Below are 57,671 nucleotides of genomic sequence, written 5' to 3'. Positions count from 1 at the left end.
AACTTCGAAGTTATCAGGAAAAATATAAGGGTAATTCAGCGTTCTAGATAAAGTATTAACATTAACAATGCTAACAATATTGTTGCTTTCTTTATCTTTATTACCTAACTCTATTGGATCAAAAATACTAATGCCTGAAATGCCACCGTAGACAAATCGGCCATTAGCTAATCGCAAAAAAGCTCCATCATTAAATTCTGAACTCGCTAACCCATCTAGCTTATTAAAACGCCGCATATATTTGTCAGTAGAGCGAATTCGAAACAAACCTGCATGACTAGAAACCCAAACATTATCTTCACTATCAATTTGAACACCATAAATATTTGAATCAATAATGCTATTGTGTTCATCAAAAAAGTATTCAACTTGGAAGTTTTTTGGGTTAAGCGCAATAAGCCCTACTTGGGGATAAGACAACCAAATTAAGCCTTGGCTGTCACGAGCCCAATTATCAACATAGCTATAACCTTCCTTAGGTAAATTCTCATGATGATATACTTCAGTCAGCTTTTGGCTCTTGCTATTGTATAACCACAAAGTATCTGTACTAGAAATTAAAACATCATTAGGGTCCGCTGAAAAAGACGCCATAATATGCCATACATATTCACTATTAAAATACTTAGGAAGATTACTTAAGGTACCAAGTTTGCCCGTTTTAGTGTGGATGTTATGAATACCACTTTCTGACACTATCCAAATATATTCTCCAATAGCGGATATGCTAACCCAGCTATTATCAACTTGAAGTAAGGCCTTAGTTTCATCAGGAAAATCACTGGTTATAAATTTTTGTTTAATGGGGTCAAATATATGGATACCCTTAGCTGTAGACAACCATAAATAGCCATTGCTGTCTTTTTCAATGTCATAAATATTGCTTTTGGTAAACGTGGTTTTTTGCTTTTTGTCTTCTAACAATCGAACAACTGAGCTTTGTTCAATATCAACTAAATTAAGCCCTTGTGCAGTTCCTACCCACAATTGATTTTCTGCCGCAGCGACAATAGCGCTAACACTGCCATTACTCAAACTATTACGATTTACACTGTCATAAGTAAAGGTTTGAACAATTTCTGTTTTAGGGTCCCAACGATAAACACCTGAACTAACCGAACCTAGCCATAATTGTTTATTGTAATCAACCAACATGCTGACAATGTTAGCATCAGCAACACTATTAAAGTGATCGCCAAATTTAAACAAAAACCCACTATTGCCAGTATCAATATTATATCGATATAAGCCATGGGTGGTCGCTACATATAGTTTTTTATCAATCACAGTTAGTTGCCAAACGGATACATTTTCCATTGCAACTTGATAATTAAGTTGAACAGAACTTCGATTGAATTCTGATGCGAGGTCGTTTTCTGAAAAGTAAAAAACACCATCATTAGTGCCTACGTAATAACGGCCATCAACAAACACCATATCATACGCTTTTGCGCTTTCTACCGAATTAAAATTTACCGAGGGCAAGTCGTTATTATTTACTTTTGGTAATTTTGTTAATTGCTTACTTTTATTATCGTAAAAAAACACCCCTGCACGGCTGAAGAACATTAATTTTTTATTCAGAATTTTGGCACCATAAAGCACATCGACTTGGCTAAAATGCGAAGAGAAATCTATTCTATCTGTTATCTTTTTTGAGTTAATATCGTAACTTAATGCCGACTTTTCAGTTAACAGCCAGAAAACGCTATTTTCTTTGTCTTCCACAACGTACCAAATACTAAGCTCTTTATTCTCGGGGTCATGCTTAATAATCATTTGATAACGATTAGTTGCAGGGTTATAGGTATATAGCCCTTTGCCAAATAAGGCAATCCACACTAAACCATCACTGTCGACGTAAATACTATTAGTAGAATACTTGTGAAAATCATTGTCTGGCCCTTTAAGCGCATTAATACTATACCCATCATAGATATCAACACCATTTTCCGTACCAAACCAAAGATAACCTTGCTTATCTTGTGCAATAGCTGAAATGCTAGCTTGTGATAGCCCGTCTTCTACAGAAATTTGCTCTAACACAACATTATTTATTTTCGCAAAGACACAAAACGAAAAACAAAAGTTAAACACTAAAACTATGAATATTAAAAAGCGACGCGGCATATTGGTTAAAAACTCACTTCTAGCACAATATTAAAAAACAACATTCCATGTACACAATTAGGTCAAAAATTCAGTATGGCACTTATAATGTTAAAAAGGTGTTACATGGTCAAAAAAGTAGCAAATTTTCTCACTTTTATTATATAACAATATAAGTTTGATAAATAAATTCTCAGCTGTATGACTTAGCTCTTGAATTGAATAAATTTGTCCTTACCTATTAAAGATATAAATCGAGATAAGTTACGCTGACTATGACAAACCCATTACAACAAAATACATCGCTTCCGCAATTTTCTAAAATAAAACCTGAACATATTAAACCTGCAGTTGAGCAAGCTATCGCCGATTGTAAAGAAACCATTGCTGATGTTTTAGCGAATAATACTGAGTTCACCTGGGATAATTTAGTCGCCCCTATTGATGAAGTAGATGATGTATTAGGCAAGTTATGGTCACCAATTTCGCATATGAATTCAGTGGTGAATAGCGATGAACTGCGCGATGCCTATGAATCATGTCTACCACTTTTATCTGAATACGGTACCTTTGTTGGTCAACATGCAGGCTTATTTTCAGCGTATCAACAGCTCAGTGAAAGTGCCGAGTTTGGCCAATTAAACCCAGCCCAACAAAAAGTTATCTCCAACGCCTTACGTGATTTTAAATTGTCAGGCATTGCTTTAAACGAAGAAGATAAAAAGCGTTACGGCGAAATTGCCACCCATTTATCTGAACTAAGCTCAAGTTTTGGTAACAATATTCTTGATGCCACCCACGCGTTTAGCGTCAATATTACTGATGAAAGTGAATTATCTGGTTTACCTGAAAGCGCCAAAGAAGCTGCAAAAGCGTTAGCCCATGCACAAGAAAAATCAGGCTGGCTATTTACCTTAGATATTCCAAGCTATTTACCTGTAATGACTTACTGCGATAACCAAGCATTACGAGAAAAAATGTATCGTGCCTATGTTACCCGTGCATCAGAAATAGGCCCTAATGGTGGTGAATATGACAACAGCCCAATTATGGCTGAGCTATTATCCTTACGTCATGAACTTGCCAACTTACTCGGCTTTGATAATTTTGCTGAAAAGTCACTCGCCACTAAAATGGCCAACAGTACTGACGAAGTGCTCGGCTTTTTAGAAGACTTGGCGGTTAAGTCAAAAGCACAAGGCCAGCAAGACTTATCAGAAGTTCAGGCTTTTGCAGCAGAAAAATTTCAACAAAACAACCTACAAGCCTGGGATTTACCTTACTACAGTGAAAAACTAAAACAAGAACGTTACGCAATCTCAGATGAAGAGCTGCGCCCTTACTTTCCTGAAAGTAAAGTCGTTGCAGGTTTATTTGAAGTCGTTCATCGCTTATTCGGCTTAAATATCAGTGAACGAAAAGATATTGATACATGGCATAAAGATGTGAAATTTTTTGACGTCTTTGATAACAAGCAACAACTTAGAGGTAGTTTCTATTTAGATTTATACGCGCGCGCCAAAAAACGTGGCGGCGCCTGGATGGATGACTGTGTTGGTCGTCGTGAACTTGCCAACGGCGACATCCAATACCCTGTTGCTTACTTAACTTGTAACTTTAATGGCCCAGTTGGTGATAAGCCGGCACTGTTTACCCATGATGAAGTGGTAACTTTATTCCATGAATTTGGTCATGGTATTCATCATATGCTTACGCAAATTAATGCTTCTGGTGTTTCCGGCATCGACGGTGTGCCATGGGACGCCGTTGAGTTACCAAGCCAGTTTTTAGAGAATTGGTGTTGGCAACCACAGGCGCTCGCCTTTATTTCTGGTCACTATCAAACGGGTGAGTCTTTACCACAAGATATGCTAGAAAAAATGCTGGCAGCGAAAAATTTCCAATCAGCTATGCAAATGATCCGTCAACTAGAATTCAGCTTATTTGACTTTAAAATGCATGCCCAATATTCACCAGAAAAAGGTGATGAAATTCAACAAGTACTTGACCAAGTGCGTGAAGAATATGCCGTTATTAAAGCGCCTGACTTTAATCGTTTTCAACACAGCTTTGGCCATATTTTTGGTGGTGGCTACGCCGCCGGATATTATAGCTATAAATGGGCTGAAGTATTATCAAGCGACGCTTTCTCACGCTTTGAAGAAGAAGGTATTTTCAGCCAAAGTGTTGGCCAAGAATTTTTAACTAACATTCTTGAAATGGGCGGCTCTCAAGAGCCAAGCGAACTATTCAAAGCATTTCGTGGCCGCGAGCCACAAATTGATGCCTTACTGCGCCATAGCGGCATTACAGGGTAATATTAATGGCTTTAGAAAAAATTGAAGACATTTATCAACGTGCCGCTGCGCGCAAAGGCGGTGCTGACAAACTCGAACTGTTATTAGGTGCTGGTAATCAAGATGCCTTACTGACCAATATTGGTGATGACCGATTTTTAGCCGAGTTTAGCAAGAAGGTATTCCAGTCCGGCTTTGTTTGGCGTGTTGTTGAAAATAAATGGCCTAATTTTGAAGCTAGCTTTTTCAATTTCAATATTGAAAAAGTATTAATGATGCCCGAAGAAATGATGGAACGAAAGGCTACTGATCCTAATATTATTCGTAACTTCAACAAAGTGAAAACCATTAAAGCTAATGGTCAAATGATTTTTGAAGAACAACAAAATGGTCATACATTTGCTGAGTTTATCGCGCAATGGCCGAGCGATAACATTATTGGTTTATGGGCTTATTTAAAAAAATATGGCCAACGCCTTGGCGGTAATACGGGCCCTTACGCCCTGCGTGCATTAGGCAAAGACACTTTTATTATTAGCCGCGATGTTGAGGCCTATTTTCGCGCGCATGATATTATAACTGGCGGCATACAAACCAAATCAAGTTTGCAAGCAATTCAAACCAGCTTTAATACCTGGCAACAACAATGTGACTTATCACTCAGCCAACTTAGTCGCTTAATTGCTTTTGCCACAGGTGATAATCATATTCATGTAGAAGATATTGCTAATGCAGAATAATATCGCTATTGCCTATGTTGACTCGGTTGACAGCGACAAAGCAAAAAAACTCGCTAAACAATGGCAACTGCCATATCTTGGTGATATTGCTGCGATTAAAAACCACCCTGAGCTGGCTTTTGCGTTACAAGTTAACATGCAGCGATTAGAGCTTTGCAAGCTTGACGAACCTAAACTCGGCGCGATATGTGTTGATTTTGTTGATGGTGCAACAGCGCATCGTCGCAAATTTGGTGGTGGTAGAGGTCAAGATATTGCTAAAGCTGTCGGTCTTAAACATGGTTTTACGCCCAATGTGCTAGATGCTACCGCAGGCCTAGGCCGCGATGCCTTTGTACTGGCAACGCTTGGCTGCAATGTCACTATGATGGAACGCATGCCTATTGTTGCTTCTTTACTGGCAGATGGCTTAGAAAGAGCGGCATTAAGTGCTGAAGTGAATGATATTACGGAACGTATGAATTTAATTCATGCATCGTCAATTGAAAATATGACCTTGGCGCAACAGCCCGATGTAATTTATCTCGACCCTATGTACCCACACCGTGAAAAGTCAGCGGCAGTTAAAAAAGAAATGCGAGTATTTCAATCACTCGTCGGCGAAGACTTAGACGCCGACAACTTACTTGAGCCAGCACTCGCTTTAGCTAAATATCGTGTTGTGGTTAAGCGTCCTAGTTATGCACCGCCGTTAAATAATAAAAAACCTTCTACCAGCATTAAAATGAAAAAGAATCGCTTTGATGTTTACGTCAACCAAGCCATCCCTAAACAGAGCTAGCTTGCATACACGGCATTATGTTGCATGAACACGTTTCATGCACTTGCAATAAAATCGTCACATTAGTGTCATCTAACTGTAACCTTAACGTCACATAAAAACGTGAAAATTCAGCATCGTTTGGAAACGTCAGTTACAGGGTTGGATGCCAGTGCGGGTTTCAAGTTTTTCAAGAATTTCAGTTATCGCGGTAAGTTTATTTGCCACCGTTTTTCTAACGACTATGTATCATGTCGGTAATTCATTAACCACAAGTCGTGCGCAACTAGCTAGCTATCAAGAACTAAAATCAGCCACTACTGTGTCATTTTATCGCACCATTGCTCAATATTTACAATCAGGCGATGCTGGCTTATTAACTACGGCTCAACAGCAATTAAATAAAATTGATGAGCAGGCAAAGCAACTAAATATGACATCGTTGTTTACAGAAATTAAAAAAACGACAGCCAAATTAAACCTGAATATAGATACTAAATATCGCGCCTTAGGCAAACTTAGTGGTGACCCTCTTGCACTTATTCGAAATGCCGAACAAAGCATGTTATTTCTGACCTATGCTATTGCACAATATTCACAACAAAGCCAAGCGATATCAGCGCAGCAACGCATAGACTACCTAACCAGCACTCATATTATTTCAAAAGCACTAAATGAGTTAATTAATGCCAGAGAGCAATATTTTTTGAGCGACAATAGCGACCCAAATCGCATTAGAACACTTACTGCAGAGCTTAATCGTTTAATATCAACATTTACTAAACTGCCAGCCTTGGCAATTTATGCTGAGGTTGACGAAGATGACTTTTTTGCTGATGAAGATGACAACGAGGACATCGCAAGCGAAGCTGTAGATGAACTTACCTCATTTGCTAACAGGTACCTCACCGAGTTCAATAACACGTTAAATATTGCAACCAATACTCGTAATGGTATTGCGCAACTAACTGCTGATGTTGCAGAGCTAGAGCAAATTATCCTGACCGGTGAAACCAACATCATAGCTGAACAAGAACAATTAAATCAGCAACTAATGCTCATTGTTATAGGCCTAACGACATTTTTAATAATATTTCTGATCGCGAACTATTGGCTACAGCGCACCGTTATTCTTAACCCTTTACGCAAGCTTCGCGATAGCTTTGTAGCCCTAGTTGAAAAAGGTAAAGTTGATAACATTGAAGGAATCTCGATAAAAACCGAATTAGGTGAAATATCATCTAGCTTTAATCAAATGGTGAATAAGCTTGCTAATGATGACCGACAAAAAGCTCATCAACTCGACCTTGTCGCCAAGGCTCTAAAAGCCATGGACAGCCAAGTTAGTAATATCTATCAGTCGTCTGCGAGCACGAGTGAGCACGTACAAGGCGCCAGAGAAATTATGGCTGCACTTGGGCAAGCCACTGAAACGGTTAATGACTTATCGAGCCAAGTAGTTGGCAATGCACAAGCAACGCAGCAGGCCATGGAAGCAAGCCAGAACCGCGTTGGCCAAGTATTAAAGGCCAGTGAGTCAACTAATATTGCTGCTCAACAGAGCAAAACCGCCATTACGTCGCTTTCGCAATCGGTAAATAGCGTCACCTCGATTGTTGATGTTATTGCCGCTATTGCCGATCAAACCAACTTATTGGCACTTAATGCCGCAATTGAGGCGGCTCGCGCTGGAGAGCATGGTAGAGGTTTTTCCGTGGTTGCAGATGAAGTAAGACAACTCGCAGGAAAAACACAAGAGTCACTACAGCAAATCTCAGCAAAATTAGAACAACTGCAAAGTGCGACAAATTCAATTCAATCAACCATCGTTGATATTGAAACAGCTTCCGCTAATCAACAAAATATTGCCGATGAACTACAGAAAACAGCAATAGAAGTAACTGACCAAGCAAAAATTTCTGCAGAAGTAGCATTAAATACACTCGAGCAAATCACCTTACAGCGTAAGCATTTTATTACTTTTGAAACCGCAATGACCAATGTCGACCAAGAAGTAAGTCAATCACAAAAGCTTGCGGAAAACATTGCCCAAGATGTAAATAACCATGTATCAGGCATTAGTGAAACTTTGCAACACGCTACTTAATTTCAATATTTTAAAAGAAATTTAGCCACATTCACGTGCGCACTACTCTGCACTATTCTAAAATATATATCAGGGTTATTTTATAGGTGCGCTTATGGCAAAATCTTTATGCAAATGGAAAAAAAAGGAAATAGAAAAAAATGTGCATGAATTAGCACATATTGTCGATAAGCCTAGGTTTATTTGTAAAGACTGCGCTCGCGCCGCCCATGATAAAAATTACCTTTGCAAACCCATCAAACTGCCTTTATCACACTAATAATGGAATTTATTATGATCCAAGAAAACACTGAAATGCCCGCAGGGCAACTACAAGAATTAAAAAATGGCGAAATGATTAGCCACAATACCAGCGAGCTTTTTGCCAATAAAAAAGTGGTTATGTTTGCGGTTCCTGGCGCATTTACCCCAACCTGCTCCGCCGCACATTTACCTGGTTATGTGGTATCAGCAGATGAGCTAAAAGTTAAAGGGGTCGACGCGATTATTTGTCTTTCAGTGAACGACGCATTCGTGATGTCAGCTTGGGGCGAAGCCCAGAACGCTGAGAATTTAATGATGTTAGCAGATGGCGATGGTAGCTATACCAAGGCACTTGGCCTTGAAATGGACACAGCAAGTTTTGGCGGTTTACGTTCACAGCGCTACTCAATGATTATTGAAAACGGTGTTGTTACTAACTTAAATGTCGAAAAGCCTAAAGAGTTCGAGATAAGTAACGCTGAAACGATATTAAAACAACTATAAAACCGTGAAAGTAAGATAAATAAAAACCATTCTCGTTCTCCCGAAACCCTTATTTTATAAGGGTTTGTTTGATTTAACACTTGAATAATTTGCTAGTTTCACGCACACTTGCCAACATAATGTATGTGACAAAACGCACAATGAGGTAGCACAATGTTAAAGCCTGAAATGGTTAAAGAGTTAAACAAGCAAATTAACTTAGAGTTTTACTCTTCAAATTTGTATTTACAAATGAGCGCTTGGTGTGAGGAAAAAGGCTTTGAAGGCGCTGCTGAATTTATGCGCAAACACGCTGCTGAAGAAATGGATCACATGACTCGCTTATTTACTTATGTTAGCGAAACCGGTGCCTTGCCTATTTTAGGTAGTATAGATGCGCCACCACATGAATTCGAATCATTAGCTGACGTATTTGAGAAAACCTATCAACATGAGTGTGAGATTACCGAGAATATCAATGCATTAGCGCACCAAGCATTTACTAATCAAGATTACTCTACATTTAACTTTCTACAGTGGTATGTAGCTGAGCAACACGAAGAAGAAACCCTATTTAAGAGTGTATTAGACAAAATTAACTTGGTTGGCCATGATGGCCATGCGCTCTTTTTCGTTGATAAAGATTTAGCAGAAATGGCAAAAGCAGGCAATGGCAGCATAATGACAGATGCTGTAGCCCAGTAATACTTAGAATGATAGACGTGAGAAAGTTGTGAACATCAACGATCTTTCACATTCTTGCGGCTGCGTCATACCATTCATCCTGAACATAAAAAAGGCTTGCAGGGGATCAGGTGCAAGCCTTTTTTAGTGCCGAAATATTACCAACTGCTATTTATTCATGCATTCGCCATCGTTATTCTACTTCAGTTTGATTGATAATTTCTACGCGAAAGCCTGTAGGTGCAGCTTTATCATCTTCAACAATAAAGAACAATTCGCCAGACTCCTCGTCTAATACTAGTTCAAAGCTCGACAAAATAATTTCACTACTATCAACTTCTGCCACCGCAAATACTTGATACGTGTTGTTAGGCAAATTAATCGATTCTGGTTGCGTGTAAACAGCGCTACGTTTGTACAATGCAGTTGCTATCGTTTCATTACTACGCACAAAATAGAAAGTTACAAAGTTAAAATCAATATCATCATCATCGTCATCAACTAAGTTAATCATAGTGATTTGATGGTCATAAATACTTTCACGCGTGCTGTTTTCAACAACAAGTGAGTGAATTTCCACTTCAATCTCATCAACAATACCGTCGCCGTCTTCATCAACATCGCCATCACCGTCATGGTCAACCGCTTCTTCATTTAAATAGAAAAACACGGTTTTATTGGTATTTTCTGGAAGGCCTAACAGGTGATTACTTAATAGCGGCTCCGATGTGGTCGGAATTAATAAGTCTAAACTGTAATCACCTTTTTCTTGAATCAGTGTCGCACTATAATCACCACGCTCAAGCCCTACTATTTCAGCTTCTTCATCAACACCATTAACATAAATATCAAATGTGCCAGAGTAGTTAGGAATTAACTCATGCTCTTTAATTGCATTGTAGGCACGAAAACGCGCTTCAGACTGAGTATCTAAATATTCAATTATCGACGAGCTAGACATTCTGTCAATTGCATAAGGAGATGTGCCAGAGCCAGTATTTTCACGCACTATCATGACATATTGCGAGGGGTAAGCGTAATCAATATCATCAGAGGTAAATAGCACATCTTCAGTACCGGCTTGAGTTATATAAAAAATATACTCGTCTTGATCTAGCTTTTGGTTGTCTGACAATTGCTTATAGTTGTATGTACCAACTAGCTTAGCTTCATTAAAACTTTCATCCGATTCAGACATATAAACATCAACACCAGCTGAATCAGGATGCAAGTTTAAAATACGTAGATTAAATAAATCCTTGTCTTCATCTTCGTCGTCATCAATAACATCAATACTATACGTTTCCACTTGTGCTGAAGTAACATCACCCGTCAAAACTAATAGCTGGATCGTCTCATCTTCAACAACAACTTGGCCTTCGGCGATCAATTCCAAGTCATCTCTGTCAGCGCTATCTTCGTCTTGCCAAGCCATTTCATAGAAATAAGTGTCTTCATCTATTTCATAATTGCTCAACGCCTTAGTGTATGCAATGCCGTTAAAAGTTACTTCAAAGTTGTCATCATCATCGTCATCATCCGACTCTAAGTCTTCATCAAGTGTCAGAATAATTTCAGGAGAGTTTTTCGAGCTATTGTAAAATTTCACATAGCCAGGATCAGAACTGTCGTCACTGCCACCGCAACCAACAAAGGCAATTGCCGATATTAATGCTATGATTTTAGACGCGGAGATAGTTGAAAATATGCTAGGTTTAAAACTCATGTCTTTTTCCAATAAAATTAAGTGCCATCACTGCTCAGAGATTCTGGCAGTTAATCAATACTCCCATCTAAAAATAGATGTACGAGCACTTTATAGAGCGACATTCTAGAAGTAAGTTCTCTGATTCAAACCATCTTTGCACTTCTTTACTTAACCATACCTTTCTTTACATACTCCCATTATATAAGGGCTGTAGCTAAACATGAGAATTCTATACAAAGCAAAAGGTATAAAAAACGGCAAGAAATCAAATTCTTGCCGTATTAATTTTTTTACCAAAATGATTATTTTCGGCTGCTAAATTGAGCCTAAAATCTGTTACTTGAACGAAAACATACGAGTTATAGTGGCATCTTTATCAACAAGGTGATGTTTCAGTGCGCCAACAACATGTAAAACAATTGCTGCAATTACAAAATAAGTAATTAAGCCATGAATATCATGCCCTAAACCACCTATAGCACCATTTAAAGCCACAGTTTCGCCAGCAGCGTCTAATGTTTCTGCAATCAGCTCTAAACCGAAAATACTTAAACCATGACCACCACCAATTGACATCATCAACCCTGATAACGGATAAAGCACTGTCGAAATTATTAATATCCAGTGAATAGCCTTGGCAATAGCGTGTTGAACTTTGCTCATTTCTCCAACCGCACTTGGCCAGCCTTTTTTAATACGCCATAAAACTCTAGCTAAAGCCAACACAAACATAATAGCGCCAACTGATTTATGAATATCGTATAAAGCAAATACTTCAAATTCACTCATATAAATGCCAACAGCCAATAAGATGATCATGCCGAATGCGATAATCATGTGTAATACTTTTGTTGTACCTGATAAGGTTGCTTGAATATTGTTCACTATAAATTCCCTCCCGAATGCTAACTTGGCGCTATTATAACAAGTTAAAGGTTAAGTTCAGGTTAAAAAATTTGGCAATTTAACCTTGCTCGCGCTTACCTTTCTTCTCACGTATAATGCCGCTTTTTTAAAGCACAAAGTAGGTTATTCCATTGATATATTCTGATGTAGTTATTATTGGTGCAGGCGCGGCTGGTTTAATGGCGGCTGCTACCGCGGGCTATAGAGGACGCAGTGTAACTGTTGTTGATATGGGGAAAAAGCCAGGGCGAAAAATATTAATATCAGGTGGTGGACGTTGTAACTTTACTAACGAAAATGCAGGCCCTGAAAACTACTTATGCCAAAATCCACATTTTACTAAATCAGCACTTAGTCGCTATAGCGCGCAAGACTTTATTGAACTGGTTGACCGTCATGGCCTTAATTATCATCACAAAACCTTAGGGCAATTATTCTGTGACGATAGCGCACAAGATATCGTCGATATTTTGATGACCGAATGTGAATGGGCTGGTGTCAATATTGCGCTGCGCAGTGAAGTTATTTCCGTCGTTAAAAATGATACAGGATATGCAATAAAAACAAGCGCCGAAAGCTACCAGTGTGAGTCGCTCGTAGTTGCATCTGGCGGCCTTACCATGCCAAAACTGGGCGCAAGCCCAATAGGTTACAAAATTGCTGAACAATTTGGCTTAAGTGTTCTCCCCACCACAGCAGCACTCGTTCCTTTTACCTTACATGACCACGACAAACAAAAATTTGATGGCTTATCAGGTATCAGTATTAATACTGAAGTTACCAGCGAAGACGGCACAAAATTTAAAGAGAACATCCTTTTTACCCATCGCGGTTTGTCTGGCCCTGCTATTTTACAAATATCATCATTTTGGCGAGCAGGACAAGCAGTCACCATTAACTTATTGCCCGAATCACCTATCGACAGACTGGTAGCTGAGTGGCGCGACACGTGTCCGCAAAAGTCACTAAAAAATATGCTAAGTACTGTGCTGCCTAAACGCTTCGTTGAAGCATTAGTAAAACAAAAAGATATATCAGACAAAGCCATAAACCAGATCAGTAACGATGAAATAAGCTACCTAAGCCAATACCTACATCAATGGCAAGTCAAACCCAATGGTACCGAAGGCTATCGAACCGCCGAGGTTACATTAGGCGGCGTTAACACCAATGAATTATCATCAAAAACCTTTGAAGCAAAGAAGGCAAAAGGCTTGTTTTTCATCGGCGAAGTTATCGACGTTACGGGCTGGCTCGGCGGCTACAACTTCCAATTTGCTTGGAGCAGCGGTGTTGCATGTGGGCAGGTTATTTAATTTAGCAGCTCATACCCAATCTTACAGTTTTGATAATAAGGTTTATATTTAATCTGACAGGCTCCTATGAGCGATCTACTGACATTGAGCTAACCTTCATTGTTAGATGATGTTATGCTGTAGCATTATAATGACTCTTTATTTTATAGGGATTTGAAATAACAAATGATTAGAACTTTCTTGTTGTGTTGCACTTTAATAATTGCGACCTCTGCCTATGGAAATATACCACCCTATTTCAATGAAGACATTGATAGCGAGTACAGAGAACTGCTTAAACATGCGGACAAGATGCTCCCTAAAACGGATAAACAGCTAGCATATCTTCCTTCATTCTTTCCGTTTAGTCTGTTGGATGTTCGTCCAACGAATTTCATCAATAATAACGACAAGCAAGCCTTTGCAAATTTTAATTTTGGGGTATTGGGAAATAGGTTCTTGAATATTAGTAAGAAGCAACTTTCTAATTTGCCAAGTATTTCAATATGCAAGAAGCAAAAATGTAAAGAAGAAAGAATTGAGCTGATAAAGCAGTTTTTAGTGGATTCAAAGAGTGAAGTTGAAATGTTGAGGCAGAATACAAATCTTTATATTGTCCAACAAACAGCACCACATGTGTTTCGCATCAATAATACGTTTTATAGTCCAACGCAGCTTATTACCTACTATCCATCCAAACAAGCAGGCTTTATCCCGTCAGGTGAGTATAAGCTTTCCAAGCCTGATGAAGCTCCCAAAATTTTGGCGTTATCTGAAGTTACCAAGGCTCTTAGAGAGGTAATGGCTAAGTATAACGTTGCTGCAATCACGAAAGTAAACGAAGAGAGTCTTAACATAATATTTGGAGGTATAAGCGATAACCATTGGGGAATCGTAATTAACCACAAATCAACTATTCCTACTTCTGGTGATTATAGCCACATCGGTTTGGAATACGATATTGTTCAAAAAATTTCAGATAGCAATTTTTACTATCAGACTAACTAATGGCTGTAATTGGCACATATGCGACTGTCAGATTTGATAGCATTCTATTAACCATATTTGACAGATCAAGTTAATAATCATTCAAAATTGTTGTTCAAATTTTGACTCATTTTTTAATGCCAGAATACATAATTAGTAATACGAAACCAAAACTCGTCAACCGCCATATACACAATATTAACTAAATTTAATAGAGAGTTTTATTGGTTTAAATTGTCAGCTGTCGATTCAAGGCCAAATTGTGTTACTTCAAAAATAACTTGCAGTCTAAACTGCAAAATCACCCTAGTATTCTTCTCAACGGCACTCGTCTACAAACAATTTTTTGAGAAGGAACTACAAATGATACCAATTATAAAAACACTGCTAGTTGTATGTTTAATTTCACATTTTAGCGCTCAGGCAATTGATTTACGAATAGATAATATTCGCTTATATAAAAATGAAACAGGTCAATTTTCTTCGCCTAGTTCACTCTACATTGACCATGGGAAAATCATTAAAATTACTGATTCATCGTTTACTAAGGAATCAGCTGATAATGTTGTAGATGCAAAGCATCAATATGCCCTACCTGGGTTAATTGATTTACATGTTCACTTAGGGGCTTCGGGTAGCAACTATAGCGAGTTTCAATATCTACCGGTGCAATCACACTTTAATTCAAATTTATATTTAGGCGTAACAAGTATTGTTGATCTATTTTCATTTCAACAAACTCTAGATCAAGCAGCACAGCTCAAAGAGCAGCAAATTACGCCTAACTTGTTTTATGCCGGCACGTTATTTACCAACCCTGGAGGACATGGTACACAGTTTGGAGGCCAAGCCTATGAAATAACTTCTGATAGCGATATTAGTGCCATATGGGAAAAGCACATTGCCACAAAACCAACGGTTACCAAAGCAGTTATTGAAACATTTGGAGATTCAGGTAGCTCATTAACTGATAGCCAACTTGCACAGCTCGGCAAGCGCTCAAAAGCTGCGGGACTACCTTATTTTGTTCATGTATCTAGTTTACAAGATGGTAAACGAGCAATTAGAGCTGGTGCTACAGCCTTGGCACACGGTATTAATAGCGAAGCTATCGATGACGAATTTATAGCATTGATGATAAAAAATAATGTAACCTATATTCCAACTTTAGCGGTTTATCATAATCATCACGAAGAAAAAAATCATTCGCTGATCAGCAGTAATACTGAGTTACTGGCGACAATACCTAGCAAATTACAAAAGTGTTTATTTGAGAAAGTCCCGGCACCTTCACAATGGCGAGAACAAAGTTGGCAAGCTCGTGATTTTGCATATAGCAATATTAGAAAACTCCATCAAGCGGGTGTGAATATTGGCGCGGGCTCCGACGCTGGCAACCCCTATACATTGCATGGTACAGGCTTGCACAATGAATTAGACGCTTTGAAAAAAGCAGGCTTATCAAATGCTGACATAATTAATAGCGCAACGATTAATGCAGCAAAAGTACTAAACCAATCAGCCAATTTAGGCCAGTTGAATCTGGGCTTTGAAGCAAGTTTCTTATTACTAGAAAATAATCCGTTAACTGATATTAACAATATTCATCAAATTACTAGCGTTTTTAAATCAGGAAAACAGGTTGCACGCCAACAACTTATTGCACAAAACCAAGCAATAACTCCTGTAGGTAAAGCGTGTAATGAAATTGTAATTGCAACAGCAGCTCAAAAAGTAATTGATTATTTTCAAGGTGAATCACCTTGGAGCAGCTTATCTGACAAGGTTATGGGTGGGCAATCATCAACAAGCTTAGTCGTAGGTAGCACCAGCTTAACCATTAAAACAGCCGTAGCTAAGCCAACAAATTTTGGCGCATGGGCGGGCTCCGAAATTAAGTTTTCACAAACAATTGATGCGTCAATGTACCAAGGAGTCAGTATTACTTATAAAGGCTCAACTGTGCCATTTGCTTTATCTATTTATCACAACGACGTCAAAGATTGGGATCACTTTTCAACCATGCTAATGCCGAGTGAGGGATGGAAAACCGTAAACTTACCTTTTAGTGCATTTAAGCAGTTTGGCTTTGGTAATAAAGTAGAGTGGTCAGCCAAACAATTGGCAGGGCTAAGTTTAATGTGGCGTAAAATGCCAGGAAGTAGTAACGCCATTTTGCATAATGAATTGGAGGTGAAATCTCTATCTTATTACTAAGCTGATTTACGGCGGCAGCTAAATTTTCATAATAGGCTGCCGTTTTTTAATTAGTTGAAAATCTTTGTTTTTATCTTCATTATTCCATTAACTTTTTGATAATTATTAATAAGTACTATGTTTAAGCACCCTTTTTTCAAATACAGTTTTTTCATTCTATTATTGGTCGATGTTGCCTATACATTAGGGTTAATTTTTGCAGGAGCTGCAAGCTTTGATTTCGATAACGCTAAAGCGTCTCTGGTATGGTTTGTTAGTTTTTATTGGTTGCCCGTTTGGAGCGCCGCGTTAATTATCTTTAAGCTAAGAAAACATGGCATACATAAAATATTTATAGAGTGGCTAATTACCGTCGTTCTAATGGGGCTAGGTAATACCGTTACAGATAATGTTTTAGCAACAATATTTGAGGGTTACCCTAAAATGGGCTATTTCGTTATTTTTAATGGCCTGTTGTGGGGGACAACAATTTATTTCATCAGCCTGTACATCGAGAGTAAAAAAAAGGTCACGGTTGAAAAGCATTCGAGAAAACAAGCCCAGCTAGAAACATTACGTTATCAACTTAATCCTCATTTTATGTTTAATAGCTTAAATACCATTTCAGCCTACATTCATACAAACCCTGACTTAGCTGATGAAGTGTTACACGAATTAGCCGATATTCTTCGCTACTCCCTCGATACAGCAGAACAACAATGCATCCCGCTACAACAAGAGCTCAGCATTATTAAAAAGTATTTACACATTGAACAGGCGCGATTTGGTGACAAATTACAGGTTGAATTTTCTATTCCTGACACTTTAGCAAGCATCAATATTCCACCTCTACTTCTGCAACCGATTATTGAGAATGCAATTAAGCATAATGCCAATCAACAACGCCTAACAATTAAGGTGCAATTATCAGCAATAAAAACCGGAATAAGAATATCGATTAAAGATAATGGCAAAGGCTTCAGTCAAGAAGTTCTTAAGCAAGGTTATGGCACAGGCATTGGCATGAAAAACATTCAACAACGGGTTAGCCAGCTTGATAATGGTTGCGTAATACTAAAAAACGATAACGGTGCACACATTATTCTGGAGATGTCATTATGAGCAGCTCAATCAACAATAATAAAATAAGTCTAGTATTTGCAGAAGACGAAAAGCCAGCTCGAGATAAATTGCAGCAACAATTAAGTTTAATGGAAAATATTAATATTATTGGCGTGGCGACAACGGGCAAAGAAGCCATTTCGCTTATCAATGAACTCGAACCTGACGTTGTGCTACTGGACATTCAAATGCCTGAAATCAACGGCATAGAGCTGCTTGATTTCCTTAATTATCATCCAATTATTATCTTCACAACTGCCTATGATAAATTTGCAATTCAAGCATTTGAAAAGTCTTCAACTGACTATTTATTAAAGCCGTTTCCTTTGCCACGTTTAAAGGCAGCTTTAGATAAAGCCGCTGAAAAATTACAGCAACAACACCTAGTCGCACAAGCCGAAACATCCTCTAACCAACCCATAGCAACATTTGAATTTACCAAAAACAAACTTAATAAACTTATAAGTAAAAATGGCGAACGTATCTCTTTATTATCTCCCTTAGATATTAAATTTATTAAATCAGAGCAAGGTAATAGCTTGGCATGGAACGGAGAAAAATTTAATTACTTATCTGACACGCTCGATCAACTCGAACACGATTTAACACCACAGGGCTTTGTTCGAATTCACCGAAGTTATTTGGTAAATGTTGAACACATTAAGGAAATTCAACGTTGGTTTAATGGCAAGCTTATGATCATTATTAATGATGGCAACAAAACAGAGTTAAGCAGTAGCCGTGCTGGTGCGGAAAAACTAAAGCAACTTCTCGACATTTAATAATAAGGTTAGGTGTAATCAATGACTCGTGTTCTTTAAGGTTATGACTTCAACTTTGGCATTTTAAATCATACTTCATATATATATTTACACCCAATGACCGAGCAGCCATAGGGTGTAAACTTTTGCTATTTTAGGTTAATTCCTCGACGGAAAGAGCCCTTGCAATGCGATACAAACAGTCAATGTTTGATACGGTTGCATATTATTAATGCCGTTATGACTTGCCGCACCAATAACCGTTGAAGATGTAATAGCCTGCGTCGACAAATTTACATTGGGTGATTCAGCATTATAAATTTTATCGGCACCATCATCTGCCAAAACTGCATTCGTTGGTACTGATGTAACGCCTCGCTCAGATGACGCATTAATCACAGTCGTTGTTGTAGCGCTATGCGTATGGCTCGGAATAATATTATCTAAAATACTCTCCTGCCCTCCTCTTTCACCTAAAGAGATATCACCAATATTACTACCACCTGAGCCTATTCCAACAGGTGTCCGGCCTCGATAATCGGGAAGAGCAAAGCTAGTTCTACCATCACCACCATAAGTTGTGCCTAGCAATGAAAATAAAGATTGGTTTTGATTTATTGGCAATATTTGTCCATTGGCTTCAGCCCAGCCTCGTGGACAAAAATTGGTTCCCATCACCTGTATTTCCCCGAGAAAAGGGTTACTATTGGCATAGGTAGCAAAGCTAGTAATTCCAAAGGTAGCAGCCATAGCTATCAACAATGCACCTAACATTTTCTTTATAAATATCATTTTAATACTCCTTGCTTAGCCTCGGCTTGGAAAAAGCCCTATAGTGGCAATACAAAAACGCATTCCCAAAAAAGGCTGACGACGGTTTACGGTGCTCGAACCTGCAGCAGAATTTGCCAACGTGGTATCTGACAGTACGGTTTGCGCATTCAATGTTACATCTGGCACTTCTTGATTATAAATGCGATCACGCCCATCATCTGCTAACACACCACCAGATGGTACCGAGGTATTGCCGTCGGCCGTCGATGCATGCACAGTTGATACAGTTGTAGCACTGTGAGTATGTGCTGGCACTCCTCCCGTATAGATAAATGTTTCAACGCCAGTTCTCTCTCCTAAAAACACATTCGCAAGCCCTGGTCCTCGCCCTTCTCCTTTCGCTACTCGAGCTTTAAGATTAGGAACACCAAATGTCGTTCTTCCATCACCACCGAAGGTGGTACCCAAAATAGCAAAAAGTGCTGTATTTTGAGAAATAGCTAATAAGCTACCGTTAGTATCTACCCAGCCACGTGGGCAGAAGGTGTAAGGAAATTGACGAATTTCGCCAATAAAGGGTTCATCTGCAAAAACTTGAGCAGAAGAAAATATATTTATTAATATGATTGCCTTCATTGCTAATAATATCTTTTTTGAGTAATTCATTTTTTTCTCCTAGAAAATGGGATTCTCAATATTTTTCATCTAATCACAGTTAATTTCTCGACGGATATATTCCAACTAAGGCCACGCAATAAGTTATTGCTAATGAGGGTTGCTGAACAGCAGTAGTACTAGCAGCACCACCAGTTGAATCAACGGAAGTTGTTGATGAAATACTAGCTGCATTCATGGTGACATTAGGTGCTGCATTGTTGTAAATATCGTCACCAGCATCGTCAGATAAAACTAAGCCAGCAGGAGCTGATGTGGTTCCGGTAGCACTTGACGCACCAAATTGTGAGGTTGTTGTCGCCGCATGAGTATGACCGCCAAGATTACTTGCCGTCACAACAAAACTATTACTTCCCGACTTAGACCCTAACGGACGATTAGCGAGGCCAACACCTTGCCCTTCACCCACAACTATCCTGCCACGAAGGTCAGGTAAGCCAAACGTTGTTCTACCGTCACCACCATAATTCGTACCGTATAATGAAAAAAGCGCGTCAAATTGATTTATCGCTAATAATTGACCATCAGCAGACGCCCAACCACGGGGGCAAAAATTACCACCAAATAGCATAATATCGCCAATAAAAGGCTCACTACCTGCATATACATTAGATGGCAGCATGGGTATGCAGAGTACTCCTACACAGGCGGTATGCCGCCATTTTTTTAAAAGTTTTGTTTTAAACATAGCAAATCCTTGTAATTGCTAATGCCTAGAAGACACGGCAGGACAGTCCCTAAAACCAAAACTGGAATCACCTGACCGACAAAGACAAATGTTAGTCGACAACAAAATATTGCCGAAGCCATAAAATGTAATTAGCTAGAACAGGCTAATTACATTGAAATTTTCATCTTGAAAAGTGAGTTAATGTGACTATGACCGTTTTCGATAACGAGTTGTAAATAATAAAGTTAAACTCAATAAAAGTAGCATGATGCCTGATGGTTCAGGCACAGAAGTTGGAGGCGTTGTACTATCCGTCTGAACAGTCAATAAAATAGAAAAATCAAATAACTCAACATCACCATCAACAAATGTCCCCATTTGGATATTTGACGTCAATGCAAAATTAGTTTTAGCTGAGGCAAATGCTATTTCATCCATCAAAATCATATCTGTTTGACTAAACTCTATTTCATCAAAAACTTGTAAGTTAAGCAATGCAGCTGAATCAAGGTTAACCTCAACAAAACTATCATCTGAACCTAAATTTCGATTGCCCAGTTGCAGTTTTGTCGCGGTAATTTCAGTAGTACCTGATGCCGTTGCATCATATTTCACATCCAGCTCTAACTCTGACTCTTCTACAGGATCTAGTAAAAGTGGCAGTGAAAAACCTGTGGTAGTAAAGAACTGTAACCCTAACGTGAATTCATTTGGATTTCCGGTTGCAATTGAGTCAATACCGGCAACAAATATTTGTGAAAGGTTCACTATACTTTCGTGATCGGTATTTCCATTAGTTTCAAATGTTGCATTAAGCAACTCTTGCCAGTTGGTAAATGCGACATCATCAATACTAATACTACCGCCACCATTAATGAGTTCATCCAAACTACACTCAGTTGCACTGACACAGCTGCTAGTTATAATTGTTGCATTGGAAAATTGGCTAGCCATTAAGCCAAAACTACAAACCAATAACAAAATAGTACGTTTAATTTTGTTCATTTTCGTCCCTTTTACATCCTAGTAAATTGCAGTTCGATTTTTGTACAAGCATGGATTATGCCCTTTAGAAATAAAGTAAATTAATTAAGGGATTAGGATATTCAACAGGCATTTATCAAAAAATGAAGTTCAATAGTGTAAATAAAACCAACACTTTTTTGTGACTTTTAGACACATAAATTCAACTTTTAGGGCATTTATTACATCTTAACAATATAAGCCTCAATAATAGTCATACTGACGTTGTAACAGCATGAATGTAAATAAATGTATCTAATGTGCTTTCTGTCGCAAAAACTCGACACTTTAACCTAAGCAAACGGGTAAAATATGCGCGACATTTTATAATCTTGCTAATGTAAATAATTGGGATAATAGAATGAATTTAACGCGTAACGCGCTTAAAAACCCTGCCGCCATTATTGTCATTGTCGCCTTAGTGATGGTGTTTGGCATGATGAGTGTTTTCAAATTGCCCATTCAATTAACACCTGATATTGAGCAACCGCAAATTACAATTTCAACTGGCTGGCGCAGTGCTGCACCCGCAGAAATGGAGTCTGTAATAATTGAGCCTATTGAAAATGTTGTAAAAAATACCCAAGGTGTTACTAAAGTTACCACCAGTATTCAACGTGGCTTTGGCAATATAACTTTAACGTTTGACGTTGGCGCTGATATGCAACGCGCTATGCTTGATGTCATCAATAACCTTAACCAAGCGCCACCTTTGCCACTAGATGCAATAGAGCCAGTAGTGTCAGCCGGTGGTGGTCGTGGTGGTCCCAATACCGCATCATTAATGATAAAAACCTTGCCTGATAATCCAAATTCAGATTTAGGTATGTATCAAAAACTCATTGAAGATGTAGTAAAACCGCGCTTTGCCAGAATTCCAGGCATGGGGCAGGTAAATTTAAATAGTTCGCGTCCTCGGGAATTACGTATTACCTTTGATCCACTGCGCGCAGCTTCTTTGGGTTTATCAATTGCTGATATCAGCGCAACAATTGCGCGAGCTAGTGATGTATCTGCCGGTGTTGCTGATGTAGGCAGACGACAATATACCGTAAGATTTTCTGGGCAATATAGCGTAGAAAACTTAACAGAAATGATCATCAGTTTCAGTGGTGACCGCCCTATTTATTTAAAAGATGTTGCAACCGTTGAGAATACCCTAGTTGACCGTTTTGGCTTTAATTTACGTAGTGGCCAACCATCTTATTATTTCACATTAAAACGACAAAATGATGCCAATACAGTTGCACTGTTAGATGAAATAAATATTGCTATCAAAGAGTTAAATGCTGGCCCAATGAAAGCAGCGGGCTTAGTTATTGACCTGAGTTTTGACTCATCAGTACATATTCGTAATGCCTTGGAATTAGTACAAAATAATTTAGGGCTTGGCGTTATTTTAGCGCTAATTATTCTTTGGCTATTTTTACGCGGCCTTCGTAATACCCTGATAATTGCTGCAACAATTCCCGTTTCACTGATGGTGTCATTTATCGCTCTTGCGGCTTTTGAGCGCAGCTTAAACGTTATTTCACTAGCGGGTTTAGCATTTTCCGTTGGGCTGGTATTAGATGCTGCCATTATTGTACAGGAAAATATTGTCAGGCTACGTAGTTTAGGTATGGAAAGTGGTAAAGCGGTTATGCGTGGTGCATTACAAGTTACTGGAGCATTATTTGCATCTACCGCCACCAGCGTTGCCATATTTTTGCCAATATTGTTTATGCAAGGCATTGAAGGACAACTATTTTCTGACCTAGCTTTAACACTTTCTATCGCGGTAATTGCCTCCCTTGTTTCTGCTATTACTATTATCCCAATTGCCAGCAAGTACTGGCTTAAAACAGATAAAACTCTTGACCCTTATGCACATTACTGGGAAAAACTAACAAATCTCATTATGCGTGTAACTAATTCAACCGCTAAACGCTTAGCGTGGATAGCAACATTATTAGGTGGTTCAATATTAGTTACGGTACTTATGCTACCTAAAACTGATTTTATGCCACGCGCACCAATAGACGGCTTTTTCTATAGCTTAAATATGCCGCCTGGTGGCAACGTTGACTTTATTGAGCACGAGTTCGCTAGCTTAGTAAAAGAGCGTCTCGCCCCCTATTTAACAGGTGAGAAAATGCCAAAAATTAAAAGCTATAATTTTTATTCTTTTGGCTCAGGTGCAACTGGCGGCTTTATTTATTCTGACGACCCAACACGCGTCGAAGAGTTAATGCAGGAAGTGCGCACTAAGGTTTTATCTGATTTACCAGATACTCAAATTTTCTTATTTAGGGGCTCGATGATCAACGTTTCTGGTGGTGGCAATGGCCGTACTATAGATATTGATATTAAAGGACCAAATATTGAAAGCTTAATGGCGGTTGCTCAAGCAGGCATAGATGCCATTAATAAAAATATGGCCAATACCACCGCGTTCCCAAATCCGGGATTAAGCTTGTCAGAGCCAGAACTAAAATTAGTGCCTAATGATCAACGCATTTCACAAGCTGGTTTAACTCGTCGTGATGTTGCCAACGCCATACGCGCATACACCAGCGGCCTATTTATTAGCGAGTATTTTGATGGTAACGAGCGCGTCAATGTAATTTTACGCGGCAAACAATGGAATACCCCAGATGAGCTAGCATCACTTCCAATACATTCTCCTTTAGCAGGCGTGCAAACCATTGGAGAGTTAACACAAATCACACGTACGGCTGGGCCAACACAATTGCGCCGCGTTGATGGTAAACGCACCATAAGTTTACAAGTTTCACCACCTGCAGATATGTCACTTGAAGAGGCGCTTGCTGCTCTTGAGAGTCAAGTAATGCCTTCAATGAATGCATTATTACCCAGTGATTCTTCTATTTTATTAAGTGGAAATGCCAATGAAATGGCGGCAGCGATTAACGACATGTTAAAGAATTTTATTCTAGCATTAGTGATTCTTTTTCTGTTAATGACGGCATTATTCAAATCAGCCAAAGACAGTATTTTGGTACTACTTGTGATGCCTATGGCAGTTGGTGGCGGCGTACTCGCATTGAATTTATTGAATGTTTTTACTTTTCAGTCACTCGATTTAATGACCATGATAGGTTTTATCATTCTACTTGGTTTAGTGGTAAACAATGCCATTTTGTTGGTTGACCAAACACGCGAAGGCGAACGTCAGGGCTTGTCAAGCAGGCGCGCTGTTGCTCAGGCGGTACGCATTCGAGCAAGGCCAGTTTATATGAGTACATTAACCAGTCTATTTGGCATGCTACCTTTAATGTTAATGCCCGGTGTCGGTAGTGAAATTTATCGAGGTTTGGCTGCCGTAATTGTTGGCGGTATGAGCATCAGTGCCATTTTTACCTTAGTGTTATTTCCAAGTTTATTACGCTTAGGTGAAAATAATTCGAGTACAAATAACGTTGATGACGATCATAAAAACCAGCCAGATAATATTACTAATATCAATTCGCAGCCTAAACCGTTAGCTAGTAATCACTAAGGAATATTCATGCTTACATTTAAAAGAACACTCACTAGCCTACTTAGTGTCGCTTTATTTTTTAGTCTTAGTAGCCATGCTGCTGAAGGACCACCACCAAAGCCTGTTAAGGTTGACCAAGTCACAGAAATGAATTTAGCAGCAACAACCGACTTAATGGCAACAATTCATAGTCGTTCACATATTCAAGTGACTGCAGGTGTTAGCGGTCGAATTGAGTGGTTGGCGGAACCTGGTACCTTTGTTCATCAAGGTGATACGTTAGTTAAAATGGACTTATTACCTTTAAAATTGATGCAATTAGAGCAACAAGCACAGCTAAAGCGCGCTAAAATCAATGTTCGTTATTTAAAAAATGAAGTACAACGTTTACAAAAACTCAAAGCGACAAATTCAGCATCACAATTTCAGTTAGATCAAAATCAATCACAATATGACTTGGCAAATGCTGATATTGAAATTGCTGAATTAAAACTAAAGCAAATTGAAGATCAAATTCAACGAGCTACCGTTACTGCGCCATTTTCAGGCGTGATCACCGAGCGTATTGTTCGAGCAGGAACCGACGTTAATCGTAGTGATTTATTACTTAAAATACTCGACACTGAACAACTAGAAGTTCGTCTCTATGTACCGATAAAATACCTTGCCTATGTTAACAAAGGCCATGGGTTGAATATTAGTGCCAATGACCAATTAATCAATGCAAAAATAACCTCACTTATTCCAAGTGCAGATCCAAAATCTCAAACATTTGAAGTGCGCATTAATATTCCATCACACTTAAATCAAGCATGGGCAGCGGGCCAATTAGTTAAAGTAACTGTGCCAATTCAAGCAAGCAGTAATAGTTTGACTGTGCATCGCGATGCTTTAATTTTACGCCAAGATGGTACTTATGTAGTCAAAATTAATGCTGACAATACTGTGCATCGTTTGCCGGTTGAGGTTGGCACAGGCACTTTTGAGCGCGTGAGTGTAAAAGGTGAGCTACAACACGGTGACAAAGTTGCGGTTCGTGGCGCTGAACGACTTAACGAAGGGCAAAAAGTTATCGTTCAATAAAGACAGGCGAGTAATTTGTTTTAGCCTGTTATTATTTAACAGGCTATTGCAAAACCTTATGCTCTAGTTATTACTCTTCAATTTGGTCGTTTGGCCCCGTTTTGTAAACTTCAAAATTTTCACTGTAATTTAAACTTGTCAAAATCATTACAAGCATAATTATTTGGTAGTAAATACTCGCAACCACATCATTTAAATGTCTTAAATCAAAAGTCGATAATAAAAAGTGAATTGAAATACTGACTGTTGCAGCTATAGATGAAAACAACATCAATTTTACCACACGGCTCGTTTTCTGAAATCGGTCTTCGTCACTTTGGTGAGGGTCAGTTTTTTTTCCATAAACATATTTGTATATGATTAAAGCAAAAAACCCATTAAGTAGTGTTACACCAAAAACATTTACATAACCTGCAAAACCATCAAAAGGATACTCACTTATCACAGCAACCAAGATAACAAACAGCACATAAACCGTTATAGCCAAGCCAATTAGCCATTTTGAAGCATAACTAGTTAAACGACGAGGTGCTAACTGAGCTTTACGTATGCTAGCTCTGTTCTTGCTTCGCATCTTCTTAAAATAGCGTTCACTAAATAACGCTAAAAATGCCAATGGAATTACTTGTATGACATAAAAAATCATAATAACTGATTGGCTGTCCCACCCTAGCATTTCATCAGTTTTATAATACAAACCATGCATGACTATCAAAATACCAATAGTTAACCCGGCATAAGTTAGTAACATCAATTGGTTAACTTTGTTAACAATCTCTTGATGACTGAACGGGTACAACTTAGGGTATTTTTCAGGCGGACATTTCACCATAATCTCATTGGCTCGTTTTTTTAGCTTTAACGGTAACCAATACGAAATAATAAAAATTTGGCTAATAAAAACAGCATACAGTAGAAAATTTACTGACATGACTTGCTCCTTAATTATGATTACTGCTCATCAAGTGATTAAATGCAATGCGGATTTCAGAGTCTGTTGCCCCCAGCTTACGCAACCTTGTTAATGTTTCTGTCAATTCATTACTAATCGACTGATTAATATCGACAGCACTATTTTCAATGGCGTTAGGGTGTATAAATGTTCCCCGATAACCTTTAGGTTGAATAACACCGTCTCGCTCCAAGAACCGATACGCTTTGGCAACTGTTTTGCTATTAATTTCAAGATCATTTGCTAATTGCCTTATCGACGGTAGCGGTTGCCCTACTTTAATTTTTTTCGAAATAACCGCTTTTTTTATTTGCACCACAAGTTGAGCAAATAACGGGATTTCATCATCAACATTTATGGTAATTTCCAAACCTTTCTCCGCAAAACATCAGTATTAATTTTACAAACTTCAATGTACCACTCAACCCAAGGGTACAACTAGATCAAAAAATATGCAAATCCAACTTAAAAACAATCAATCTGATACTGTTATTTCTGCAAATTCCCGCTGGTCACTAGAATGACGTTAGCAGTAATGGTATAACCCCAGCCATATTCTATTAATCTGGTGTAAATTTAATTACACCCTCCATTAACAAAGGGCAACGTGAACAGTAACTAACCACCTTAGTTACATATAACGCTGAAATAACATGAACTTATCAATTGAATTTAGCAAAGCAGAAATTAAAAGTGCGCTTGACTGGCAGTTAGCACAAGAAATAAATGTTAAAAATGAAAGTGGTGATGTTATCGCTAAAGCCGAAATTGATATCATTACTTTAAACAAACATCGTGGCGCTGACGAAAGCTATGATTTACTTGCTCAACAAGGGGCTACAGATTGGGAAGTACCACTTAATGTTTATTTTAAGAAACAAAATATTGCAGCAGATCTAACGCATAAATTAGCAGTAAAGGCTGACCCAAAAGCTAAAACCCATATTTTAATTGAAGCAATTAGTGTACTACCTGAATATCGCCAGCAAGGTATTGCAAAGTTTCTATTAAAAGAAATTGCACAGCATTATGCTAAAACTCAGTCTGTTTCAATTTTAAGTATGCCGATGCACTTATTTGTTGATGCCGAAGATTGTGAGACAGACGAAAGTAAAGCGTATTATCAAGCACTCAAATTAACAGAAGACGATGCCAGTCATAGCGAACTAGATAGCTTTCTAACACAATGTGGTTTTATTAATGTAGCTATTGATGATAGCGCCCTAGAAGAGCCGCTTCCCTTTAAGGTATTTGTTGCTAGCCCTGCAACAATTGGTCAGCCGCTTGCTGACTAGTTATTGATTAGCATGTGCCGTTAATGCTTGTAATACTATATCTGCGACGGCACTATTTCGTTCAATATAGCCAATATATTGAGGTTGAGAGTACAACACTTGCTCGCTTAAACTGATAGCTAAGTGTTGTCTAGACATTTCATGTAAAGCCCATGTTTTATCAACTAAAATAGCATCTACAACGCCTTTCTCTAACAAGGTAAATAAGTTTTTTACCTCTTTTCTATTACGAATATAAAAAGACCGCTTTAAAATTTGAGCTGCATTTTTATTTAAGATATCAAGTACGTCCTGAGGATAATTATAATCGCGAGCGATCACAACTTTTCCTAACTTTTTACTTTTGCCAGATAACGTTGGCTTCTGCGATTTTTCCTGATACGCCAACAATAAATCCCAGCTACCTATGGCGTGATTTATTAATAAAATATCGTCAGTTTCGTCTACATGGAGCGCAAAATCTATGTCTCCTGCCTGTACTTTCTTCAAACAGCGCATATAGGGTAACTCGATAAAGGTAATCTGATAACCAAAAGGAGCTAAAGCATGACTAATACTATCAATATGTAAACCTTCTGCCTTACCTTCTGCATTAGTAAAAGCAAACGGGCGCCAATTTTCATAGCAAAAAGACAGGCGTTCAATGCCTGCGGCGCATGCATAGCGACCGCTAACTAAAACCAGAATACACAAACCTAAAATAGTACGCATAGCCAATAATATAGTTGTTACCCATACAACTAATACTATGCCAATATTAAAAAATAACGAATCTAAGTGTCACTTTTATTCATAAAAAATGGCTAAAAACGCTATCAACATCTGTCATAAATTGATACAAATAAATTATCAGAAAAAACACCCATCATGCTCGATTTAATGGTGGACATATCAAACTGTAACCCATTAAAAACAACAGGTTACAAGCAAAATGTAAAGCTATAAATTTTCTGCAACATTAGTTACAACTGCTACTTTAGTAATTTCAGGCTCAACTTATATGTTAAATTAAAAATTACTCTATGATTAATAAAGGCTTATATAACAATAATAAAATACCAAAAAGATAGGTTTTGTATGAAAAAAATATTATTCGTCACCTTAATATCACTAGCACAAATAGCATGTGGCGGCTCTAGCTCAAGTGATAATAGTGCAACGACACCAACGCCAATAGTACCTCCTCCAAGCATCACTTTACCCGACGTTAGTGACTATACGCTAGCCAATACCGATACACTGCTAAGTGAAATTACCGGTCAGTTGCAGGCAGCCAGCATAGATGACTTTTTCGCCCAAGCATATGAAATAACCAGTTTACGTAATCATGAAAGCCTCATTTCTGATGGCGCTTTTGAATTAATTGACGCCAATTCCGCACAGCTAAGCAATATTTCTGACGCTTTTAACGAACAATCAAAAGCGATATATCAACTCATTTTACAACAACTTGAAAATTATGATCGAGCGTCATTATCGCAATCACAGCAAATTTCTTATGACGTTTATCAAGCAGAGTTAGCGGCAAAAATTCAATGGATTGATTTTAAAGATTTTGAATATCCTGCCACGTATGGATTTTTTGGCTGGCCCGGTAGTACCGAAACCTTTTTCACACAGGCGTTTACTTTCACTGATAAAGTGCAAGCTGATATATATTTAACACTACTCAATCAACTCGGTAGACGCTTTGAGCAAATTGAAACTTTATTAGATAACCGCAAAGCGGCAGGTGTTATTGAACCTACAGTAACGTTAAATTATTCACAAGGCTTAGTGGCCGGTATCGCAAATTCTGCCGCTTCTGCAACTAGTTATTATCAAGCATTCAATACACAACTTACAGCGCTAACTAATGTTTCCGATGCAGACAAAGCAACTTTGCGCGAAACAGCACTTTTAATCATCAATGAGAAAGTCATTCCTGCCTATACCAGCTTAGCGAGTAAAATGTCAGCATTAGCCAGTGAAGCGCCAAGTCAAATCGGTTTTAGCCAATTTCCGGGAGGCAAAGAGTTTTATGATTTCACCCTTAATTATTATACATCTGGCAATTTAACCGCTGAACAAATTCACCAATTAGGCATTGACGAGTTAGCAAGAATTCATAGTGAAATGCGAACCTTATTTGATCAACTCGGTTATCCACAAAATGAGTCTATCGCGCAACTTTATAGTCGTGTAAATAATGATGCCGAGATCATTCCAGCTAATCAAACCAAAGCCACTTACGAAGCGCTTATTGCTGACGCTTACCTTGAATTACCTAAACTTTTTAATACCTTGCCTCAACAAGAAGTGATTGTTGTTGGTGGTACATCAGGTGGTTATTATATAGCAGGCTCTGATGATGGCTCTCGTCCAGGTGCATTCTATGCTAATACGTCTCAAGACTCTCCTTATACCACCATGCCAACACTGGCCTATCATGAGGCTGTACCTGGGCATCATTTACAAATTGCCTTAGCTAATGAATTAGACTTACCGCTTTTTAGAAAGAAAGGTAACTTCACTTCTTTTATTGAAGGCTGGGGATTATATGCTGAACGCTTAGCAAAAGATGCCAACTGGTATGAAAACGACGCTATTGGCGATTTAGGTCGCTTACAATTTGAAGCCATGCGAGCAGCTCGTTTAGTTGTTGATACGGGTATTCACAGTAAAGGCTGGAGTTTTAACCAAGCAGACCAATATCATATTGAAAACGTCGGTTTTAACGGCGCGATTGCTCGTTATAGTGTTTGGCCTGGGCAAGCGACCGCTTATATGACAGGAATGCTAAAAATACTTGAGTTGCGCCAAAAAGCTCAAGACGAACTAGGCGATGCCTACGACATTAGAGAATTTCATGACACTGTTATTGGCAACGGTTCTATGCCGCTAAATGTATTAACTACAGTCGTTGAAAATTATATTGCCAACACTTTAGCCACTCCTTAACTGGCAGTGAAACTTTGAAGAAACATCGCCCCAATCTCTGGGGCTTTTTTATTGGCGCTTTGTATAACGCTTTTTCGCTTTTGATTTACGCTTAAATGGCACTTTGGGTAAGCCAGCGAAAGATTGCTGTTCTGACTGCGCAATCATGCCATGTAGTGTTTCAGTAAGCGGTGTGATTAAGTCATCATACCGGCTGGTTTTTTCACTAATATTAGTCAGCGTTGCTTCCCAATGTGCGGTCATATCTGGCAAGGTTGCCGCCACAGGCAATGCGTTGATCAATGACTTCCCGATAGCCGTTGCATGAATACTTTTACCTTTGCGTTCTAAGTAGCCACGCTTGAATAATAAGTCGATAATGCCAGCTCGGGTTGCTTCCGTGCCTAAGCCATCAGTTTCACGTAACATTTTTTTGATATTTCTATCAGTAACATAACGGGAAATTCCTGTCATTGCCGCCAATATACTAGCGTCAGTAAAGTGTTTAGGTGCTTGTGTCATTCGGGAAATTAATTCACCGTGATGACAATGCAGTTGCTCACCTTGGGTTAGTTGAGGCAGTGATTGCTCTGTTAACTCTTGTTCCGCACCATGGCTAGCAGCATCAACTTTCGCTTTTTTACTTTTTGCACGTTGAAACAGTACTTTCCAACCTTGCGCAATCGGTGTTTTGGCATTGGCTGAAAATATACCGCCAGCAATTTTCACTTCTACCTTAGATTGATTAAAAACATACGCGGGATAAAACTGAGCAAGGTATTGACGCACAATCAGAAAATAAACATTCTTCTCAAACGGATTTAAAGAAATATTATCGGCTGATTTTTCAGTAGGAATTATCGCATGATGAGCGCTGACTTTAGCGTTATTCCATGCTTTGCTTTTCAACACAGCATTAGCATTTTTGGCAAATACACCGTAACTTTCATTAGAATTCGCCAACATAGCAATAATACTTTTCGCCTGATGATGGTGATCAGTCGGTAAGTAACGACAATCAGAGCGCGGGTAAGTAATTAATTTATGTTTTTCATACAATGACTGACAAACATCTAACACCAATTTCGCATTTAACGAATAGATTTTCGCGGCATCAATTTGCAAGGCAGATAAGTTATAAGGTAACGGCGCGGCTTGTTTTTTCTCTTGTTCGCTAACCGAAGTAACCTCTGCAGGTTGGTTTTCAATTCTGCTAACTACATTTTCAGCTAAAGCACGATTAAGCACTCGCCCTTCTTCATCCATATAAGGCTGACACGCTTCACTCGGTTGCCACTTGGCAATAAATGCTTGCTGGTTGGCAGATTGTAAATGGGCATGAACATCGTAAAACTCTTTCGCTACAAAATTGTCGATTTCTTGCTGACGCCTAACCACCAAACCTAAAATAGGTGTTTGTACTCGGCCAACTGAAAGTACGCCATTAAAGCCCGCCTTTTGGCCTTGTAAGGTATAGGCGCGGGTTAAATTTAAGCCGTATAACCAATCAGCCCGAGAACGCGCTAACGCAGAAATAGACAAAGGCATAAAATCTTGATTGCTACGCAAGTTTGCTAAAGATTTTTTAACCGCCGGCAAGTTTAAATCACTAATTAACAAACGCTTAATTTGCTGTTTTTTAGTTTTAGATACTTTTAAGAAATCAATTACTTCATCAACCAGTAATTGCCCTTCTCGGTCAGGATCACCGGCGTGAATAATTTCATCCGCTTGCTTAACTAATTTTCGCAAAACCGTTAACTGCGCACGAGTTTGGGTTTTCGGTTTTAACTGCCATTGCGTGGGTATGATAGGTAAATGCTGCATTTGCCATTTTTTATATTGCTCATCATATTGTTCAGGGTCGGCTTGTTCTAACACATGACCAATACACCAACTCACCACATCACCATTACTTAGCTCAATATAGCCTTTTTGGTTTTTCTGTGGTTTTGGTAATGCCGCAGCAATGGCGCGGCCTAAACTGGGTTTTTCAGCAATATATAATTTCAAAGCAAATACGGTAAATAAACAGTTAAAAGTAATATCTTTTCATAGCATAGCAGCTAAAACTGTTTATTTATACAGTAGGATGTTTTGCCGTAGATAAATGAGTGCTAATCGAGCACTTTATCTAGAGCCGTTAACCAACCTTGATAATGACGAGCGCGACTTTCCTCGCTCATTTTAGGGCAGAACTTACTTTCAACTTGCCAATATTCAGCCGCTTGTTCAACATTTTCGAATAAGCCTTGCTGTAAGCCAGCCAGCAATGCCGCACCTAGCGCAGTAGTTTCAATCACTTTTGGTCGCTCAATCACTAAATTTAAAATATCACTAAGAAACTGTAATAGCCAATCATTAACCACCATGCCACCATCAACTCGAAGTTGTGTGGTATCAATACCATCTTGTTTTAACGCTTCTAATAAATCTTGGGTTTGATAAGCGACAGAGGCCAAAGCTGCGGTAACAATTTCGGTAATGCCTGAATCTCGTGTTAGTCCAACAATGGCGCCGCGAGCATCAGGCTGCCAATGTGGCGCGCCTAAGCCAGTAAACGCAGGCACAAGATAAACATGATTTTCTGCCGTCATTGACTCGGCAAGCGCTTGGCTTTGTTCAACATTATCAATTAGTTTTATACCATCGCGTATCCATTGCATGGTGGCACCAGCCATAAAAATACTGCCTTCAAGCGCGTAAGTTATTTCGCCAGCTAAGCGATACGCTATGGTGGTTAGCATTTTATGTTGTGAGTATTGCGCTTGTTTGCCAGTATTTACCATCACGAAACAACCCGTGCCATAGGTACTTTTCATCATGCCTTTTTCAAAACACGCTTGGCCAACTAACGCTGCTTGTTGATCGCCAATCATAGCGCTAATGGCAATTGACTGACCAAAGTGTTCTGTGGTCGTAACACCAAAATCATCGGCACTATTTTTGACTTCTGGCAGCAGGGCTTTAGGAATATTAAATAGGGTTAATAGCTCATCATCCCAGCAATTATCAATAATATTGAACAGCATGGTACGAGAGGCATTGGTAGCATCGGTGGCGAAAGTTTTTCCCTTGGTTAAGTGCCAAAGTAAAAAAGTGTCCACTGTGCCGAAACATAACTTTCCGGCTTCTGCTTTTTCACGAGCGCCAGCAACATTATCTAACAACCATCCGATTTTACTGGCTGAAAAATAAGGATCTAGCAGTAAGCCTGTTTTGTCTTTTACTTTAGCAACAATGTCTGCATTTTGCTGTAGATTCTTACAGCGCTCTGCTGTACGCCTATCTTGCCAAACAATGGCATTATAAATCGGCTCCCCCGTGCTTTTATCCCACACTAAAGTAGTTTCACGTTGATTAGTAATGCCGATGGCTAGAATATCTTCAGCCTGCAAAGCGCTTTTAGCGATAACTTTTCGACAGGTTGCAAGCGTAGTTTGCCAAATGGCTTTTGGTTGATGTTCAACCCAACCATCGTCAGGAAATATTTGTTCAAACTCTTCTGAGGCACTGGCAATTAAGTCGCCAGCAGCATTAAAAATAATGGCACGGCTGCTTGTAGTACCTTGATCAATTGCTAGCAGGTAGGATGTTTTCATTACAGGTTTTCTCTTAATTCGCCAGCGCTAAAAAATGTTTGTTGATTTTAACTAAGGCTTTTTTCATCGCTTGTGACAATAAAAACTCAACCAATTTATCAGGCAGCCATTTAGGCGCTTCACATACAATAGTATAGCGAACCAATGTAGAAGAAGGACTTTGTTCTTCAAGATAGATATTACCTTGATGACCACGCAGCGGACGGTCACCAACAATGGCATAGCGAATATGGTTATCGTTAGCGATCAATATTTGCTCAGAAAATTTAACACCTGCGACGTTTAAATTACGAATAGCGCCTTTGCCGCCAAAAACTTCACCGTCATCGGCGGTTTTAGCAATTGAAAACTTGGCATCAAAAAACCGCCCGGCATTTTGATGATCGAGTAATATTTTACTCACTTCACTTGGCACTGCGGCGATTGTTTGTACCACATCAACATTAACCATAATGTTCCTGTATTCACATAAAGATAATTGCCAGTAACAGTAGCGGATTTAAGTACTTAGGGTCAAGATGTGTGTTTTGAGTTGAAGTAGCGATAATGGAGTTAATGACTATCAGGCTTTTAGGTGCTTAATTTATATTTAGTATTTTATGTAATTAGTTTTTATATTTTAAGTTTTAGTATTTTATGTAATTAGTTTTTATATTTTAAGTTTTAGTATTTTATGTAATTAGTTTTTATATTTTGAGTTTTAGTATTTTATGTAATTAGTTTTTATATTTTGAGTTTTAGTATTTTATGTAATTAGTTTTTATATTTTGAGTTTTAGTATTTTATTTAACCTTTGCCTGACACCTCACGGATACATAGAACCGCTTATGTTCATTATAGTTTTATGTCTTATTAGTTACAAGCACAATACTCCTTTTCTACTCACTCAACCAAAGTTAACGGGGCAAAAACACCTGCATCTTTATAACCTAAGTTTTTATCGCCATTTTTAGGCTCTATCGCCACAGAACCGATAAAGTGTTCTCTGCGGGCGCTACCATCGTTATCGCAATAAGCTAGCATAAAGCCAAGTTCTTTATTCGGAGTTAATGTCACTGGTTTTGCATCATTAAATTTTTTGGTGCCAGCCTTAGTGGTGATGTAATCAAAGCTGTCATCATAAACATCTAAAGCCACTTCCCAGATAAGTTTATGTGGTGTCGTAGCTTGACGCTTCCATGCACTTTTAAGGTGGTCATTGAGCAACATAAAATCAGGTTGGCCATCTTTAGTTTTATAGCCGATATCAACCGCTTGGTTGTCGAGTGCTACATGGTAGGCAAAGGCATTGAAGTTAAATTGGTGCTCGCCACCGGATCTGTCTTCATCGATAAAAATTTCTAAGCAGTCGTCATCCCAATAGGCATTTAATGGATCTGGGTGGCTGTCAAAAAGTACATCGTCTTGAATTTCCGCTAAAAGGTAAATTTTGTTTTTGTCCCACATGATTTTAAAGCGACCAGAAAAGTCTTCAGCACTGGGCATGTCACCTAAAATATGCTGATTAAGAGGCTGCCATGTTGCTGTTTGCCATAATGAGTCCATCACGCCATCGATAACCGGCGCTACTTTTGTTTGTTTAGCTTCAAGTGCTTGCCCTGTTGTGGCGAATATTGGCAAACCACTAAGTAATAATGCTTTAGTTAAATGACTAACTTTATTTTTTTTCATACTGAAACCCTAAACTTCACCTACACCACTAACGTTATGCGTTGCTTGCAATAAATTTTATCGCGGCATGTTCAACTTGCGTTACTATCGCATTTATACTTTGCTCAATACAAATGATAGTAACATCTAACTCCTCACCTTGTTGCTGTGATAGTTTCGGATGTTCAAGCGTTTGAAATTGGCTATGTAGTAATCCTACAGGAAAAAAGTGCGGGGAGCGTTTTTGCATGCGCTTTGCGATTAAACTTTCACTACCTTCTAACAAGAAAAAGTGCGCCCTAAAGCCTGATGCTCTTAACATATCACGATGAACTTTTTTTAAACCTGAATGTGCCAAAACAATAGATGTTTCTTGCTTAGCGTTAATTGTTAAAAAGCGCTGTAAATACTGCATCCATTGCGATCTAAGTTCATCGGTGAGCGCTTCACCAGCAGCCATGTGCCTCTACGTTAGCGGGGATAAAGGTAAAACAACATCCAACATATAGCATCTGCCCAATTGAATATTTTCACCTTAAAGGTCGCCTGTTGGTATTTATGCTCTACGATTAAGTTTTGCAGTAAGTATTTGGCGGATGATGATACTAAAGCATTGTTACTCAACAATACCGAAGGCGAAGCCATACAGAGCCTAGAGTAATAAAATTCAAATCTGGTCGACGCAGAAAAGGCGGGGATAAAAACTGTGTTGCTATTGGTTTATCAAGTGTCTTCATCGAGTCGCTCGAATCTACCAGTATCCACTTGATCATGACCACCAATGTAGCTTGCTAAGGCTGTTTCCCTATAATGTTGTTACGACCTCAGGGGTTAACGAATATAACAGTAAACTAGACTCTGAGCTAAACGCCGTTCGAGACTTTATAATTTGCATTATTACGTCAGTCATCGCCAATATTATCAACGATAACAAATTACAAAACTTTCTCTCAAGACTTCGATTTTAACAGCGGTAGAACAATGACTTGAGCAGTACCATTTTATAAAATAGTACTGCTCTTTAGAACGTTAGATAACAGCGTTAGCTAATAAAAAAAAGCAGCCAATAGACTGCTTTTTCTTATTGAAATAAAGTTATACGGCTTGGCTATTATCAGGAAACTCTATTCTTTCACCAAATTTATTTAAAATATTAACATCGCCTTCGCAAACAGCAATAATCGACTTATCTTGTTTGTAGCTTTCTGGGATTATTACTCGACCGGTTTTTAATTGCGGAAAGCTCTCAACACTATGCTGCAATTCAAGCGAATCATCTCCATAATAAATAATGGTCACTTTTTTCAAAGTGAAGTTAATATCTACAGACGTTAGCATTTTTTGCTCCCTGCTCAGTTAAGCTTAAATTGGTGCTATTTTAACCAACCCAGCAAGGGAAACTGTTGCAAAACTACGCTGATACTGCAACAAATTGTAATCGTGCAACGTTTCAACTAACAATCTATGTGTAATTTAAAAGTGTTACTCTACCGAGCAGCTCAGTAGTGAAAATAACCAACAAATAGGTAAAGAGTTAGCATCTCATCGACTACTTGAAATAAGTCATTAAGCTTTCATTAATAGAGCTTCAATGCCCAACTAGGTATGATATTATTCAATGCTGAATTTTCGCATTGCCCATTGAAAATACAAGGACAATCATGACAACCATTGACCAAGTATCGGAATTAGCAAATGTATCTCTTGCCACAGTATCATGCGTGATGAATGGCAATGCAAAAGTCAGTGATAAAAAACACGAGAAAGAGCTTTGCCATAAAAACATCACTTGTATCGCCGGGCCACAATATAAATTTGACGCCAAAGCGCGCTTTAAAGGCTATAAACGGGCTTTAGCTGAGTACAACATTCCTTTTAAAGAAGAGCTATTTTATAGTGCTGACTTTAAGGAAACTGGTGGTAGTGAAGGTATTGCTCATATTATGAGTCAACAACATAAGTTTACTGGCTTAGTTTGTGGTAACGATGAAATGGGAAAAATGGCCGCTAAGCTAGTGCTACAAGAAGTTTATCAAATTGATAAGCTAAATATTCAGCAAGTATTTAAGCCATCGCTTATTGTTCGTGATTCAACGAAATTATTAAGTAATTAAAATTAACGGCTGACCAATGCAATCATCTATAGATCAAACATTATGCCCACTCTGCCAACAAACGAACCTTTGTGGTGTAAATGACGACAAGCCATGTTGGTGTGTATCCAGTGATATTAAACGTGATTTATTAGCACAAGTGCCTAAGGAGCTATCCGGCAAGTCTTGTATATGCCAAAAGTGTATTGATAAGTTCAATGCTACAATAATTGTTGATAGAACTTAACAAGCGCAAATAAAATGTTAATATCAAATCATTCCAATAATAGTAACTAAAACAACAAGGAATGTTTGTGACAAGCGAGCAACAACCAGAGCACATCTTTAACGCAATTACCCAACCGCTTGGTGATGAACTAAAGTGGCGTTGGGAAGATAAAATGTCAGCGCTATTAGCAGAATTCTCTTGGGAAAAAAAAGAGCGAATTTTAGTGCAACTTCGTGAGTTGTTTAGTGAAGAGTGGAATAAAAAAAGCATTAAGAAAGCACCAAAAGCACTGAAAGAAGAACTTGGCCAGTTAGCTCAACTTAATAAAGAGCAATTAGTGTTTACACGACCAGCAACAGAAGAATTACCTGCACTTGCAATGATATGGTGGCCATGGGGACATGGAGCAACTTATTCAATGCGTATTAAAGTATTAAATATCAATTACAGTGCTGAAGATATCGCACACGCAAAAGCAAGTTTTATCAGTAAACTGACAAAATATTTCAAAGTTAGTTAAGTAAAGCTAGCTTGCTCACAACCTAATATTTACTACACTTATCATCTAGGACTTCAATTGAATAGGATGTTCTCATGATAACGTTAACACTATATTTCGCAACCAATAGAAATCATGTTGGCCAACGTTGGGCACCGCGTTATTACGGCAAAAATTTCAGTGGTGATCGTTCCAGCAATTTACGCTTTGGAAAAGTCTCCGTAGAGCTTGCACAAGAGAAAGTAGCAAAGTTTCTAACTAAAAAAGTTAATAAACGGGTCGGAGACGGAGAAGGGTTAGCAGAATATATTACAGAGCAACTTCGAGAGAAACACTCAATAATCGCCTTTAAAGAGTCGAAAAATGAACCTTTAGCCTCAATAACCGCCTTTCACGAGCTTAAATCAGCAATGGAAACCAATAAAGATGTGGTCATTTTTATTCATGGTTTTAATGTAGATTGGTTTGAAGCTGTTGCATCGGCAATGGCGCTTGAACTAATGTTAAATCGTCACTCTGTAGATATTAGTTCGTTAAAAGACACGCAAGTTTTTCTTTTTTCATGGCCATCAAATGGCGATATGTTGAAAAATAAAGCTTATTTATCGGATAGAAAAGACGCTGAAGATTCCAGTTTAGCTATCGCCCGTGGCTTTTTAAAATTGCGCGACTTTTTAACATTATTAGCACCTGAGCACACTAACCCTAAGTATCGAGAATGTGGACAACAACTGCACCTACTCTGTCACTCTATGGGTAATTATGTGCTCCAACATGCCTTACATTCATTACAAGAAATTAATGACCAAAAACACCTTCCGCGCCTATTTCAACATATATTTATGTGTGCGCCTGATGTTGATGACAATGTATTCGAAAGCGGTCAGTCAATGGCAAATATCCAACAATTAGCGCGTCAGGTGAATGTTTATTACAACAATGGCGATCTAGCAATGTCCATTTCAGATTACACCAAGGGCAATCCAGATCGACTAGGTCATAATGGTGCAGCAAGACCATTACAGTTGCACAATAAAATAACGCAAATAAATTGTTCTGATATTGTCGGCGGTATAACTGAACACAGTTATTATTTATGGGCAACGGTAAATGAAGATATCCGCCAGTCTATTGATGATGTTGCAAATGATGCCAATACTCGCAAAAGAGACCTACAATCAACGCAAACATGGCGCTTAAATTAGAAAGTAGCTAACCAAGTAGCATAAACTGCTACTTGGTTAGCTATTAACCCAAAAACGTTACATCAGTTGCCATGACAATCGTTAGTAAAAACAAGCCACTATGATTCACCAGTATTACTACCGCCAATATTTGGTGCATGTTGAATAACCCGATCAGCTAAGCGCGAGAAAGGTAAACTCTGTATCCATACTTTTCCGTGGCCCGATAATGTGGCTATAAACAGGCCTTCACCACCAAACAACATACTTTTTAAGCCTTTGGTCATTTCAATATCGTAGTCAATACCATCACTAAACCCAACTAAACAACCGGTATCAACACGTAAAGTTTCGCCATTAAGCTCTTTTTCAATGATTGTTCCGCCAGCGTGCAAAAATGCTAACCCATCGCCTTCTAGCCGTTCTAAAATAAAGCCCTCTCCGCCAAAAAAGCCACTACCTAAACGTTTATTGAATGTGATATCAATTTTAGTGCCTAGTGCGGCACATAAAAAGGCATCTTTTTGGCAAGTTACGCCACCACCTATTGCCGCAAGATCAACACTAATAATCGAGCCAGGGTAAGGCGCTGCAAACGCTACCGTTTTTCGTTGATAATCCTGATTAGAAAAATGGGTCATAAATACCGACTCTCCTGTCAACATACGTTTACCGGCAGAAAATAACTTTCCCATTAAGCCTTGGTTTGCATCTGAGCCATCACCCATTTTAGTTTCAAAGGCAATACCATCTTCCATATAATTCATTGCGCCTGCTTCAGCAATAACAGTTTCACCTTGATCTAATGTGACTTCAACCAACTGCATTGACTGGCCAATAATTTGAAAATCTATTTCATCACTTCGCATGCTATTTCCTTATTTTAGGTATCTATTCAATTGTTATATTTCATATCATGGCACAACATTTATTCAAGTACTAACGGTTGTAATTCGTGATCGGAAATATCAGGGCCTCTGGGCAAAGTCACTCCTTTAATAACAACATTCTCATGACTATATGACTGAATATGCTGAACATTGATTACGTATGAGCGTTGTAAACGAATAAAATTTTCTGGTAACACTAATAAACTAGCTTTTAATGAACTATAAACCACAATTTTTTCATTATTAGAGAGAAAATAACTTACGTAATTTCCCATGCTTTCTATGTAAAGTATTTGCGAGGTTTTTATATAATGAGTACGACGATTTGCCTTTAAGGTTAATATCGGATCAATATTTTTCTTATCTTCAGGCGAAGGCGAGGTAGTGACTTTTGAGTGCATATCCTGTGCTATAAAGTATAACTGCAAAACTTTAAGCATACTGACAAAGACAACCGTACTGTTCAGCAAAACAATACTGCGCACTAACGATGAAAACGACAGTAAGTTACCACTTTCATTAAGTAACAGTTGTTGATAAAAATAATGATCAAATACCCTCAGCAAACAGCCAGATACAATCAACAACACAAGATAGCCCATAAAAAATTGCTGATATCGACGTTTTAAAAGAAAGTTCGGCAATAGCCAATAAATCATGCAATATACCGCCATCATTCTAAGAGGCAGTAAAATAAACTCTAAATAAAAAGAAGCGAATACTCCTGTTTCTGGCTTTATCCAAATCACACTAAAAAGAAGATAATACACCAACCAACACAGAACATGAGTTAGCGGCCGCGAGCCCAAAAAATAACACGCTTGCTGATGTTGCTTAGCATTTTTATCTATTTGAAAAATATTCATCATGAAAACCAGTATCTTTAAATAAAAATGTTTAAGGTTCATATAAATATAAAACAAAATTAATAACTTAACGAATACACTCATCTTTAAAAGCAAGTACTTCATCGTATATTAAGGTTAAAATTTATATGAAAATTTCAGTAATTAAAATCAATAGTGTGCAAACAGTTTTTACTATGACATTGTTATTAATCAACTTACTAGCACTTCCTAAAGCCAACGCTTATGCTAGTGAAGTAAGTACTGAAGCTAAGCAAGGCTTTACCAAAAAAAACCTTAAACGACGTGCAAGTTGGCTAGCAAAGTTTTCAACTATAAGCCTTGAAAACTCAACGCATATTGGCAAAAAAATCAATCAACTTAAAAAATCCAGCCCACTGTACCGAGCAGGTTTACGTACTAATGATGTCATCGTGAAAGTAAATGACAAACCATTTTATATTAATGAAGATTGGTATGATGTTACCGATGCGCTAACTGCTGACGCTATCTACAAGGTTTCTTATCTTAGCAAGGGTAACGTTCAAATAACCAATGTCGAATTTCCAGCATTGGCTTTCGAACAACATCTAGGCTTAGATACAAGTTATCATTCATTGCAGAACCCTAGTGGGTTTATGCAGCGCGTTATCATTACCAAACCGAATTCGAATACACCACAGCCAGCAATATTTATTGTCCAAGGTTTAAGTTGCTCTAGCATTGAGTTATTGCCGTCACGAAAATCTAATTACACTCGTTTATTGGAAACCATAGTAACTAAGAGCAATATGATTGTTATGCGAGTCGAAAAACCAGGGCTTGGCGACAGTGAAGGCAACTGTTCACAAACTGACTTTAAAACTGAGCTGGCTGGCTATGAAGCAGCATTAAAGCAACTAAAATCTCTGCCCTATGTTGATCCAGAAAAAATACTCATCTATGGCAATAGCATGGGCAGCGCAATTGCTCCTTACCTAGCAAATAAATACCAAGCTAACGGGGTAATTGCCGATGGTACCTTCTTTCGCTCTTGGTTTGAGCATATGCTTGAAATAGAGCGACGTATTAAGCAAATGCAAGGCCTCTCGGAAAGCAAAATAAATAAGCAAATGAATTTAGCTTATATACCTTTGTATTACGGCATGCTGATTGAAAAGAAAAGTTACCAAGAAATCATAAATGAAAGTCCTAATCTGACTAAATACAATTATCATGGCAAAAACCATATGTATGGTCGCCCAATGAGCTATTATCACCAGTTACAAGATTTTGATTTTTCAGGAGAGTGGCAAAAATTATCAGTGCCTGTAAAAATTCGTTGGGGCACCAATGATTGGATCATGTCAGAAGCTGACAATGACATGATCAAGCAAACATTGCAGGCTGCAAACAACAAGCACGTCGAATTGCATAAATATCCAGGCCTTGACCACTGGAGTACAATCCATACCTCGGCAAAAGACTCCTTTCTTGGAAAACCGGGTGTTTGGGATGACAATATTGGCCTACAAATAGTCAACTGGGCCAAAGCAATGAATTTACCCTAATACTCGCCCGCCATTAATAATGGTTATTTTGATGCATTATTTTCTACAGTTACAATGAACAAATACGAAAATGGAATGTCTATATTGAAAAATCGTATCTAGAAAATACCTAGAAGCACCAGCGCGTTAAAATAAGAATTAGGATCTAAGCATGAAAAAGAATTTGAAAGTAATAACGAGTCTAGCAACAGCATTATTGCTGACCTTGTCACTTAACAGCCAAGCAAAAACATTTAAAGAAGGTACTCACTATACTGTTGTTGCAGAAAAGAAAACCGCAAAGCCTGAACTGAGCGAATACTTCTCATACTATTGCCCAGCTTGTAGAGCTTATGAACCTTACTTAGATGGCTTTAAAAAAGTAATGCCAGAGCAAGCCAAGTTCAATAAAGTACATGTTGATTTTATGGGGCATACCTCAGAAGAAATTCAATTTATGCTAGCTAAGGCTCTTATTGTCGCTGAAAAAACAGGTATCGATAAAAAGTTCTCAGGCGCTGTTTTTAAATACTTACAAACAGACAGAGCTACAATTTCTGATGAGAAAGACATTCGTAATATTTTTGTTTTAAGTGGTGGAGACGCTGATAAATTTGATAAAGGTATGAAAAGCTTTTCGGTGATCGGTCAGGCTAAAAAAGAAAAGAAAATTCAAGATAAGCTGTCTAAAAGTCGACAACTTACCACAGTTCCAACAATGGTGGTTAACGGTAAATACTTGATTAATAGTAAGTCACTCGATAGAAACAATTTTTTTGCTGAATACAATGAGCTAGTAGCTCATTTATTCACACTTTAAGCACTACCTGTATGTCCCTATATGTGGCAACGCATTTAGGGACTATTTTCTTAAGCAACTCATAGTGTCAATCCTTTAGCTTACCTTTCATCTGCAGTACTTATAGTCTCTTCAAAACCGAACATTCACTCTTCAAAACCGAACAAAGCCATAGTATTTAGAACTGAGAAAACACAATAACCAACTGTTAAATAAATGTTTTTATTTTTTGGTATGGATATTTCAATACAGAATTTAACATTCAACAAAAATATCTCCCATGAAAATTGAATTACAACAAAAATCACAATGGAAAAAGTGGCTAGCCCTTGGATTATTCATTCTATCTATCGCTTATGCTGCCCACGCTGTCACAAGTACTAAAAGTAAAACAATTCTGGCAAATGAAATTACCCTACAAACAGTACAAAGCGGTGCTGTTGATATATATAGTAATGCCTATGGCGAGTTTGCTTCAGCAAGAGAAAGGTTATTAACCGCACCAGCACTAGGGAAAGTTGCAGAAATTATTGTGCGTCCCGGCACAAAAGTAAGTGCAGATACGGTTATCTTAACACTTTCTAACCCTAAACTAGAGCAAGAAGTAAGTCAGGCGCGCGGTGAATTAGCACAATTAGAAGCCCAACGTGAAGCTTTTAAGTATGAACAACAAAGTGAACGACTTGACTATCAAGGCCGCATTGCCGATATCGAAGCTGAAATAGAAAAAGCCAAATTGGAACTTTCAGTTAACGAAAACTTAATGACTTTAGGTGTGGCATCAAAAATTGAATTACAAAGAGCAGAGTTGGCCGTAAAACAGCAATCAAAACGACTGACTTTCGAGAAAAAGAAGTATCAACAGTTTATCGACATGCAGAGCTATCAGCTAACTCAACGTGATATTACCGTATCTCAACAGCGAGCACAGTTATTATTACTTGAAGAACAACTTGACGACATGCAAGTGAAAGCAGGCATCGATGGTTCATTACAAAATTTAGAAGTTGAACTTGGTCAAAGTGTACAACTAGGGGAATCATTGGCGAAAGTTGGCAGTAACAAGCAGTTAATTGCGCGACTGCGTCTACCGCAGCACCAAGCCGATCAAATCGATATAAACGCGCCAGTTATTATTGATACCCAAAAAGGAAAAATTGCAGCACATATCACTCGTATCGAAAGCGTAGTTACCAATGGCTCAGTGCTTGCAGAAGCTATTATTGACGGCGAACTAACCTCTAACGCACGCCCATCACTGACTATTTCAGCACAAGTATTCGTTAAACATCAAAAAGATGCCACCTTTATCAGCCAAGTTTCAGGTATCCGACCGCAAAGCAAACAATCTGTTTTTGTCAAAACGGCAGAAAACACATTAAGCCAACGTGATGTCAGTTTTGCTGAGCTTTCACAAGGGCGACTAGTGATTACCGACGGCCTAACTTCAGGCGATGAAATTGTCAGTAACGACATTTCAAAATATAACCAATTTCAACAATTAACTATCGAACATTAGCGCTATTTAAGCTCGTAAGTTCAACAAAACTAACTAAACCAATTAAAAATACGATATAACGTACAGGATATATAAGGAAATCTAATGAAAACAGTTGTAGAAATAAAAAATATCCACAAACACTATGATGGTCAACAAATTGAAACTCATGCACTACAAGGAGTGTCACTTACAATTAACCAAGGCGAGTTTGTCGCTATCACCGGCCCTTCTGGTTGTGGTAAATCTACCTTATTATCGATAATGGGCCTAATGGACACTGCCAGCGAAGGCGACTATAAAATATCTGATATTGACACTCGTGGGTTAAAAGTTGATCAAAGAACACAAATTAGAAATCAACATATTGGTTATGTTTTCCAATCATTTAATCTTATTGACCATTTAACTGTTTTTGACAATATAGCATTACCTCTAGAGCACAGAAAAACAAACAAAGAAGAAATTAAGCAACGTGTAGAAAAAGTACTATCTCAAGTTGATATGTTGCATCGCAAAAATTACCGCCCAAACCAACTTTCTGGTGGACAACAGCAACGTATTGCCATTGCTCGTGCCTTAGTAGGCAACCCTGATCTGATATTAGTTGATGAGCCAACCGGTAACTTAGACAGCAAAAATGGCGACCAAGTTATGGCATTATTAGAAAAGCTTAATAAAGAAGGTGCAACTATCGTAATGGTTACCCACGACAGTCGCTATTCTCGCTGTGCAAATCGCCAAATTCAGTTGTTAGATGGCAAAATTGTATCGCAAATTAATAGCGAAAAGAACTTGCAGGGGGTTGCATGAGCTTAGTTAAAAAATCGCTTATTGGCGGTATTGCCCGTGTTTTTTCTTTGCCTAAATTGAGCATTCCATTAATTCTGACTTTGGGCCTTACTTTAGGTGCAGTGTTAAGTGTTATTGCTATCTCTTCCACCCTGCTATACCAGCCACTGCAAGGGGTGAAAAATGAAGCACAATTACAAACATTTGAGTTTAATTTTAAACCATCAAAAGTATTGAGTATTTCATATTGGAATATGAGAAGGTTAGCTTCATTCCAGCAAACATTTCCCGAACTAGGTGAGTGGGCGGGCATTTCACCCTCTGAGCAAGATATTGTGATCGACAATGTCGTGTACCCCACAACACAATACAATGCATCAAACAATATTCTCGATGTATTGGGAACCAATCTAATTCTAGGTGACAACACAACTAAACCCGCACCTGAAAAAAATGTGTGGATATCTGAGAGCTTATGGCAATACGCATTTTCAGGCGCAAAATCAGTTTTAGGTAAGCAGTTAGAAGTTAATAGTCAATCTTATATTATTGCAGGTGTCATTGAAGATGTTATGTCTGTTGCCAGTAACGATGTCATATTACCACAACAAATCTGGTTTATTACTGACCTAAAAGCAACTTTGTCTCAACCTGCAGATGTAGGTGCTATTCGAAATGATCTTAGCTATTTAGTTAATAAAAGCGCCAGCGGCACCATAACCCTTCCAAGCCAAGCACAAACGGAACAGTGGTTACTCGACTACGTTAAAGAAAACATCAACAACGATAACTTACAAGAAACACTAAACTTTATGAATAGCATGAACAAAGTGGTTAACGTAGTTCCCTATCGCAGCAATTTACTCGGCGATACCGAAGATCTTATTGTTGCGTTATTTTTCGCTGTATGTGGCTTGCTTTTTATGGCAACACTAAATTTACTGAACTTATTTATTGCCCATTATCAAAGTCGCACCAAAGAATTTGCGATACAAATCAGTCTTGGTGCCAGCTTGTTTAAAGTTAGAGCATTAGTTTTTCTAGAAAATTTACCGAGTTTTTTACTGTCTGCCACAGTTGGTTTACTTGTCGCTGGCTGGGCAATTAAAAGCTTACCGTTAATTGCCGGCGATAGCCTACCTATGATTGACGATATCGGTATCAATACACTCACCATTTTAATGTCATTATTAATTATCATTGCTTTAAACATCTTATTTAGCGCCTTGTCGCTAGTTGATATTAACAAGCACGCTATTTCCAATAACCTCAACAGCAGCGGCAAAGGCATTCAAGCACAAAGTAATCAATGGCTTAGCAAAGTATTAATGGTTTCTCAGTTATCTATCGCCTCAGTGTTGTTAACAGCTTCAATAATGGTTGCTCTACAAAGCTATCAGTCAGTATACCGTGAAGTCGGCTATGAGCTTGGCAACAGCTACAGCATCGAATTATTCATTAACGATGAAGAATGGCGTGAACAGCTCACAGCAGATACTGAAAATTACCACGACAGTGAAATGAATCGCTTATTAACTGATATTGCTTCCGTTATTGAAAGTAAAGTTGCGAACAGTAAAGTTATCGTCAACTCTAGTGCTCCTCTATCTAATGAAATAAGGTTGTCGGGATACCGCTCGGAAGAAAACGGCGGCAAACGTATTACTTATCAAATGAAGCCATTAAGCGCGCAATATTTTAGTGCTTTTAAAATTCCATTACTCGCGGGGGCTAATTTAACGCAAGCCCAAATTGATAACGACGAAAATCGTATTGTTATTGATGAAAACATGGCTAAAGCCATATTTCCTGATTTGAGTTATCAAGAAATTATCGGTAAAACTGTGGCCTTAAATCGTGGAGAAAATGCCGTTCAGCCAATTATTAATGGTATTAGCCGTAATACTATTAGCCGAACAGGTATTACAGAAGCCTTGTCTTTCCCTTCTATTTATTCGCACCGAATCAATAGTACATTGTTAAACTTTGCCGTCATGATGCCAGCCGGACAAACCATAACAACAGCTATGTTAGAAAATGAATTAGCACGGCAATTTCCTCGCCTTGGGAATCTATCTGTTCGCTCATTGGAAGAAGTTTGGGATGAACAAACATTAGAACAACGCCTCAGTATGTGGATTGTCGTAATCATGACTCTGCTAACATTGTTTTTAGCCGCTATTGGTGTTGCTGGGTTAACACAAATGACCACCAATCAGCGCAAGTATGAGCTGGCAGTTCGTATGGCAACAGGCGCTAAGCAAATGAAATTGGTTGGCTTCATTTTAAAAGATGCGTTATGGATGCTAGTGGTAGGTTTAGGTTTAGGCTTTGTAATTTCAGTACTTGTTTACCAAACATTAGAACAACAGCTTGACATTTTACCTTCATTTAATTGGCTGGCCATGTCGAGTTTAGACATTAGCTTAATCGCTATTGTAATGTTATCGGTCATCGCACCTGCATGGCGCGTGATTAGTTCAGATCCAATGCAAGCATTGCGAGAAGAGTAACACTAACATTGCTTAAATAAGCATGTTTTCTTGAATATTACTAAATTCATACGCTACACTCGGCGGCTCTAACACCGTCGAGTGTCGCTATTTTTAATAGCAAACAATAAGGAACATTTTTGAATACACACAAACCGCAAGCCACTATTTTAATTGCTGATGATGACGAAGATATCCGTCTTGCACTTGAATTATTACTGTCAGCGAACAACTACAAAACCATTGAAGCTAGTACAGCAAAAGAGGTTATTGTTGAAAGTGAACGACAAAAGCCCGATCTGATTTTACTCGACATGAACTTTAGTCGTGATACCACCAGCGGACAAGAAGGTTTAGCAATTCTGCAACAATTAGAAAAAAGCAATATTCCCGTTATTTTGATGACTGCATGGGGCAGCATTGAATTAGCGGTAAATGGTTTGCAACAAGGTGCTAGTGATTTTATTGAAAAACCATGGCAAAAAGAAAAACTACTTAATAGCATTAGTCAGCAATTAAGCTTTTCGCGTATTAAACAAGAACATCAAGGCTACCGACAATTGCTCAGCAAAAGCCAGCAACTGCCAGCGACAAACCAGCAATGGGTGTGTCAATCATCGGCCATGCAAGCTATTGAACAACTGATCAAACAAATTGCCCCAACTGATGCCAACATATTAATTCTCGGCGAAAATGGCACGGGTAAATCAGTTTTAGCAGAGCGTATTCACCAATTATCGTCACGCAGTAATCAACCACTAATTTCAGTAAACATGGCGGCTATTCCAGATAATTTATTCGAAAGCGAACTATTCGGTCATCAAAAAGGAGCGTTTACCGATGCTAAGCAACAACGGATTGGTCGTTTTCAACTTGCTGACCAAGGCAGTTTATTTTTTGATGAAATAGGTTCGCTACCTTTAAATTTACAACCTAAATTGTTACGGGTTTTAGAATCAGGGCAATACGAAGTTTTAGGTTCAAGCCAAACGCAAAGAACTAATGTTCGATTAATCAGTGCTACTAATGCCGACTTGAATCAACTGGTTAATAATGGTGAATTCCGCCAGGATTTACTCTATCGGCTTAATACGCTAGTGATCACATTACCACCACTGCGCGAGCGGCCAGCTGATATCCCAGCTTTGGCTGAAAACTTTATTGCTAACTTTAGTAAAAAATACCACAAGCAAGCATTAACACTCGACGAGCAAGCCATAGTAAAGCTAAAGAGTCACCATTGGCCGGGCAATGTCAGGGAGCTAGGACATGTCATTGAAAGAGCCGTATTATTAACTTTAGAAAATGTAATATCAGCGCAAGACCTGCTGCTAGATACAACGACAAATGCTAGCCAAGAAGTAGAGCTACAGCCTCTAGAGACTGCTGAGCGTAAATTGATCGAGAAAGCGATGGCAAGCACCTCTGGTCATGTTATTGAAGCGGCAAAAATACTGGAAATATCACGTAACGCCTTGTACCGTCGTTTAGAAAAATTTAATATAAAATTTGATGCAAACCAGTAAATTAGGGATAGAGCTTTGAGTCATGAAAAGTGGCTAGTCACCGGCTTAAGTCTGACCGTTATAACAATATTATCTTTAATAGCGGCCCTCACTTGGCAAATGGCATGGAGTACTCTTGCCATAGTGACCTTAGTTTTCGCATTAAGTTATCCTTTAATCTGGTTAGCTTGGCGCTGCTATCATTTTTGGTGTCAAACCATTATGCAGCTAACAACCTACACGCAAGTGTTAGCTGAAAATGAAACTAACCTCGCCTTTAAAAAGCAACATCCTGATAACTTATTGTTAGATCTTCAAAAGCAAATTCAGCAACTAGCGATTAAGCGCCTAAATCAAAATAGAGAACAACAATCGCTTAACCATGTTATCAGTAATATTTTAGACTCGTGGCCAATACCTGTTTGTTTGTTTGATCAGCAACTAAAACTGCTTTATCGCAATGAGGCAATGAATCAGCAAATTGCTCAACCAATGCTTATTAATAGTTCAGCACAATCTTTAGGTTTTCATTTGGAAAATGAGCAATTACAGCATGAAAAGTTTAATGACAAATGGCAAAGCCAAACCATCAGTTATCAACTCAATAACAGCCAAGAAAAACAATGGCTGTTTACTTCTATTAATATTTCACCGCTATTAAACCAGCAGCAAAGTCACAATCAGCAAAGTTTAATCCGCGTGTTAAGTCATGAGCTCCGTAACTCGTTAACGCCAATGTATTCAATGACAGATACCCTTTTATGCGCTGAGCAGTTAGATGAAACACAAACTCGCAAAGTGTTAAGTCGTATACAACAACGTAGTCAGCGCTTATTAACCTTCATTAGTGAATATAGCCGATTAACACAACTGCCAGTGCCAAAAACAAATTGGTTTTCGTTTTATGAATTATTGGATGAAGCAAAAGCTATGGTTGACACTGCAAGCTGTAAAGTCACAATGCTAGGTAATGAGCAATGTTTTGGTGATCGAGCACAATTAACACAAGTAATGATTAACATTCTAAAAAATGCTCAGCAATGCCAAGCGAGTATTGAAGTAACTATTAATGTTTATTATCACAACGACCTACAAATTGTAGAAGTAAACGATACTGGCCCTGGCTTTGCCAACCTCGACAATGTATTAACACCATTTTATACCACCAAAAACAATGGCTCAGGCATTGGTCTAGCACTTTGTGTTGAAATTATTCATAACCATGGCGGCCAATTTTCAGTAGCTAATAACGACGCTGGTGGCGCAAAAATATTAATGAATTGGCCATTAAAGTAAGTACCAATTCATCAATATCGGTTAGAGAATATTGTTATCGACTAATTTAGCGTCGACGTTGTCGATTAGATCTTGATTTACTTTTATCACCAAAGGCTTTCTGACGCCCCTGCTTCTTTTGTCGACCTAAAGTATTTTTGCGAGCAGGCGCGTCTGTTTTAGTAAGATCAGGCTCATAGCCAGGATACCATTGCTGCATTAACCGGCTATCAAGCACTTCTTCTACGGCTTCAAGTAACCAGGTTTCTGACGGACTCATTAAAGAAACCGCTAAACCATCATTGCCAGCTCGACCAGTACGGCCAATACGATGAATATAATCTTCAGCAATATAGGGTAATTCGTAATTAATCACATGGCGTAAATCATTAATGTCGATACCACGAGCGGCAACATCTGTAGCAACTAAAGCTCGCGTTTTACCGTCTTTAAATTCAGCTAACGCTTTATCGCGAGCCCCTTGTGATTTATCGCCATGAATTGATTGAGTTTTAATACCATCTTTACACATTTCTTTGGCAAGGGCATCAGCACCTTGCTTAGTGCGAGTAAATATCAGTACTTGTTGCCAGTTTTTCGAACCTATTAAAAAAGAGGTTAACTCACGTTTTCGATCGCTATCAACGGTATAAACTATTTGTTCAACTTTCGCAGCGGCAGCGTTTCGCTCACTAACTTCAATCAGCTCAGGTTCATTGAGTAAGGTTTTACTTAACTTAAAAATTGCGTCATCAAACGTTGCTGAAAATAATAGAGTTTGCCGCTCTGGTGGCAGCCTATTGAGAATTCGGTCAATTTCATCTTTAAAGCCCATATCTAGCATTCTATCGGCTTCATCAAAAACAATGGTTTCAAGATGAATGAGTAAAACACTGCCATTAATAATGTGATCAAGCAATCGCCCAGGCGTTGCAATAAGTATATCAGCGCCTTTTTCTATGGCCGCTATTTGTGGCTTAATACTAACGCCACCATAAGCCACTGCAATATTAAGCTCAGTATTCTCTGCATAACGAACAAAGCTTTTGTAGACTTGCTGTGCAAGCTCTCGGGTTGGCGTTAATACCAGCGCTCGTATAGGCCTTTGTGGCGGAATATTACCACTTAAACGTTGTAAAATAGGTAAAGCAAAAGCCGCTGTTTTTCCGGTACCTGTTTGCGCCCCGGCCATAATATCTTTATTGGCTAAAATAGCAGGAATAGCTTGCTGTTGAATAGGTGTGGGTTGCTCGTAACCTAATGATTTTACAACGTCAGTTAACGATTTATCTAGTGCTAAAGAAGAAAAACTCATGCTAATTTATCGCTTAATTTTTGATTGTTGCTGCTTAAGATCATGCTCAAGTTCATCAGGATAAAACACTAAACCTTGTTCATTCTGGTTTGGAAAAACAACGATAGCAAGTTCATCATCAGCTAGACCATGTGACCATCGGCTAAACCATTTATTCAATGAAATAGCTTCTGGCTGACAAGTTTGCCACTCATCCGTTGCCCAGGCTTGAGCAAATTCTTGATTAGGCCATACTGGCACACAATCTTCATCTTCAGTATTTAGCATCACACAGCCATGCTCATCGGTTAATATCCAAAGTTGATTATTCGCAACCACTTCCTTCAAGAAGTAAGTCGCTCGTTGGCTATCATCCATTTGCAGTACTTGTTTTACTTTTGCGGGCTCTAACACGGTAATTCCTATCAGAAATGACAATTCATTTAATCTGCCTATTCTACAAAAATTTGCATCTCTTCGCCGATTTGTTTGCGCATTTCCATTAATTTTTTTGCACTGGCATGCTGCTTTTTGTCATCTTCAGTTTCAGGAATCCATTGCGGTACACGCTCAGACTGACCATTCTGGTCAACTGCAACCATAATCACAATACAATGGGTGGTTAACCTACGATTAAGCGATTTTGGGTCACAAGCGTTAACCTCTAAGGCAATATGCATTGAGGAATTGCCGGTATAAATAACTTTCGCTTCAACTTCCACTAAACTTCCAACATGAATAGGGGCAACAAACCGTATGCCACCAGCATATGCGGTAACGCAATAGCGGCCACTCCAACCCGCAGCACATGCATATGCCGCCAAATCTATCCATTTCATTACTGCACCGCCGTGAACTTTACCACCAAAGTTCACGTCTTGTGGTTCAGCTAAAAATCTTAAAGTGATATCTCTTTGCGGTTGGTTCATAATTTTTCCTAATTGTTATAAAGTCGCATTTTAACGAAGACATGACAGCGCTTACAATGCATAGTGTTTAGAGGTACATTACCACTAGTTAAGTCATTGAAGAAATTTATAGGAATACCATGAAAATTTGGGTTGATGCCGATGCCTGCCCGGTAGTGATTAAAGAAATATTATTTCGCGCTGCCGAACGCACACAAACACCAACAATCTTGCTTGCTAACCATTACTTAAAAGTACCACCGTCAAAGGTTATTAGTTTCACGCAAGTCAGTGCAGGCTTTGATGTTGCCGACAATGAAATAGTCAAAAGAGCCGTTGCTAAAGATTTAGTCATTACTGCAGACATTCCTCTAGCAGCGGAAGTAGTCGAAAAAGGCTGCTTGGCATTAAACCCTCGTGGTGAGCTCTATACAGAAAGTAATATTCGACAACGGCTAAACATGCGAGATTTTATGGATACCTTGCGCTCAAGCGGCATAGAAACGGGTGGAGCTGCGCCAATAAGCCAAGCAGACAGACAAGCCTTTGCCAATAACCTCGATAAACTGCTGGCGCAAAAAAAGTAACAATCTTATAAAACAAAATACCAAGCTAAGTTGGCATTTTACAGATAATTTAATGTCGCTTAGCTTGAACTTGCGTTAATTCGACAACGTACGCCACCATTGCCTTGTTTTTTTCCTGGGCTGTTAGCGTAAGGGTTATTCGATTTATTACCAGTATGGCGCTTATTCTTTCCTGTTGGTTTATGACCGCGAGCATTATCACCCGAACGTTGTCCGTCTTTATGCTCTACACGCTCTTTTTTAACCTGCTTAATTTTTTTAGGCTTCTTCGCTTTTAATGGTCTTAGCTTACGTGATTCAGGTAACGCATGAACAGGCTCAAAACCTGCAACGATCGCTCTTGGCAAATGGGTTTGAATAACGTGTTGTACATCATTTAGCAGATCCATCTCATCAGCACATACTAATGAAACTGCGTGACCGCTTGAGCCGGCACGCCCAGTTCGGCCAATACGATGTACGTAGTCTTCAGGAACATTTGGCAATTCAAAGTTAACCACTTGTGGTAATTGGTCAATATCAATACCGCGAGCAGCAATATCAGTAGCAACCAAAACATTGATATTACCATCTTTAAATTGCGCTAGCGCTTTCGTTCTTGCTCCTTGGCTTTTGTTACCATGAATAGCAGCCGCTTTAATTCCGGCAACATCAAGCTGCTTCGTTAATTTATTAGCGCCATGTTTAGTTTTCATAAAGACAATAACTTGTTGCCAGTTATTAGTCTTTATTAAATGGATGAGTAAAGGCGACTTTTTATTTTTATCGACCGAATAAATTAACTGTTCAACTGTTTCAGCTGTAGTGTTTTTTGGACTTACTGATATCTCCACAGGGTTATTCACTAAGCCTTTTGCAAGTTCGCGAATATCAGGAGAAAATGTTGCGGAGAACAAAAGGTTTTGGCGACGTTTTGGCAAAAGCGATAAAATCTTTTTGATATCACGCAAAAAGCCCATATCCAACATTCTATCAGCTTCATCAAGCACCAATATTTCAAGTTGGTCAAAGCGCACAGCATTTTGATTGTAAAGATCTAACAAGCGACCAGGTGTAGCAACAAGAATATCAACACCTTGTCGTAAACGTTGCATTTGCGGATTTATTTTTACCCCACCAAAAACCACCGTCGACTTCAATGGCAAATTTTTCCCATACATTTCGACATTTTCAGCAATTTGTGCTGCAAGCTCACGAGTTGGCGTAATGATCAAGGTTCGCGCTTGATTGGCTCTAACTTGTTCACCCTTCGACAGCAGCTCTAAAATAGGTAAAGTAAAACCCGCTGTTTTACCCGTACCCGTTTGCGCGGCAGCCATAACGTCTTTGCCATCTAGCACAGCAGGAATAGCCTGAGCTTGAATAGGTGACGGCTCTGTGTACCCTTTATCAGCAATAGCTTTTTGAATGGGGGCAGATAAACCTAACTCGGTAAAACTCATAGAATATACTCTTCTCGCAGGGGGTTGAGTCAATATCAAACGGCGGTGCAGAATACAGTATAGACGCCAACAGTGCAATGATACTGCTGGCGTCTAATTCATTATCTCAATAATACGAACACATTAGCTATAATCAAGACTCTGCTAATTGCTCAACAACCATTTCGAAGCAAAATTGATAGCCCTTTGAGCGAACTGATTGAATAACAGCAGCAGGCAGGCCAACAGCTTTAAGTTTATTGCGAATTCTAGCTACTTTAATATCTATGGAGCGGTCAACACCATCATAGTCTGCACCTTTTAATACTTTTAAAATAATTTGCCTAGAAACAGTGCTTTTATGCTTAGTTGCGATGAAATAGAATAACTCATACTCTTCTTGTGTTAATCCCAAAGGTTTTGACTGATAAAAACAATCTGTCGCATCTGGAATAAATTTTAATTCCCCAAACTCAAGAATATCAGCGGGCTTATATTCAATTGGTCGTAAGCCTAAACGCTTTATTCGTTGATAAAGTACTTCAAATGGTGCAGTTTTCAAGACAAAATCATCAGCACCTACTTCAAAGCATTTAATCTCTGCTAAATGATCTTCAAGGCTTGTAATAAAAATAATTGGCCTTTGATAAAATTCCCTAAGCTGTCTACAAACTTCATAACCATTAACATCAGGTAAGCCAATATCTAACAAAACCAAGTCTGGGAAGCTATTAATGACTTTACGCAACGCGGCTGAACCATTAAATATTTGTGTTACAGCGAATCCTTTGCTTTCCAGCTGATTCTTTAAATTTAGAGACACCACATTATCATCTTCAACAATTAGTATTTCTTTCATGATGGCGCTCCTCAATCCCACTATTAGTAAACTTCGTTTAGATCAAATACTTAAATCCAAAAAATATTTACTTACATAATGATTTTCCTCCTTTTATCTCCTTACAACAATACTGAAAACCGGAATAATTGTATCTAATATGTAACTCTGAAAATAAAGGATAGTTTTGTAAGAAGCATGGTGTTTAACGATTGAGCATTATAGAGATATTAATCGAGAAACAAAAAAGCCCGTAACTATTGTTACGGGCTTTATGAATGATGGTGGAGGGAGGTGGATTCGAACCACCGAAGGCGGAGCCGTCAGATTTACAGTCTGATCCCTTTGGCCACTCGGGAACCCCTCCACGGGGACGAAAACCCAGCATAAGCTGGGTTTTCTGAAAAGGAGCCTAGCAATGTCCTACTCTCACATGGGAACTCCCACACTACCATCGGCGCTACTGCA

52 protein-coding genes and 1 tRNA gene (1 of these 53 running past the window's edge) are annotated in these 57,671 nt (G+C 38.6%); 29 read left to right on the top strand and 24 right to left on the bottom strand.

Annotated elements, in window-relative coordinates:
- Positions 1–2,046, bottom strand: partial view of an EAL domain-containing protein gene (locus AC27HL_RS15730; protein WP_487082001.1) — the beginning only. Its footprint begins 2,451 nt before the window's first position; the window shows 2,046 of its 4,497 coding nt (coding positions 1–2,046); it begins with the start codon at positions 2,044–2,046; its stop codon lies off the left edge, out of view.
- Positions 2,047–2,384: 338 nt separating this feature from the next.
- On the opposite strand from AC27HL_RS15730, the gene prlC reads away from it, so the two are divergent.
- The 7 genes from prlC to ftnA all read left to right on the top strand — a co-directional run bounded on the left by prlC (position 2,385) and on the right by ftnA (position 9,444).
- Positions 2,385–4,427, top strand: coding sequence for an oligopeptidase A (gene prlC, locus AC27HL_RS15725; RefSeq protein WP_487082000.1), 2,043 nt, complete (start codon positions 2,385–2,387; stop codon positions 4,425–4,427).
- 5 nt (positions 4,428–4,432) lie between these two features.
- Entirely contained in the window at positions 4,433–5,146 is a 714-nt protein-coding gene (locus AC27HL_RS15720; protein WP_487081999.1) for a DNA-3-methyladenine glycosylase I, read from the top strand.
- A complete protein-coding gene (locus AC27HL_RS15715; protein ID WP_487081998.1) occupies positions 5,136–5,927 on the top strand; it encodes a class I SAM-dependent methyltransferase in 792 nt (263 codons plus the stop codon). Before AC27HL_RS15720 ends, AC27HL_RS15715 begins: the two co-directional genes overlap by 11 nt.
- A 151-nt stretch (positions 5,928–6,078) precedes the next feature.
- The gene (locus tag AC27HL_RS15710) at positions 6,079–8,013 is read left to right on the top strand and encodes a methyl-accepting chemotaxis protein (protein WP_487081997.1); all 1,935 of its coding nucleotides are present in this window, start codon (positions 6,079–6,081) and stop codon (positions 8,011–8,013) included.
- A gap of 94 nt (positions 8,014–8,107) precedes the next feature.
- Positions 8,108–8,272: a hypothetical protein gene (locus AC27HL_RS15705; RefSeq protein ID WP_487081996.1), complete on the top strand. Its 165-nt coding sequence runs from the start codon at positions 8,108–8,110 to the stop codon at positions 8,270–8,272.
- A gap of 35 nt (positions 8,273–8,307) precedes the next feature.
- On the top strand, positions 8,308–8,760 hold the full coding sequence (locus tag AC27HL_RS15700; protein ID WP_487082109.1) for a redoxin family protein: 453 nt from the start codon (positions 8,308–8,310) through the stop codon (positions 8,758–8,760).
- A 153-nt stretch (positions 8,761–8,913) separates the two neighbouring features.
- Positions 8,914–9,444: a non-heme ferritin gene (gene ftnA, locus AC27HL_RS15695; protein WP_487081995.1), complete on the top strand. Its 531-nt coding sequence runs from the start codon at positions 8,914–8,916 to the stop codon at positions 9,442–9,444.
- Between the two features lie 172 nt (positions 9,445–9,616).
- Here the strand turns inward: ftnA and AC27HL_RS15690 are convergent, their stop codons facing one another.
- On the bottom strand, positions 9,617–11,149 hold the full coding sequence (locus AC27HL_RS15690) for a hypothetical protein (RefSeq protein ID WP_487081994.1): 1,533 nt from the start codon (positions 11,147–11,149) through the stop codon (positions 9,617–9,619).
- Positions 11,150–11,467: 318 nt separating this feature from the next.
- Positions 11,468–12,016 carry a cytochrome b gene (locus tag AC27HL_RS15685; protein WP_487081993.1) on the bottom strand — a complete coding sequence of 183 codons (549 nt, stop codon included), beginning with the start codon at positions 12,014–12,016 and terminating at the stop codon, positions 11,468–11,470.
- A 152-nt stretch (positions 12,017–12,168) separates the two neighbouring features.
- Between AC27HL_RS15685 and AC27HL_RS15680 the strand changes: the two genes are divergently transcribed.
- From AC27HL_RS15680 to AC27HL_RS15660, 5 genes are all read left to right on the top strand, one after another.
- On the top strand, positions 12,169–13,353 hold the full coding sequence (locus AC27HL_RS15680) for a BaiN/RdsA family NAD(P)/FAD-dependent oxidoreductase (RefSeq protein ID WP_487081992.1): 1,185 nt from the start codon (positions 12,169–12,171) through the stop codon (positions 13,351–13,353).
- 165 nt (positions 13,354–13,518) lie between these two features.
- Positions 13,519–14,340 carry a hypothetical protein gene (locus AC27HL_RS15675; RefSeq protein WP_487081991.1) on the top strand — a complete coding sequence of 274 codons (822 nt, stop codon included), beginning with the start codon at positions 13,519–13,521 and terminating at the stop codon, positions 14,338–14,340.
- A gap of 342 nt (positions 14,341–14,682) precedes the next feature.
- Complete coding sequence (locus AC27HL_RS15670) at positions 14,683–16,536, top strand: CIA30 family protein (RefSeq protein WP_487081990.1); 1,854 nt, start codon at positions 14,683–14,685, stop codon at positions 16,534–16,536.
- A 117-nt stretch (positions 16,537–16,653) separates the two neighbouring features.
- The gene (locus AC27HL_RS15665) at positions 16,654–17,637 is read left to right on the top strand and encodes a sensor histidine kinase (RefSeq protein WP_487081989.1); all 984 of its coding nucleotides are present in this window, start codon (positions 16,654–16,656) and stop codon (positions 17,635–17,637) included.
- Positions 17,634–18,419 carry a LytR/AlgR family response regulator transcription factor gene (locus AC27HL_RS15660; RefSeq protein WP_487081988.1) on the top strand — a complete coding sequence of 262 codons (786 nt, stop codon included), beginning with the start codon at positions 17,634–17,636 and terminating at the stop codon, positions 18,417–18,419. Before AC27HL_RS15665 ends, AC27HL_RS15660 begins: the two co-directional genes overlap by 4 nt.
- 138 nt (positions 18,420–18,557) lie before the next feature.
- Here the strand turns inward: AC27HL_RS15660 and AC27HL_RS15655 are convergent, their stop codons facing one another.
- The 4 genes from AC27HL_RS15655 to AC27HL_RS15640 all read right to left on the bottom strand — a co-directional run bounded on the left by AC27HL_RS15655 (position 18,558) and on the right by AC27HL_RS15640 (position 21,522).
- Positions 18,558–19,190, bottom strand: a complete 633-nt coding sequence (locus AC27HL_RS15655; protein ID WP_487081987.1) for a phage tail protein — start codon at positions 19,188–19,190, stop codon at positions 18,558–18,560.
- A 15-nt stretch (positions 19,191–19,205) separates the two neighbouring features.
- Entirely contained in the window at positions 19,206–19,838 is a 633-nt protein-coding gene (locus AC27HL_RS15650; protein ID WP_487081986.1) for a phage tail protein, read from the bottom strand.
- Between the two features lie 49 nt (positions 19,839–19,887).
- Positions 19,888–20,469: a phage tail protein gene (locus AC27HL_RS15645; RefSeq protein WP_487081985.1), complete on the bottom strand. Its 582-nt coding sequence runs from the start codon at positions 20,467–20,469 to the stop codon at positions 19,888–19,890.
- Between the two features lie 255 nt (positions 20,470–20,724).
- Positions 20,725–21,522 carry a PEP-CTERM sorting domain-containing protein gene (locus AC27HL_RS15640; protein ID WP_487081984.1) on the bottom strand — a complete coding sequence of 266 codons (798 nt, stop codon included), beginning with the start codon at positions 21,520–21,522 and terminating at the stop codon, positions 20,725–20,727.
- Between the two features lie 379 nt (positions 21,523–21,901).
- Here AC27HL_RS15640 and AC27HL_RS15635 point away from each other — a divergent pair, with 379 nt between their 5' ends.
- Together AC27HL_RS15635 and AC27HL_RS15630 are read left to right on the top strand one after the other, a co-directional pair.
- On the top strand, positions 21,902–25,042 hold the full coding sequence (locus AC27HL_RS15635) for an efflux RND transporter permease subunit (RefSeq protein ID WP_487081983.1): 3,141 nt from the start codon (positions 21,902–21,904) through the stop codon (positions 25,040–25,042).
- Between the two features lie 9 nt (positions 25,043–25,051).
- Entirely contained in the window at positions 25,052–26,107 is a 1,056-nt protein-coding gene (locus AC27HL_RS15630; protein WP_487081982.1) for an efflux RND transporter periplasmic adaptor subunit, read from the top strand.
- Positions 26,108–26,177: 70 nt separating this feature from the next.
- Here AC27HL_RS15630 and AC27HL_RS15625 read toward each other — a convergent pair whose 3' ends face one another.
- Both AC27HL_RS15625 and AC27HL_RS15620 read right to left on the bottom strand, forming a co-directional pair.
- Positions 26,178–27,038, bottom strand: a complete 861-nt coding sequence (locus tag AC27HL_RS15625) for a hypothetical protein (RefSeq protein ID WP_487081981.1) — start codon at positions 27,036–27,038, stop codon at positions 26,178–26,180.
- 10 nt (positions 27,039–27,048) lie between these two features.
- Positions 27,049–27,429, bottom strand: coding sequence for a GntR family transcriptional regulator (locus AC27HL_RS15620; RefSeq protein WP_487081980.1), 381 nt, complete (start codon positions 27,427–27,429; stop codon positions 27,049–27,051).
- 283 nt (positions 27,430–27,712) lie between these two features.
- On the opposite strand from AC27HL_RS15620, the gene AC27HL_RS15615 reads away from it, so the two are divergent.
- Positions 27,713–28,354 carry a GNAT family N-acetyltransferase gene (locus AC27HL_RS15615; RefSeq protein ID WP_487081979.1) on the top strand — a complete coding sequence of 214 codons (642 nt, stop codon included), beginning with the start codon at positions 27,713–27,715 and terminating at the stop codon, positions 28,352–28,354.
- On the opposite strand, the gene AC27HL_RS15610 is transcribed toward AC27HL_RS15615, so the two are convergent.
- Positions 28,355–29,065 (bottom strand): hypothetical protein, encoded by a 711-nt coding sequence (locus AC27HL_RS15610; RefSeq protein ID WP_487081978.1) that lies wholly within the window; start codon positions 29,063–29,065, stop codon positions 28,355–28,357.
- 366 nt (positions 29,066–29,431) lie between these two features.
- Between AC27HL_RS15610 and AC27HL_RS15605 the strand changes: the two genes are divergently transcribed.
- Positions 29,432–31,294, top strand: a complete 1,863-nt coding sequence (locus AC27HL_RS15605) for a DUF885 domain-containing protein (RefSeq protein ID WP_487081977.1) — start codon at positions 29,432–29,434, stop codon at positions 31,292–31,294.
- Positions 31,295–31,342: 48 nt separating this feature from the next.
- Here AC27HL_RS15605 and AC27HL_RS15600 read toward each other — a convergent pair whose 3' ends face one another.
- From AC27HL_RS15600 to AC27HL_RS15580, 5 genes are all read right to left on the bottom strand, one after another.
- Positions 31,343–33,286: a DNA topoisomerase III gene (locus AC27HL_RS15600; protein ID WP_487081976.1), complete on the bottom strand. Its 1,944-nt coding sequence runs from the start codon at positions 33,284–33,286 to the stop codon at positions 31,343–31,345.
- Positions 33,287–33,390: 104 nt separating this feature from the next.
- Positions 33,391–34,875 carry a glycerol kinase GlpK gene (gene glpK / locus AC27HL_RS15595; protein ID WP_487081975.1) on the bottom strand — a complete coding sequence of 495 codons (1,485 nt, stop codon included), beginning with the start codon at positions 34,873–34,875 and terminating at the stop codon, positions 33,391–33,393.
- Between the two features lie 13 nt (positions 34,876–34,888).
- Positions 34,889–35,326 (bottom strand): SRPBCC family protein, encoded by a 438-nt coding sequence (locus tag AC27HL_RS15590; protein ID WP_487081974.1) that lies wholly within the window; start codon positions 35,324–35,326, stop codon positions 34,889–34,891.
- 431 nt (positions 35,327–35,757) lie between these two features.
- The gene (locus AC27HL_RS15585) at positions 35,758–36,546 is read right to left on the bottom strand and encodes a CBM9 family sugar-binding protein (protein WP_487081973.1); all 789 of its coding nucleotides are present in this window, start codon (positions 36,544–36,546) and stop codon (positions 35,758–35,760) included.
- A 34-nt stretch (positions 36,547–36,580) separates the two neighbouring features.
- A complete protein-coding gene (locus AC27HL_RS15580; RefSeq protein WP_487081972.1) occupies positions 36,581–36,985 on the bottom strand; it encodes a hypothetical protein in 405 nt (134 codons plus the stop codon).
- A gap of 152 nt (positions 36,986–37,137) precedes the next feature.
- Here AC27HL_RS15580 and AC27HL_RS15575 point away from each other — a divergent pair, with 152 nt between their 5' ends.
- On the top strand, positions 37,138–37,320 hold the full coding sequence (locus AC27HL_RS15575) for a tryptophan 7-halogenase (RefSeq protein WP_487082108.1): 183 nt from the start codon (positions 37,138–37,140) through the stop codon (positions 37,318–37,320).
- A gap of 300 nt (positions 37,321–37,620) precedes the next feature.
- On the opposite strand, the gene AC27HL_RS15570 is transcribed toward AC27HL_RS15575, so the two are convergent.
- Entirely contained in the window at positions 37,621–37,863 is a 243-nt protein-coding gene (locus AC27HL_RS15570; RefSeq protein WP_487081971.1) for a TIGR02922 family protein, read from the bottom strand.
- A gap of 323 nt (positions 37,864–38,186) precedes the next feature.
- Between AC27HL_RS15570 and AC27HL_RS15565 the strand changes: the two genes are divergently transcribed.
- From AC27HL_RS15565 to AC27HL_RS15550, 4 genes are all read left to right on the top strand, one after another.
- Positions 38,187–38,639 (top strand): LacI family DNA-binding transcriptional regulator, encoded by a 453-nt coding sequence (locus AC27HL_RS15565; RefSeq protein WP_487081970.1) that lies wholly within the window; start codon positions 38,187–38,189, stop codon positions 38,637–38,639.
- Between the two features lie 16 nt (positions 38,640–38,655).
- Positions 38,656–38,865: a cysteine-rich CWC family protein gene (locus AC27HL_RS15560; RefSeq protein ID WP_487081969.1), complete on the top strand. Its 210-nt coding sequence runs from the start codon at positions 38,656–38,658 to the stop codon at positions 38,863–38,865.
- 67 nt (positions 38,866–38,932) lie between these two features.
- Positions 38,933–39,367, top strand: a complete 435-nt coding sequence (locus AC27HL_RS15555) for a hypothetical protein (RefSeq protein ID WP_487081968.1) — start codon at positions 38,933–38,935, stop codon at positions 39,365–39,367.
- A gap of 74 nt (positions 39,368–39,441) precedes the next feature.
- Positions 39,442–40,551 (top strand): alpha/beta hydrolase, encoded by a 1,110-nt coding sequence (locus AC27HL_RS15550; RefSeq protein WP_487081967.1) that lies wholly within the window; start codon positions 39,442–39,444, stop codon positions 40,549–40,551.
- A gap of 98 nt (positions 40,552–40,649) precedes the next feature.
- Here the strand turns inward: AC27HL_RS15550 and AC27HL_RS15545 are convergent, their stop codons facing one another.
- Together AC27HL_RS15545 and AC27HL_RS15540 are read right to left on the bottom strand one after the other, a co-directional pair.
- Positions 40,650–41,399, bottom strand: a complete 750-nt coding sequence (locus tag AC27HL_RS15545; RefSeq protein ID WP_487081966.1) for a TIGR00266 family protein — start codon at positions 41,397–41,399, stop codon at positions 40,650–40,652.
- Positions 41,400–41,458: 59 nt separating this feature from the next.
- Positions 41,459–42,289, bottom strand: coding sequence for a LytR/AlgR family response regulator transcription factor (locus AC27HL_RS15540; protein ID WP_487081965.1), 831 nt, complete (start codon positions 42,287–42,289; stop codon positions 41,459–41,461).
- A 125-nt stretch (positions 42,290–42,414) separates the two neighbouring features.
- On the opposite strand from AC27HL_RS15540, the gene AC27HL_RS15535 reads away from it, so the two are divergent.
- From AC27HL_RS15535 to AC27HL_RS15505, 7 genes are all read left to right on the top strand, one after another.
- Positions 42,415–43,815 carry an alpha/beta fold hydrolase gene (locus AC27HL_RS15535; protein WP_487081964.1) on the top strand — a complete coding sequence of 467 codons (1,401 nt, stop codon included), beginning with the start codon at positions 42,415–42,417 and terminating at the stop codon, positions 43,813–43,815.
- Between the two features lie 151 nt (positions 43,816–43,966).
- Positions 43,967–44,614 (top strand): thiol:disulfide interchange protein DsbA/DsbL, encoded by a 648-nt coding sequence (locus tag AC27HL_RS15530; protein ID WP_487081963.1) that lies wholly within the window; start codon positions 43,967–43,969, stop codon positions 44,612–44,614.
- Positions 44,615–44,873: 259 nt separating this feature from the next.
- Entirely contained in the window at positions 44,874–46,112 is a 1,239-nt protein-coding gene (locus AC27HL_RS15525) for an efflux RND transporter periplasmic adaptor subunit (RefSeq protein ID WP_487081962.1), read from the top strand.
- Between the two features lie 84 nt (positions 46,113–46,196).
- On the top strand, positions 46,197–46,904 hold the full coding sequence (locus tag AC27HL_RS15520) for an ABC transporter ATP-binding protein (protein WP_487081961.1): 708 nt from the start codon (positions 46,197–46,199) through the stop codon (positions 46,902–46,904).
- Complete coding sequence (locus AC27HL_RS15515) at positions 46,901–49,396, top strand: FtsX-like permease family protein (RefSeq protein WP_487081960.1); 2,496 nt, start codon at positions 46,901–46,903, stop codon at positions 49,394–49,396. Before AC27HL_RS15520 ends, AC27HL_RS15515 begins: the two co-directional genes overlap by 4 nt.
- Positions 49,397–49,515: 119 nt before the next feature.
- Entirely contained in the window at positions 49,516–50,901 is a 1,386-nt protein-coding gene (locus AC27HL_RS15510; RefSeq protein ID WP_487081959.1) for a sigma-54-dependent transcriptional regulator, read from the top strand.
- A gap of 15 nt (positions 50,902–50,916) precedes the next feature.
- On the top strand, positions 50,917–52,176 hold the full coding sequence (locus AC27HL_RS15505; protein ID WP_487081958.1) for a sensor histidine kinase: 1,260 nt from the start codon (positions 50,917–50,919) through the stop codon (positions 52,174–52,176).
- 46 nt (positions 52,177–52,222) lie between these two features.
- Here the strand turns inward: AC27HL_RS15505 and AC27HL_RS15500 are convergent, their stop codons facing one another.
- The 3 genes from AC27HL_RS15500 to AC27HL_RS15490 form a co-directional block, all read right to left on the bottom strand.
- Complete coding sequence (locus AC27HL_RS15500) at positions 52,223–53,470, bottom strand: DEAD/DEAH box helicase (RefSeq protein ID WP_487081957.1); 1,248 nt, start codon at positions 53,468–53,470, stop codon at positions 52,223–52,225.
- Between the two features lie 6 nt (positions 53,471–53,476).
- On the bottom strand, positions 53,477–53,827 hold the full coding sequence (locus tag AC27HL_RS15495; protein ID WP_487082107.1) for a DUF2750 domain-containing protein: 351 nt from the start codon (positions 53,825–53,827) through the stop codon (positions 53,477–53,479).
- A gap of 74 nt (positions 53,828–53,901) precedes the next feature.
- Positions 53,902–54,378, bottom strand: coding sequence for an acyl-CoA thioesterase (locus AC27HL_RS15490; RefSeq protein ID WP_487081956.1), 477 nt, complete (start codon positions 54,376–54,378; stop codon positions 53,902–53,904).
- Between the two features lie 119 nt (positions 54,379–54,497).
- On the opposite strand from AC27HL_RS15490, the gene AC27HL_RS15485 reads away from it, so the two are divergent.
- Positions 54,498–54,944, top strand: coding sequence for a YaiI/YqxD family protein (locus AC27HL_RS15485; protein ID WP_487081955.1), 447 nt, complete (start codon positions 54,498–54,500; stop codon positions 54,942–54,944).
- A gap of 59 nt (positions 54,945–55,003) precedes the next feature.
- Here AC27HL_RS15485 and AC27HL_RS15480 read toward each other — a convergent pair whose 3' ends face one another.
- From AC27HL_RS15480 to AC27HL_RS15470, 3 genes are all read right to left on the bottom strand, one after another.
- Entirely contained in the window at positions 55,004–56,386 is a 1,383-nt protein-coding gene (locus AC27HL_RS15480; RefSeq protein WP_487081954.1) for a DEAD/DEAH box helicase, read from the bottom strand.
- 133 nt (positions 56,387–56,519) lie between these two features.
- Positions 56,520–57,224: a response regulator transcription factor gene (locus AC27HL_RS15475; RefSeq protein ID WP_487081953.1), complete on the bottom strand. Its 705-nt coding sequence runs from the start codon at positions 57,222–57,224 to the stop codon at positions 56,520–56,522.
- 261 nt (positions 57,225–57,485) lie between these two features.
- Positions 57,486–57,570, bottom strand: a tRNA-Tyr gene (locus AC27HL_RS15470).
- Positions 57,571–57,671 lie beyond the last annotated feature (101 nt).

The sequence above is a fragment of the Colwellia aquaemaris genome, assembly GCF_057548755.1.
This window is presented reverse-complemented; position numbering and strand designations above follow the sequence as displayed.

Excerpts from the sequence above, each read along its gene's own strand:
- AC27HL_RS15485 (WP_487081955.1), top strand. The coding sequence starts at position 54,498 with ATGAAAATTTGGGTTGATGCCGATGCCTGCCCGGTAGTGATTAAAGAA.
- AC27HL_RS15540 (WP_487081965.1), bottom strand. The coding sequence starts at position 42,289 with ATGATGAATATTTTTCAAATAGATAAAAATGCTAAGCAACATCAGCAA.
- AC27HL_RS15655 (WP_487081987.1), bottom strand. The coding sequence starts at position 19,190 with ATGATATTTATAAAGAAAATGTTAGGTGCATTGTTGATAGCTATGGCT.
- AC27HL_RS15665 (WP_487081989.1), top strand. The coding sequence starts at position 16,654 with ATGTTTAAGCACCCTTTTTTCAAATACAGTTTTTTCATTCTATTATTG.
- AC27HL_RS15660 (WP_487081988.1), top strand. The coding sequence starts at position 17,634 with ATGAGCAGCTCAATCAACAATAATAAAATAAGTCTAGTATTTGCAGAA.
- AC27HL_RS15675 (WP_487081991.1), top strand. The coding sequence starts at position 13,519 with ATGATTAGAACTTTCTTGTTGTGTTGCACTTTAATAATTGCGACCTCT.
- ftnA (WP_487081995.1), top strand. The coding sequence starts at position 8,914 with ATGTTAAAGCCTGAAATGGTTAAAGAGTTAAACAAGCAAATTAACTTA.
- AC27HL_RS15650 (WP_487081986.1), bottom strand. The coding sequence starts at position 19,838 with ATGAATTACTCAAAAAAGATATTATTAGCAATGAAGGCAATCATATTA.
- AC27HL_RS15490 (WP_487081956.1), bottom strand. The coding sequence starts at position 54,378 with ATGAACCAACCGCAAAGAGATATCACTTTAAGATTTTTAGCTGAACCA.
- AC27HL_RS15645 (WP_487081985.1), bottom strand. The coding sequence starts at position 20,469 with ATGCTGCCATCTAATGTATATGCAGGTAGTGAGCCTTTTATTGGCGAT.
- AC27HL_RS15690 (WP_487081994.1), bottom strand. The coding sequence starts at position 11,149 with ATGAGTTTTAAACCTAGCATATTTTCAACTATCTCCGCGTCTAAAATC.
- AC27HL_RS15560 (WP_487081969.1), top strand. The coding sequence starts at position 38,656 with ATGCAATCATCTATAGATCAAACATTATGCCCACTCTGCCAACAAACG.
- prlC (WP_487082000.1), top strand. The coding sequence starts at position 2,385 with ATGACAAACCCATTACAACAAAATACATCGCTTCCGCAATTTTCTAAA.
- AC27HL_RS15480 (WP_487081954.1), bottom strand. The coding sequence starts at position 56,386 with ATGAGTTTTACCGAGTTAGGTTTATCTGCCCCCATTCAAAAAGCTATT.
- AC27HL_RS15515 (WP_487081960.1), top strand. The coding sequence starts at position 46,901 with ATGAGCTTAGTTAAAAAATCGCTTATTGGCGGTATTGCCCGTGTTTTT.
- AC27HL_RS15500 (WP_487081957.1), bottom strand. The coding sequence starts at position 53,470 with ATGAGTTTTTCTTCTTTAGCACTAGATAAATCGTTAACTGACGTTGTA.
- AC27HL_RS15630 (WP_487081982.1), top strand. The coding sequence starts at position 25,052 with ATGCTTACATTTAAAAGAACACTCACTAGCCTACTTAGTGTCGCTTTA.
- AC27HL_RS15615 (WP_487081979.1), top strand. The coding sequence starts at position 27,713 with ATGAACTTATCAATTGAATTTAGCAAAGCAGAAATTAAAAGTGCGCTT.
- AC27HL_RS15545 (WP_487081966.1), bottom strand. The coding sequence starts at position 41,399 with ATGCGAAGTGATGAAATAGATTTTCAAATTATTGGCCAGTCAATGCAG.
- AC27HL_RS15585 (WP_487081973.1), bottom strand. The coding sequence starts at position 36,546 with ATGAAAAAAAATAAAGTTAGTCATTTAACTAAAGCATTATTACTTAGT.
- AC27HL_RS15605 (WP_487081977.1), top strand. The coding sequence starts at position 29,432 with ATGAAAAAAATATTATTCGTCACCTTAATATCACTAGCACAAATAGCA.
- AC27HL_RS15715 (WP_487081998.1), top strand. The coding sequence starts at position 5,136 with ATGCAGAATAATATCGCTATTGCCTATGTTGACTCGGTTGACAGCGAC.
- AC27HL_RS15475 (WP_487081953.1), bottom strand. The coding sequence starts at position 57,224 with ATGAAAGAAATACTAATTGTTGAAGATGATAATGTGGTGTCTCTAAAT.
- AC27HL_RS15635 (WP_487081983.1), top strand. The coding sequence starts at position 21,902 with ATGAATTTAACGCGTAACGCGCTTAAAAACCCTGCCGCCATTATTGTC.
- AC27HL_RS15580 (WP_487081972.1), bottom strand. The coding sequence starts at position 36,985 with ATGGCTGCTGGTGAAGCGCTCACCGATGAACTTAGATCGCAATGGATG.
- glpK (WP_487081975.1), bottom strand. The coding sequence starts at position 34,875 with ATGAAAACATCCTACCTGCTAGCAATTGATCAAGGTACTACAAGCAGC.
- AC27HL_RS15720 (WP_487081999.1), top strand. The coding sequence starts at position 4,433 with ATGGCTTTAGAAAAAATTGAAGACATTTATCAACGTGCCGCTGCGCGC.
- AC27HL_RS15550 (WP_487081967.1), top strand. The coding sequence starts at position 39,442 with ATGATAACGTTAACACTATATTTCGCAACCAATAGAAATCATGTTGGC.
- AC27HL_RS15520 (WP_487081961.1), top strand. The coding sequence starts at position 46,197 with ATGAAAACAGTTGTAGAAATAAAAAATATCCACAAACACTATGATGGT.
- AC27HL_RS15530 (WP_487081963.1), top strand. The coding sequence starts at position 43,967 with ATGAAAAAGAATTTGAAAGTAATAACGAGTCTAGCAACAGCATTATTG.
- AC27HL_RS15670 (WP_487081990.1), top strand. The coding sequence starts at position 14,683 with ATGATACCAATTATAAAAACACTGCTAGTTGTATGTTTAATTTCACAT.
- AC27HL_RS15525 (WP_487081962.1), top strand. The coding sequence starts at position 44,874 with ATGAAAATTGAATTACAACAAAAATCACAATGGAAAAAGTGGCTAGCC.
- AC27HL_RS15705 (WP_487081996.1), top strand. The coding sequence starts at position 8,108 with ATGGCAAAATCTTTATGCAAATGGAAAAAAAAGGAAATAGAAAAAAAT.
- AC27HL_RS15565 (WP_487081970.1), top strand. The coding sequence starts at position 38,187 with ATGACAACCATTGACCAAGTATCGGAATTAGCAAATGTATCTCTTGCC.
- AC27HL_RS15640 (WP_487081984.1), bottom strand. The coding sequence starts at position 21,522 with ATGAACAAAATTAAACGTACTATTTTGTTATTGGTTTGTAGTTTTGGC.
- AC27HL_RS15570 (WP_487081971.1), bottom strand. The coding sequence starts at position 37,863 with ATGCTAACGTCTGTAGATATTAACTTCACTTTGAAAAAAGTGACCATT.
- AC27HL_RS15625 (WP_487081981.1), bottom strand. The coding sequence starts at position 27,038 with ATGTCAGTAAATTTTCTACTGTATGCTGTTTTTATTAGCCAAATTTTT.
- AC27HL_RS15495 (WP_487082107.1), bottom strand. The coding sequence starts at position 53,827 with ATGGATGATAGCCAACGAGCGACTTACTTCTTGAAGGAAGTGGTTGCG.
- AC27HL_RS15700 (WP_487082109.1), top strand. The coding sequence starts at position 8,308 with ATGCCCGCAGGGCAACTACAAGAATTAAAAAATGGCGAAATGATTAGC.
- AC27HL_RS15535 (WP_487081964.1), top strand. The coding sequence starts at position 42,415 with ATGAAAATTTCAGTAATTAAAATCAATAGTGTGCAAACAGTTTTTACT.
- AC27HL_RS15610 (WP_487081978.1), bottom strand. The coding sequence starts at position 29,065 with ATGCGTACTATTTTAGGTTTGTGTATTCTGGTTTTAGTTAGCGGTCGC.
- AC27HL_RS15590 (WP_487081974.1), bottom strand. The coding sequence starts at position 35,326 with ATGGTTAATGTTGATGTGGTACAAACAATCGCCGCAGTGCCAAGTGAA.